At 38.2% G+C, this 57,671-nt stretch carries 55 protein-coding genes, 1 tRNA gene and 1 pseudogene (2 of these 57 cut by a window edge); 24 read left to right on the forward strand and 33 right to left on the reverse strand.

Features of this window, described 5'->3' with window-relative positions; translation table 11 throughout:
• Window positions 1-2,579, forward strand: partial view of a valine--tRNA ligase gene (locus MKL51_RS14305; protein WP_032006531.1) — the 3' portion only. It extends 319 nt beyond the left edge of the window; the window shows 2,579 of its 2,898 coding nt (coding positions 320-2,898); the start codon falls outside the window, past its left edge; its stop codon occupies window positions 2,577-2,579.
• 46 nt (window positions 2,580-2,625) lie between these two features.
• On the opposite strand, the gene MKL51_RS14310 is transcribed toward MKL51_RS14305, so the two are convergent.
• The 4 genes from MKL51_RS14310 to MKL51_RS14325 all read right to left on the reverse strand — a co-directional run bounded on the left by MKL51_RS14310 (window position 2,626) and on the right by MKL51_RS14325 (window position 5,505).
• Window positions 2,626-2,802, reverse strand: a complete 177-nt coding sequence (locus MKL51_RS14310; protein ID WP_153884502.1) for a hypothetical protein — start codon at window positions 2,800-2,802, stop codon at window positions 2,626-2,628.
• Window positions 2,803-2,904: 102 nt separating this feature from the next.
• Complete coding sequence (locus MKL51_RS14315) at window positions 2,905-3,288, reverse strand: hypothetical protein (protein WP_032006530.1); 384 nt, start codon at window positions 3,286-3,288, stop codon at window positions 2,905-2,907.
• Between the two features lie 201 nt (window positions 3,289-3,489).
• The gene (locus MKL51_RS14320) at window positions 3,490-4,503 is read right to left on the reverse strand and encodes a molecular chaperone DnaJ (protein WP_032006528.1); all 1,014 of its coding nucleotides are present in this window, start codon (window positions 4,501-4,503) and stop codon (window positions 3,490-3,492) included.
• A gap of 96 nt (window positions 4,504-4,599) precedes the next feature.
• The gene (locus tag MKL51_RS14325) at window positions 4,600-5,505 is read right to left on the reverse strand and encodes an AEC family transporter (protein WP_032006527.1); all 906 of its coding nucleotides are present in this window, start codon (window positions 5,503-5,505) and stop codon (window positions 4,600-4,602) included.
• A 117-nt stretch (window positions 5,506-5,622) separates the two neighbouring features.
• Between MKL51_RS14325 and MKL51_RS14330 the strand changes: the two genes are divergently transcribed.
• The 3 genes from MKL51_RS14330 to MKL51_RS14340 all read left to right on the forward strand — a co-directional run bounded on the left by MKL51_RS14330 (window position 5,623) and on the right by MKL51_RS14340 (window position 8,845).
• A complete protein-coding gene (locus MKL51_RS14330) occupies window positions 5,623-6,507 on the forward strand; it encodes a LysR family transcriptional regulator (RefSeq protein WP_032006526.1) in 885 nt (294 codons plus the stop codon).
• Between the two features lie 303 nt (window positions 6,508-6,810).
• Window positions 6,811-7,998 (forward strand): ammonium transporter, encoded by a 1,188-nt coding sequence (locus tag MKL51_RS14335; RefSeq protein ID WP_032006525.1) that lies wholly within the window; start codon window positions 6,811-6,813, stop codon window positions 7,996-7,998.
• Between the two features lie 139 nt (window positions 7,999-8,137).
• Complete coding sequence (locus MKL51_RS14340) at window positions 8,138-8,845, forward strand: phosphatase PAP2 family protein (RefSeq protein ID WP_080973519.1); 708 nt, start codon at window positions 8,138-8,140, stop codon at window positions 8,843-8,845.
• A 1-nt stretch (window position 8,846) separates the two neighbouring features.
• Here the strand turns inward: MKL51_RS14340 and MKL51_RS14345 are convergent, their stop codons facing one another.
• The 6 genes from MKL51_RS14345 to MKL51_RS14370 all read right to left on the reverse strand — a co-directional run bounded on the left by MKL51_RS14345 (window position 8,847) and on the right by MKL51_RS14370 (window position 15,811).
• Entirely contained in the window at window positions 8,847-10,181 is a 1,335-nt protein-coding gene (locus MKL51_RS14345; protein WP_032006522.1) for a two-component system sensor histidine kinase PmrB, read from the reverse strand.
• 23 nt (window positions 10,182-10,204) lie between these two features.
• The gene (locus MKL51_RS14350; protein WP_032006521.1) at window positions 10,205-10,879 is read right to left on the reverse strand and encodes a DNA-binding response regulator PmrA; all 675 of its coding nucleotides are present in this window, start codon (window positions 10,877-10,879) and stop codon (window positions 10,205-10,207) included.
• A 14-nt stretch (window positions 10,880-10,893) separates the two neighbouring features.
• Window positions 10,894-12,543, reverse strand: coding sequence for a phosphoethanolamine transferase (locus MKL51_RS14355; protein WP_032006520.1), 1,650 nt, complete (start codon window positions 12,541-12,543; stop codon window positions 10,894-10,896).
• Window positions 12,544-12,721: 178 nt separating this feature from the next.
• Entirely contained in the window at window positions 12,722-14,014 is a 1,293-nt protein-coding gene (locus MKL51_RS14360; RefSeq protein ID WP_002116353.1) for a DcaP family trimeric outer membrane transporter, read from the reverse strand.
• 272 nt (window positions 14,015-14,286) lie between these two features.
• Window positions 14,287-14,478, reverse strand: a complete 192-nt coding sequence (locus MKL51_RS14365) for a hypothetical protein (protein ID WP_014207513.1) — start codon at window positions 14,476-14,478, stop codon at window positions 14,287-14,289.
• 73 nt (window positions 14,479-14,551) lie between these two features.
• Window positions 14,552-15,811 carry an MFS transporter gene (locus MKL51_RS14370; RefSeq protein ID WP_017482109.1) on the reverse strand — a complete coding sequence of 420 codons (1,260 nt, stop codon included), beginning with the start codon at window positions 15,809-15,811 and terminating at the stop codon, window positions 14,552-14,554.
• 127 nt (window positions 15,812-15,938) lie between these two features.
• Between MKL51_RS14370 and MKL51_RS14375 the strand changes: the two genes are divergently transcribed.
• From MKL51_RS14375 to MKL51_RS14390, 4 genes are all read left to right on the forward strand, one after another.
• Window positions 15,939-16,565: a lysophospholipid acyltransferase family protein gene (locus MKL51_RS14375; RefSeq protein ID WP_032006518.1), complete on the forward strand. Its 627-nt coding sequence runs from the start codon at window positions 15,939-15,941 to the stop codon at window positions 16,563-16,565.
• Window positions 16,566-16,631: 66 nt separating this feature from the next.
• The gene (locus tag MKL51_RS14380; protein ID WP_032006517.1) at window positions 16,632-17,549 is read left to right on the forward strand and encodes a patatin-like phospholipase family protein; all 918 of its coding nucleotides are present in this window, start codon (window positions 16,632-16,634) and stop codon (window positions 17,547-17,549) included.
• A gap of 105 nt (window positions 17,550-17,654) precedes the next feature.
• The gene (locus MKL51_RS14385; protein ID WP_016143172.1) at window positions 17,655-18,116 is read left to right on the forward strand and encodes an NfeD family protein; all 462 of its coding nucleotides are present in this window, start codon (window positions 17,655-17,657) and stop codon (window positions 18,114-18,116) included.
• A gap of 28 nt (window positions 18,117-18,144) precedes the next feature.
• A complete protein-coding gene (locus tag MKL51_RS14390) occupies window positions 18,145-18,999 on the forward strand; it encodes an SPFH domain-containing protein (RefSeq protein WP_032006515.1) in 855 nt (284 codons plus the stop codon).
• Window positions 19,000-19,064: 65 nt separating this feature from the next.
• On the opposite strand, the gene MKL51_RS14395 is transcribed toward MKL51_RS14390, so the two are convergent.
• The 3 genes from MKL51_RS14395 to prpF form a co-directional block, all read right to left on the reverse strand.
• On the reverse strand, window positions 19,065-19,439 hold the full coding sequence (locus MKL51_RS14395; protein ID WP_032006514.1) for an MmcQ/YjbR family DNA-binding protein: 375 nt from the start codon (window positions 19,437-19,439) through the stop codon (window positions 19,065-19,067).
• Window positions 19,440-19,497: 58 nt separating this feature from the next.
• Complete coding sequence (locus tag MKL51_RS14400) at window positions 19,498-20,409, reverse strand: polyprenyl synthetase family protein (RefSeq protein ID WP_032006512.1); 912 nt, start codon at window positions 20,407-20,409, stop codon at window positions 19,498-19,500.
• A gap of 163 nt (window positions 20,410-20,572) precedes the next feature.
• Entirely contained in the window at window positions 20,573-21,760 is a 1,188-nt protein-coding gene (prpF, locus tag MKL51_RS14405) for a 2-methylaconitate cis-trans isomerase PrpF (RefSeq protein WP_032006511.1), read from the reverse strand.
• 378 nt (window positions 21,761-22,138) lie between these two features.
• Between prpF and MKL51_RS14410 the strand changes: the two genes are divergently transcribed.
• The gene (locus tag MKL51_RS14410) at window positions 22,139-23,518 is read left to right on the forward strand and encodes an amino acid permease (RefSeq protein ID WP_031946772.1); all 1,380 of its coding nucleotides are present in this window, start codon (window positions 22,139-22,141) and stop codon (window positions 23,516-23,518) included.
• A gap of 79 nt (window positions 23,519-23,597) precedes the next feature.
• Here the strand turns inward: MKL51_RS14410 and nudC are convergent, their stop codons facing one another.
• Window positions 23,598-24,377: an NAD(+) diphosphatase gene (gene nudC / locus MKL51_RS14415; RefSeq protein WP_032006510.1), complete on the reverse strand. Its 780-nt coding sequence runs from the start codon at window positions 24,375-24,377 to the stop codon at window positions 23,598-23,600.
• A 286-nt stretch (window positions 24,378-24,663) separates the two neighbouring features.
• Between nudC and MKL51_RS14420 the strand changes: the two genes are divergently transcribed.
• Window positions 24,664-26,187: a cryptochrome/photolyase family protein gene (locus MKL51_RS14420; protein ID WP_270904341.1), complete on the forward strand. Its 1,524-nt coding sequence runs from the start codon at window positions 24,664-24,666 to the stop codon at window positions 26,185-26,187.
• Between the two features lie 4 nt (window positions 26,188-26,191).
• On the forward strand, window positions 26,192-26,332 hold the full coding sequence (locus tag MKL51_RS14425) for a DUF2256 domain-containing protein (RefSeq protein ID WP_077162469.1): 141 nt from the start codon (window positions 26,192-26,194) through the stop codon (window positions 26,330-26,332).
• Between the two features lie 85 nt (window positions 26,333-26,417).
• Here MKL51_RS14425 and MKL51_RS14430 read toward each other — a convergent pair whose 3' ends face one another.
• The gene (locus MKL51_RS14430) at window positions 26,418-26,672 is read right to left on the reverse strand and encodes a TIGR03643 family protein (RefSeq protein WP_017386291.1); all 255 of its coding nucleotides are present in this window, start codon (window positions 26,670-26,672) and stop codon (window positions 26,418-26,420) included.
• A gap of 308 nt (window positions 26,673-26,980) precedes the next feature.
• Between MKL51_RS14430 and MKL51_RS14435 the strand changes: the two genes are divergently transcribed.
• Window positions 26,981-27,053: transfer RNA gene (locus tag MKL51_RS14435), tRNA-Arg, on the forward strand.
• Window positions 27,054-27,066: 13 nt separating this feature from the next.
• On the opposite strand, the gene hchA is transcribed toward MKL51_RS14435, so the two are convergent.
• From hchA to MKL51_RS14455, 4 genes are all read right to left on the reverse strand, one after another.
• Entirely contained in the window at window positions 27,067-27,942 is an 876-nt protein-coding gene (gene hchA, locus MKL51_RS14440; RefSeq protein ID WP_017482116.1) for a glyoxalase III HchA, read from the reverse strand.
• Between the two features lie 208 nt (window positions 27,943-28,150).
• Window positions 28,151-29,161: an NAD(P)H-quinone oxidoreductase gene (locus tag MKL51_RS14445; protein WP_080973489.1), complete on the reverse strand. Its 1,011-nt coding sequence runs from the start codon at window positions 29,159-29,161 to the stop codon at window positions 28,151-28,153.
• 32 nt (window positions 29,162-29,193) lie between these two features.
• The gene (locus MKL51_RS14450; protein WP_032006507.1) at window positions 29,194-30,090 is read right to left on the reverse strand and encodes an AraC family transcriptional regulator; all 897 of its coding nucleotides are present in this window, start codon (window positions 30,088-30,090) and stop codon (window positions 29,194-29,196) included.
• 159 nt (window positions 30,091-30,249) lie between these two features.
• The gene (locus MKL51_RS14455) at window positions 30,250-31,068 is read right to left on the reverse strand and encodes an undecaprenyl-diphosphate phosphatase (RefSeq protein WP_016143164.1); all 819 of its coding nucleotides are present in this window, start codon (window positions 31,066-31,068) and stop codon (window positions 30,250-30,252) included.
• Between the two features lie 353 nt (window positions 31,069-31,421).
• Between MKL51_RS14455 and MKL51_RS14460 the strand changes: the two genes are divergently transcribed.
• Together MKL51_RS14460 and MKL51_RS14465 are read left to right on the forward strand one after the other, a co-directional pair.
• Window positions 31,422-32,222 carry a PaaX family transcriptional regulator C-terminal domain-containing protein gene (locus MKL51_RS14460; RefSeq protein ID WP_017482119.1) on the forward strand — a complete coding sequence of 267 codons (801 nt, stop codon included), beginning with the start codon at window positions 31,422-31,424 and terminating at the stop codon, window positions 32,220-32,222.
• Window positions 32,223-32,327: 105 nt separating this feature from the next.
• Window positions 32,328-33,320 carry a fatty acid desaturase family protein gene (locus tag MKL51_RS14465; RefSeq protein ID WP_032006505.1) on the forward strand — a complete coding sequence of 331 codons (993 nt, stop codon included), beginning with the start codon at window positions 32,328-32,330 and terminating at the stop codon, window positions 33,318-33,320.
• A 48-nt stretch (window positions 33,321-33,368) separates the two neighbouring features.
• Here MKL51_RS14465 and MKL51_RS14470 read toward each other — a convergent pair whose 3' ends face one another.
• Entirely contained in the window at window positions 33,369-34,394 is a 1,026-nt protein-coding gene (locus MKL51_RS14470; protein WP_032006504.1) for an AraC family transcriptional regulator, read from the reverse strand.
• 157 nt (window positions 34,395-34,551) lie between these two features.
• Between MKL51_RS14470 and MKL51_RS14475 the strand changes: the two genes are divergently transcribed.
• Both MKL51_RS14475 and MKL51_RS14480 read left to right on the forward strand, forming a co-directional pair.
• On the forward strand, window positions 34,552-35,250 hold the full coding sequence (locus MKL51_RS14475; RefSeq protein WP_017482122.1) for an NAD(P)H-dependent oxidoreductase: 699 nt from the start codon (window positions 34,552-34,554) through the stop codon (window positions 35,248-35,250).
• 598 nt (window positions 35,251-35,848) lie between these two features.
• Window positions 35,849-37,204: an outer membrane protein transport protein gene (locus tag MKL51_RS14480; protein ID WP_017482123.1), complete on the forward strand. Its 1,356-nt coding sequence runs from the start codon at window positions 35,849-35,851 to the stop codon at window positions 37,202-37,204.
• A 58-nt stretch (window positions 37,205-37,262) separates the two neighbouring features.
• Here MKL51_RS14480 and thrH read toward each other — a convergent pair whose 3' ends face one another.
• Window positions 37,263-37,880, reverse strand: a complete 618-nt coding sequence (gene thrH / locus MKL51_RS14485) for a bifunctional phosphoserine phosphatase/homoserine phosphotransferase ThrH (RefSeq protein ID WP_009389629.1) — start codon at window positions 37,878-37,880, stop codon at window positions 37,263-37,265.
• Window positions 37,881-38,064: 184 nt separating this feature from the next.
• On the opposite strand from thrH, the gene MKL51_RS14490 reads away from it, so the two are divergent.
• Both MKL51_RS14490 and MKL51_RS14495 read left to right on the forward strand, forming a co-directional pair.
• Window positions 38,065-38,799 (forward strand): phosphoadenylyl-sulfate reductase, encoded by a 735-nt coding sequence (locus tag MKL51_RS14490; protein ID WP_005064416.1) that lies wholly within the window; start codon window positions 38,065-38,067, stop codon window positions 38,797-38,799.
• A gap of 171 nt (window positions 38,800-38,970) precedes the next feature.
• Entirely contained in the window at window positions 38,971-40,356 is a 1,386-nt protein-coding gene (locus tag MKL51_RS14495; protein ID WP_005064414.1) for a WS/DGAT/MGAT family O-acyltransferase, read from the forward strand.
• A gap of 27 nt (window positions 40,357-40,383) precedes the next feature.
• Here the strand turns inward: MKL51_RS14495 and MKL51_RS14500 are convergent, their stop codons facing one another.
• From MKL51_RS14500 to MKL51_RS14525, 6 genes are all read right to left on the reverse strand, one after another.
• Complete coding sequence (locus MKL51_RS14500) at window positions 40,384-40,557, reverse strand: PA1571 family protein (protein WP_002116397.1); 174 nt, start codon at window positions 40,555-40,557, stop codon at window positions 40,384-40,386.
• 139 nt (window positions 40,558-40,696) lie between these two features.
• A complete protein-coding gene (rng, locus tag MKL51_RS14505) occupies window positions 40,697-42,151 on the reverse strand; it encodes a ribonuclease G (RefSeq protein ID WP_005064412.1) in 1,455 nt (484 codons plus the stop codon).
• A 113-nt stretch (window positions 42,152-42,264) separates the two neighbouring features.
• The gene (locus MKL51_RS14510; protein WP_005064410.1) at window positions 42,265-42,825 is read right to left on the reverse strand and encodes a Maf-like protein; all 561 of its coding nucleotides are present in this window, start codon (window positions 42,823-42,825) and stop codon (window positions 42,265-42,267) included.
• The gene (gene mreD / locus MKL51_RS14515) at window positions 42,813-43,304 is read right to left on the reverse strand and encodes a rod shape-determining protein MreD (RefSeq protein WP_002116279.1); all 492 of its coding nucleotides are present in this window, start codon (window positions 43,302-43,304) and stop codon (window positions 42,813-42,815) included. Before mreD ends, MKL51_RS14510 begins: the two co-directional genes overlap by 13 nt.
• The gene (gene mreC, locus MKL51_RS14520; protein ID WP_270904342.1) at window positions 43,291-44,148 is read right to left on the reverse strand and encodes a rod shape-determining protein MreC; all 858 of its coding nucleotides are present in this window, start codon (window positions 44,146-44,148) and stop codon (window positions 43,291-43,293) included. Before mreC ends, mreD begins: the two co-directional genes overlap by 14 nt.
• A gap of 16 nt (window positions 44,149-44,164) precedes the next feature.
• The gene (locus MKL51_RS14525) at window positions 44,165-45,205 is read right to left on the reverse strand and encodes a rod shape-determining protein (protein WP_000601379.1); all 1,041 of its coding nucleotides are present in this window, start codon (window positions 45,203-45,205) and stop codon (window positions 44,165-44,167) included.
• 133 nt (window positions 45,206-45,338) lie between these two features.
• Between MKL51_RS14525 and gatC the strand changes: the two genes are divergently transcribed.
• From gatC to MKL51_RS14545, 4 genes are all read left to right on the forward strand, one after another.
• The gene (gene gatC / locus MKL51_RS14530) at window positions 45,339-45,653 is read left to right on the forward strand and encodes an Asp-tRNA(Asn)/Glu-tRNA(Gln) amidotransferase subunit GatC (protein ID WP_000107699.1); all 315 of its coding nucleotides are present in this window, start codon (window positions 45,339-45,341) and stop codon (window positions 45,651-45,653) included.
• 53 nt (window positions 45,654-45,706) lie between these two features.
• Entirely contained in the window at window positions 45,707-47,185 is a 1,479-nt protein-coding gene (gene gatA / locus MKL51_RS14535; RefSeq protein WP_005072830.1) for an Asp-tRNA(Asn)/Glu-tRNA(Gln) amidotransferase subunit GatA, read from the forward strand.
• Window positions 47,185-48,654, forward strand: a complete 1,470-nt coding sequence (gene gatB, locus MKL51_RS14540) for an Asp-tRNA(Asn)/Glu-tRNA(Gln) amidotransferase subunit GatB (protein WP_000796643.1) — start codon at window positions 47,185-47,187, stop codon at window positions 48,652-48,654. The genes gatA and gatB overlap by 1 nt, the downstream gene beginning before the upstream one ends.
• Window positions 48,655-48,732: 78 nt before the next feature.
• Window positions 48,733-49,884 (forward strand): S1 family peptidase, encoded by a 1,152-nt coding sequence (locus MKL51_RS14545; protein ID WP_049069102.1) that lies wholly within the window; start codon window positions 48,733-48,735, stop codon window positions 49,882-49,884.
• Between the two features lie 222 nt (window positions 49,885-50,106).
• Here the strand turns inward: MKL51_RS14545 and MKL51_RS14550 are convergent.
• Window positions 50,107-50,324 (reverse strand): annotated as a pseudogene (locus MKL51_RS14550) (hypothetical protein); the annotation flags it as partial.
• A 178-nt stretch (window positions 50,325-50,502) separates the two neighbouring features.
• On the opposite strand from MKL51_RS14550, the gene MKL51_RS14555 reads away from it, so the two are divergent.
• Window positions 50,503-51,081, forward strand: coding sequence for a DJ-1/PfpI family protein (locus MKL51_RS14555; protein ID WP_032005965.1), 579 nt, complete (start codon window positions 50,503-50,505; stop codon window positions 51,079-51,081).
• A gap of 79 nt (window positions 51,082-51,160) precedes the next feature.
• Here the strand turns inward: MKL51_RS14555 and MKL51_RS14560 are convergent, their stop codons facing one another.
• Window positions 51,161-51,679, reverse strand: coding sequence for a hypothetical protein (locus MKL51_RS14560; RefSeq protein ID WP_032042512.1), 519 nt, complete (start codon window positions 51,677-51,679; stop codon window positions 51,161-51,163).
• Between the two features lie 83 nt (window positions 51,680-51,762).
• Window positions 51,763-52,827, reverse strand: a complete 1,065-nt coding sequence (locus tag MKL51_RS14565; protein WP_017482129.1) for a DUF1176 domain-containing protein — start codon at window positions 52,825-52,827, stop codon at window positions 51,763-51,765.
• A 125-nt stretch (window positions 52,828-52,952) separates the two neighbouring features.
• Here MKL51_RS14565 and MKL51_RS14570 point away from each other — a divergent pair, with 125 nt between their 5' ends.
• Complete coding sequence (locus tag MKL51_RS14570; protein ID WP_017482130.1) at window positions 52,953-53,702, forward strand: DUF4850 domain-containing protein; 750 nt, start codon at window positions 52,953-52,955, stop codon at window positions 53,700-53,702.
• Between the two features lie 42 nt (window positions 53,703-53,744).
• Here MKL51_RS14570 and MKL51_RS14575 read toward each other — a convergent pair whose 3' ends face one another.
• From MKL51_RS14575 to MKL51_RS14585, 3 genes are all read right to left on the reverse strand, one after another.
• On the reverse strand, window positions 53,745-55,793 hold the full coding sequence (locus tag MKL51_RS14575) for a M13 family metallopeptidase (RefSeq protein ID WP_017482131.1): 2,049 nt from the start codon (window positions 55,791-55,793) through the stop codon (window positions 53,745-53,747).
• A 268-nt stretch (window positions 55,794-56,061) separates the two neighbouring features.
• Complete coding sequence (gene sbmA, locus MKL51_RS14580) at window positions 56,062-57,255, reverse strand: peptide antibiotic transporter SbmA (protein WP_017482132.1); 1,194 nt, start codon at window positions 57,253-57,255, stop codon at window positions 56,062-56,064.
• A 238-nt stretch (window positions 57,256-57,493) separates the two neighbouring features.
• Window positions 57,494-57,671, reverse strand: partial view of a threonine ammonia-lyase gene (locus tag MKL51_RS14585; RefSeq protein WP_005064397.1) — the end only. It continues 1,058 nt past the right edge of the window; the window shows 178 of its 1,236 coding nt (coding positions 1,059-1,236); its start codon lies beyond the right edge, outside the window; it ends in the stop codon at window positions 57,494-57,496.

The following is a 57,671-nucleotide window of genomic DNA, read 5'->3' on the forward strand; positions in this document are numbered from 1 at the left end:
CTCGTCATGACTTAGGCCGTGAAAAGTTCATTGAAAAAGTTTGGGAATGGAAAGAACAATCTGGCGGCACGATCACTAAACAAATTCGTCGCTTAGGTTCTTCGGTAGACTGGTCACGTGAACGCTTCACGATGGACGAAGGTTTATCAAACGCAGTTAAAGAAGTATTCGTTCGTTTGCACGAAGACGGTTTAATTTACCGCGGTAAGCGCCTAGTAAACTGGGACCCTAAACTGCAAACAGCACTTTCTGACCTTGAGGTAGAAAGCAAAGAAGAAAAAGGCTCACTTTGGCACTTTAAATATTTCTTTGAAGACAAATCAGTTAAAACTCAAGACGGCAAAGACTATTTAGTCGTTGCAACAACTCGTCCTGAAACTTTACTTGGTGATACGGCGGTTGCTGTTCACCCTGAAGATGAGCGTTATGCACACCTTGTTGGTAAAAACATCGTATTGCCAATTACGGGTCGTTTAATTCCAATCGTTGCCGACGACTACGTTGAGAAAGACTTCGGTACTGGCTGTGTAAAAATCACCCCTGCTCATGACTTCAATGACTATGACTTAGGTAAACGCAATAGCTTACCAATCATTAATATCTTCAACAAAAATGCCGAAGTTTTAGGCGAGTTTGAATATATTGCAAAAGCTGGCGAACAGATTTCTAAAACCATTACTGCACCTGCGGAATATGCTGGTTTAGAGCGTTTTGAAGCACGTAAAAAATTAGTTGCTCAAGCTGAAGCTGAAGGCTGGTTAGATCAAATCCAACCGTATGACTTAAAAGCGCCACGTGGCGACCGTTCAGGCGTGATCATTGAGCCATTACTGACTGACCAATGGTACGTAAAAATTGCTCCGCTTGCTGAACCTGCAATTGAAGCAGTTCAAGATGGCCGTATTAAGTTTGTTCCAGAGCAGTACAGCAACATGTACATGGCGTGGATGCGTGATATTCAAGACTGGTGTATTTCACGTCAGCTTTGGTGGGGTCACCGTATTCCAGCTTGGTACGATGCGAATGGCAACATCTATGTTGGCCGTAACGAAGAAGAAGTACGTGCGAAAAACAACATCGCGGCTGACGTTGAACTTAAACAAGACGAAGACGTTCTTGATACATGGTTCTCATCTGCACTTTGGACATTCTCAACTTTAGGTTGGACTGGCGACGCACAAAAAGACGCAGCAAATGATTTCTTAAAAACTTTCCACCCAACAGATGTGTTGGTGACTGGTTTTGACATCATTTTCTTCTGGGTTGCCCGCATGATCATGATGACCCTGCACTTCATGAAAAATGAAGATGGTTCATCTCAAGTTCCATTTAAGACTGTTTACGTTCACGGCTTGGTACGTGATGGTGAAGGTCAAAAAATGTCGAAGTCTAAAGGTAACGTACTTGACCCATTAGACTTGATTGACGGTATTGATTTAGAAAGCTTAGTTGCGAAACGTACAACTGGCCTCATGAATCCGAAAGATGCTGCGAAGATTGAAAAATCAACGCGCAAAGAGTTCCCAGAAGGTATTAATGCTTACGGTACTGACGCAGTTCGTTTCACATTCTGTGCACTTGCAAACACTGGTCGTGACATCAAGTTCGATTTAAAACGTGTTGAAGGCTACCGTAACTTCTGTAACAAAATCTGGAACGCGACTCGTTTCGTTCTCATGAATGTTGAAGGTCAAACTGTTGGTCAACAAGCTCGCCCTGATCTATGGGAACTTCCAGAACAATGGATCATTAGCCGTCTACAAAAAGCGGAAGCTGCTGTACATCAAGCGTTCGCAACGTACCGTTTAGACCTTGCTGCACAAGCGATTTACGACTTTATTTGGAATGAATACTGTGACTGGTACGTTGAGTTAACTAAACCAGTTCTAAACGATGCAGAAGTTTCAGAAGAACGTAAAGCTGAAGTACGCCGTGTATTGCTTGCAGTCATGGAAGCTTCATTGCGTTTGGCTCATCCGCTTATGCCATATTTGACAGAAGAAATCTGGCAGACTCTTGCACCAATGCTTGGTCAAGGCGGCCCAACGATTATGACTGCTCAATACCCTATTCCTGAGCAAGCAAAAATCAATGAACAAGCTGAAGCAGATATGCAATGGCTTCAAGGTTTGATTGGTGCCGTACGTAACATCCGTGGTGAGTTAGGCTTAGGTAATGCACGCTTATTGCCAGTATTGCTTCAAAACACGTCTGACGCTGAACGTGAACAAATCATTCGTATTGAAGCATTGTTCAAAGCATTGGCTAAAGTTGAAAGCATTGAGTTCTTAAATAAAGACCAAGAGCCACCTTTGTCTTGCTCTAGCGTTGTTAGTCATGCATCGGTATTTGTACCAATGAAAGGCTTAATTGATCCTAAAGCTGAGCTTGCTCGTTTGCAAAAAGACTTGGATAAAATCCAAAAGCAACACGACCAAATCGCGGGCAAACTTGCAAACGAAGGCTTTGTATCTAAAGCACCAGCAGCGGTTGTTGAGGGTGAAAAAGCGAAGCTTGCTGAGTTTGCTGCTCAGTTAGAGAAAGTTAAAGCAAATATGGAGCAAATTGCTGCGCTTTAATACAGTAATTTGATTCAAAAAATCCCCTCTTAGCGAGGGGATTTTTTTAATTCCAATATGTTTGGATAATTTCTTTCATCCAATTAAATAAGGGAACTATCAATACCATTAACACCTGCTGCCAATATCGCGAACTTTTTGGTTGCTCTTTAATAATGATGATTGGCTGAGGTTTAGCAATATTAGTTCGCTTTTTAGCTTTTGACTTTTTACGTCTAGCCATGAATTCTTTACCTTATAAATAGAATTTTGGACTACACGTTTGAGTTTTTTAATGATATGTCCCAAACGTGTAAATAAATACAGTTTGGTCATAACTCAGGTCTCAAGCAGAAATAGAGAGATTTTTTTGAATGGAAAAATTACGAGTAGTTATAAAAATAATGGGTAAAAATATTAATAGAAATAATTTAAGAATTAATAAAAGTATGCCTGCATTTAATGCACGTTTTTCTAAATTTTTAAGGCATACCACCAAAGCTGACTTTGCAATCTCTTGTTTAACTTCAGACTCGAAATCAAAATAGGATAAAAGTTCAGTTCGTCTAGAATATTTCGAATAAATTTGGTCACTTAGGTACTCTCGATCTTCAAAAGCCCTAAAACTCTGATCTAAAATATGTGATAAAGCGTCTAAGTAATGTTTTAAAGATAGAACTGGTACACCATCCTTAGCCTGTTTAGGCTGATGGCTTTCTTTCTCTTTCAATCTAGTACTTCTATAAGAAATCCAAGATTGTCTGAAACTTATAGCTCTTTCCAAATTTAATATTCTCCAAGTTTAAAAAATTAAAGTTAAAGTATAAACTCCATATATTGTTATCAGGTTAAATAATAAATACTATATATAGGAAAATCAATCTTCAAAATTATACATTGAATCTCTTCCACTCTACCTGAGTGAGCTAGACTAAAGCACCCCATGCCCCAATAACACCTCAAACCCACTCACTTTTTTCATATGTTTTAAACGTTCCTTTTCCCACTTCAACTGCTGCTTTAACTCAGCACAGTCAGCATCTACAGCTTTATAGACATCACTAATATGTACATGCTCTGCTTTTACGTTTTTTGCTAACTGAAAAGAATCTAAAATATCTGCAATTTGGCTTTCAAGCTGCTGACTTTGTGCATCCAAAGCCAGTTTATAAAATCGCAACTGCTCGGCAGATAATTCTTTAGCGCCTAGCCCTTTATTCTGTTCAAGCTGTAACTGGAGCTTGAGTAAATAAAACAAATCCTGCTTTTCATAGGCCTGACTTGCTTGTTGGAACAGCTCGGTTTTTTCTAATTTTTTAGTTTCATCTTGCTCACGGTCTGGGTGAATCATCGCAGCAATTTTTAAATAAACTGTTTTTAACGACTGCGCTGCCATTTGCTCGGCTTGTTCACGTTTCTGTTGTTGTCTTTGCTGTTTGGCTTGTTCACGTGCTTGTTGTTGCTCGGCAGCGTACTTTTCAAAGTTTTCATCTTCTACGCTTTGCTCAGCACTTTCTTCGTATTCAGATTTGATCGGCTGAATTTTTTTATTCTTTTTTACCGACTCCCCCGCATGTTGCTGATAAAAGGTATCGATCTGCTTTACAAGCTCCAACTGTTGAGAAGACAGCATTTTAGAGCGCTTCAACATTTGCGCAAGCTGGGCATTTTTTTCATCGAGTTGTTGCATGTCTGCTTTAGAAAAAGCATGGCTATGCAACATATTCCAGAGTTGATCTAACTGCTGAAATAAGACTTCATGCAAATCGCTATACACAGGCATCAATTTTTGCCGAATGTGCTGTTGAATCTCAGCTTGTGCATTTTGCCATGTGCTCAGCCTAACTTTTTGCTGTTCTATTTTATCAATCAGGCGATTCAGTTTTTTCTGCTGTGCAGACGGTTCAGACCTTTGCTGAAAGCTCACTTTGAGATCAAAGGACATACTCATCCACCTGAAAAAGAAAAAAAGTGTAGCAATAATCAGATGAGGAAGGTAGCCAAGCATTCTTTAAGTGTTAAGAGGCCTAAAATTTATATCTTAAGAAATCCACCAAATCACCAGTGGCAAAGTCACGGCAGCACATAAAGTCTGAAAGCTAATCACGGCTGCCATGAGCTGACTATCGCCACCCAAAACTTTGGTTAAAATGTATGAAGCAGAAGCTGTCGGCAACGCAAAGAAAATCACTAAAATTTGTGTTTGCAAACTTGGCAAACCAAACCACATGCAGACCGCATAAGCCAAAGCAGGTACTGCTAAAAGTCGAGCAAACGTGTCTGCTGCCAATACCACAATGTCTTTTTTAATTTGCATAAACTGTAAAGCTGCGCCAACACATAATAAACCTAACGGCAAACTCGACACTGAAAAAAGCTTAATAAACTGAGTAAATCCTTCCCAAATTGGGATATGCAGTGCATTGACTGCCGCCCCAACTACACACGATGCAATTAAAGGGTTTTTAAGCAGTGCAATCAAAACAGGTTTAATTGCCATGTGTTCTTTAGAAGTTAATGCAAGTACTGAAATAACGTTCACAAGTGGAATGCAAAGCGCCAATAAAATTGCCAGTATTGCCATTCCTTCGCCTTTAAAAAGAGAAGTGACTAAAGCCAAACCAATATAGGTATTAAAGCGAACCATACTTTGTACGTGCACACCAAAACGTGCAGGTGGTATGTGGCAAAACATTCGGAGTATGTATAAAAAGGCGGTCACAGCTAAGACCACAATCAACATCACAATAATGGCTGTACTCAAGCTTTGTAAATCAATTTTTGCGGTCGATAGCGTACTAAAAAGCAAAGCTGGAAATAAAATATAGTAATTAAGCTTCTCTGCCCCAGCCCAAAACTCATCGCTAAAAAATCGATATTTTTTAAATAAGTATCCCGATGCAATTAATGCAACTAAAGGAAAAAGAGATAAAACAATACTATTCATTTCTTTACTCGAGTTTTGTTTGGGCTTGCTGTTTTTAGCAATGACCTTGGCTTACTCATATATTAAAGATAATGAAAACTCATGATAAAATGAGTTTTTACTCATAATAAATACAACATGACATTTACCCAACTTGAAATTTTCGCACTCATTGCAGAATTAAAAAGCTTTACGGCTACAGCAGAAAAGCTGGGAATTTCACAGTCAGCAGTTTCTCATGCGCTTAAATCATTAGAACAACAATGGGGTATTAACCTGATTTCAAGATCCCAGAGTGATATTGAGCTCACCACGACAGGACAGCAGCTTCTTACGCATGTAAAAGAGTTATTGAGTATTTCCGATACCTTAGAAAAAGAAGTGGCTGCCATCCATGGTTTAAACGAAGGAACATTACGTATTGGCTCTTTTGGTGCTTCATCCTCTATTTATCTATTGCCTGAAATTTTAGAAACCTTTCGGCGACGCTATCCTAAAATTGAAATTTATATCGATGAAGGTGAAGATAAAGAAGTTGCTCAGTGGTTATTGGAACGGCGCATAGAAGTCGGTTTTTTGATTATGCCAGATGAGCGTTTTGATACATTCCCTTTAATTGAAGATCGTTTTGTTGCCCTAATTCCGAATAGTTACTCGCTTGCGCAGCAGCTCTATATTGATCCAGCCCAGCTAGAAAATTGCCCTTTTATTATGACAATGGCTGGCAGTCGACATCAGGTCGAATTAATTTTAAAAAACTTTAATGTGAAACCAGACATCAAATTTTATGTTTCACAAATTCTAAGTATCGTCAGCATGGTTCACAATCAATTAGGGATTTCGATTGTCTCTGATATGGTGCTCACCAAAGAGTTACTCTCACTCTATCCAAATGTAGTTAAACGTCCTTTTAAACCGAACCTTAAACGTTCTATTGGCCTCGCAGTCAAAAATAAAAAGCACATGAGCCCCGCTGCGAAAGCTTTTATTGAAGTCGCGCAATCGGTTTGGTCTGATCATTAATTGAATATAGATAATTTTTAAAAAATTTAATAACGAACTTTTTAAGGTCATTTTTTAATCACATTAGATGACTTGTAACGTAAAAAGCGCCATAACTGCCCTATTTTAACTAAATCGGCGCACCATTTATCGCCAAAAACCCCTTATTTAATCCAAATTGGTGCGCTTATTGCATATTCACTTTTATGCAATTGAGTTTGTTTCGACAAACTTAGGTTTTTAGATTCCTTAAATCTATTTTGGTGCAATTTACAGACCCAGATTTGTTCCAAAATGGAATTTAGCACTTTTTTCGAGCATGCTATGCAAAATGTAGATCTATTTTTCTTATTACTTGGTGCAGTTTTGGTTCTTGCCATGCACGCAGGTTTTGCATTCTTGGAACTTGGTACGGTTCGCCATAAAAATCAGGTGAACGCACTTAGTAAAATTCTGACTGACTTTGCCCTTTCTGCAATCGCATATTTCTTTGTTGGCTACTACATCTCTTATGGCCAGCACTTCTTCCATGATGGTACGGTTTTATCAAGTGATCATGGCTATAACCTTATGCGTTGCTTCTTTTTACTCACTTTTGCTGCGGCAATTCCTGCCATTATTTCGGGTGGTATTGCTGAACGTGCAAAAATGCGTTCACAAGCAATTGCCACACTCGCTTTAGTTGCGCTGGTATATCCATTTTTCGAAGGTATGGTCTGGAATGGCAACTACGGTCTGCAAAAATGGTTAGAAGCAACCTTTGGCGCAGCTTTTCACGACTTTGCGGGTTCAGTCGTAGTTCATGCCATGGGTGGTTGGATTGCACTTGCTGCTGTGATTCTATTGGGTGCGCGTTCTGGTCGTTATAAGAAAGATGGTCGTGTAAGTGCTCATCCCCCTTCTTCTATTCCATTTTTAGCGCTTGGCTCATGGATTTTAATTGTTGGCTGGTTTGGCTTTAATGTGATGAGTGCGCAGCGTGTTGATGCTATTTCTGGGTTAGTTGCGATTAACTCGCTCATGGCAATGGTTGGCGGTACAATTACAGCCAATGCGATTGGGAAAAATGACCCAGGCTTCTTACACAACGGTCCTCTTGCTGGTTTAGTGGCAATCTGTGCAGGCTCTGATATTGTTCATCCAATCAGTGCACTTGTGATTGGTGGTGCAGCTGGGGCTATGTTTGTGTATCTATTCACCTATACTCAAAACAAACTTAAAGTTGATGATGTACTTGGTGTGTGGCCACTACACGGCGTATGCGGAGCATTTGGTGGTATTGCAGTAGGTTTATTTGGTCAACAATGGCTGGGTGGTTTAGGAGGTGTCTCATTCATCTCACAGCTCATCGGAACAGCGCTCGCGATCGCTATTGCGCTTGCTGGCGGCTTTATTGTTTATGGAATTCTTAAAGCAACCATTGGCATTCGCTTATCTCAAGAAGACGAGTTTCGTGGTGCAGATTTGTCTATTCATAAAATTTCGGCAAACTCTGAAGAGGGTATGTTTTAATACTTTCTAAAGTGCTCAAGGCGACGATACTTCTCGTCGCTTTTTTATTTTTTAAAGAAGATTGAACCTCTTTCTTCAGTATAGTTTAAGAGCAATTTAAGTTTTATTTTATGTAATGCCTTTACTCACAATCTAATTGATGTTGCATGGCATGAATCAACAAAAACAATTTTTCCAAATTAATATCATCTTTCTTTTTCTCAGTTTTTTGCTGCTTTTAATCGTTTTTCCAGTGGGTGGGAAAATTGATATGTACCTCATCCAGCCTTGGATTGATTCAACAGGTCATTTTTTCAATCGAGATAATTGGTATCTGGAAAGACTTAATCATGAAATTGTAAAACAGATCATTACTGGTATTTATGTCATCTTTTTTGGCCTATGGCTTGCGTCATTTAAAATTGAGAAATTAAAGCTTTATCGCTGGCAATATGGTTATATGTTTTTTGTGAGCATGATTGGTAGCAGTATAGTTGGCTTATTAAAATCACAATCAGCTCATGCCTGCCCTTGGAATATGGTTCATCCGACTGCTTTAAGTTATGTATGGGATTTTACTGCTAAGCATGGGCATTGTTTTCCGGGCGGCCATGCAAGCGCTGGCTTTATTTTAATGACAGGTTATTTTGTTTATCGTCTTGAGCAACCGAAACGTGCCTATTTTTATCTCATTTCAGGCATATTATTAGGCTTTATGATGGGATGGGCACAAATGATGCGTGGAGCACATTTCCTAAGTCATAATTTATGGACAGGTTGGGTCGTTTGGGCTGTAAATATCTTATTTTACGCCGTTTGTATTCACCGCTTTGAATTTGAGAAACAAATCAAACAAGAACTTGCATAAATCAAGTTCTTGTTTCGTGAACATGTAAAATCTTTGGAAGTTTAACCAAGACCGAAAGTCCACCAAGCTCTAAACTTCGGTCTAGTGTCAGAGTCCCACCTAAACGTTGAGTTGCTCGGTCAACAATGGATAGACCTAAACCACTGCCCACTTCAAGGTGGTGGTGTACACGATAAAAACGTTTTAAAACTTTATCATAATGTTCTGGGTCAATCCCCGCGCCGCTATCTTCAATTTGTATACAGGCATCTCCATCTGTAGCTGTGAAAACTGAAATATTAATCATCCCTTCATGAGGCGTATATTTGATTGCGTTATCAATTAAGTTAAAAATAATTGAATGAACAGTTGGCTCAACACTGTGCATTTCAATTGGTTCATTCCGAACAAAGCCCAAGTCGATCTCTTTTTGCATAGCTAAATTAACAAGCTGTTCAACACAATTCAAAGCGACATCATTAAGCTGAAAAGCCCTCGTTGGCTCAATCACACTTAAAGAAACATCCTGCTTAGCTAGCGCTAAAAGCTGTGTCACCAAATGCTGAATACGTGCTAATCCTTTACTCAAATTTTGCAGCGATTCATGCTCAGGAAGCTGACTAATTAAAATTTTAGTTTGTAAATTTAGAGCAGTCACAGGAGTTCTGAGTTCATGGGCTGCATCTGCAATAAACTGTTTCTGCTCATTTTGCGCTTTAGAAATGCGCTCAAAAAGACGATTCATTTCATCAATTGTAGGTAGCAGTTCTTGAGGATAATCTGAGACTTCAATAGGCGTCAGCTCTTCTGAGTCACGATGAGTCAGTTCATTTTTAAAGTCATCTATCGGCTTTAAACCTCGGCGAATAATTGCAGCTAAAGCAAAAATAGCAAATGGTAAGATAATCAAATATGGAATGAACATGCTACCTGCAAGTTCCCAAGCAAAAGCCTCACGAACTTTTTCTTGCTGGCTAATCTGAATCTGGTAATCCTTTAATGGCAAAACATAGGTACGGATTAAGCCATTACTGGTTTTATGTGAGTAAAAGCCAGCTTGTGTAACAGGTGGAACCAATAAATGGAGATGGTGTAATAAATGGGCTTGGTCTTTATAAGCCCAAATATCTACAAATAGATCTTCTTCATGATAAGTTTTATGAAAATCAAACTCACTGCTTACCGTTTTCAATGGATATTCAGCTGTTCGTTCAGCCAAGTAACGCATTTGCGTATCTAAAATTTCATCAACTTCTTGAAGTGCAACTTTATAAGCAGTAAAAATTAATATACAACCTAAAATGACACTGAAAATTGAGGTGCCCCAAATCAGCCGTTTTTTTAATGAATAATGCACTGTTAAGAAGTTCCAAAATTAAGTTACGATTGCCCTAAACGGTAACCCAATCCTCGAATAGTTCGGATAAAGTCTTTCCCAAGTTTAGCTCTCAGGTGATGCACATATACTTCAATCGTATTACTGGTCACATCACTATCGAAATCATATAACTTATCTTCAAGATTTGCTTTAGAAAAGATTTTATTTGGATGGCTCATTAAAGGAATAAGAATTGCCCATTCACGATTAGACAAATCAATACGCTGTCCTTTAAAGGTAGCAATGTGCTGTTCAACATTTAAAACCAGATCACCACTTTGTAAAAGCTGCTCATGATTCGCAAGCTGAGCCTCTACCCCACTACGGCGTAATAGCGCATGAATACGAGCGAGTAACTCATCAAACTCGTATGGTTTGATCAAGTAATCATCTGCACCGTGGTTTAAGCCATCAACACGGTTCTGTAACTGATCTCGTGCTGAAATAATTAAAACAGGAGTCGCTGCTCTTTGGCGGATTTGCTTTAAGACCTGCATGCCGTCCATCATCGGTAGCCCTAAGTCCAAAAGAATTAAATCGAATTTATTTTTAGCCAACTGGGCTAGGCCATCTAAGCCATTATTGACCCACTCCACTTCAAATTGATGATATTGCAGCAACGTTATTGTTGACTGTGCAATCATAAAATCATCTTCAATCATCAAGATTTTTGTCATGTTTTAGGCTCGCTTTAATTCACATGGGCACAAGAGTGCAACATATCCAGTTGAGGGTTGATGACCTGAGTTCTTACATCTAACAAACTTAATAAGCTTGGGAATAAATTATCCTGACTTAACTTTTCTTTAGTTTGTTGGCCTAAACAACTTACTTGTGCAAGATTATGTTGTTTCCATTTATCAGAAAACCACATTATCATTGGTACATGTGTTTGTTGACTCGGTGCAATTGCATACGGTGAGCCATGTAAATATAAACCATGTTCACCAGTTGATTCACCATGATCAGATAAATACCATAAACCTGTTTGATATTTCGATAGGTCTTTTAAATTATTAATGATCTGACTTAATACATGGTCTGTATATACAATCGTGTCATCATAACTATTTAATAACTCCGTTTGAGAGCAACCCTGTATCGCATTAGTGTCACAAGTCGGTTTAAACGGTTGATATTGGGCAGGCGCACGCTTGTAATAGGCTGGACCATGACTTCCGACTTGGTGTAAAACAATGAGTCGCGGACGAGTGTCTTCTTTAGGAATAGTCGCTAAATACTCATTTAAGCTATCAATTAAAATATCATCGTAGCATTCGCCATCTTTACACCATTTTTGCTTTAACTTTTCTGGTATTTGGTATTCCTCCACACGATCACAAGCCCCTTTACACCCAGAGTTATTATCAATCCAAGTCACTTGGTAGCCCGCACGCTTGGCAATGTCTAATAAACCTTCACGATGACTTGCAAGTTGTTCATCATAGTCAACACGTGGCATGCCAGAGAACATACATGGAACCGACACAGCTGTTGCTGTACCACATGAGCTAACTTGCGAGAAATTCAAAACCTCCTGTTTAGAAAGCTCCGGATTCGTATTTTTCGAATAACCATTTAATGCAAAACTTTCTGCACGTGCAGTCTCGCCTACAACTAAAACCATTAATTTAGGCAAGTTGCTTTGTACTTGCTGAATTTGATGAGCATCTTCACCATAGTGTATTAATGGCAAGTTCTTCTTAGGTGCCTTTTTATGATAATAAGACATTAAAGATGAAATACTATTTTGAGGTGAAATCATACCTTTTAGATCACGATGCTCACGAAAGATCGCTGCGAAATCAACATAATAAACAAATAGCAAAAGACCAACGATTGCGAAAGAAGCAATAATTGAACTAATTTTTTTCAACAATAAATGAGATGTTTTTTCTTTTTTAAGTTTTACCTGAGTAATTAAAATAATAGGCAAAACAACAAAGAAAACTGTCCAAAGCCCGAAACGTAATGAAATTAAATCAGAAACTTCAGAGACATCAGTTTGTATCATATTTTGAATCTGATCAGGTGAGATAATTACACCTAAGGTATTGACGAAATAAGAGCTAAAACCACCAATCACGATGAGTAAAATTGCAAAAATTTTAGCGGTCCATTTCCAGTTTAAAATCTGTAAAAGCGCATAATAAGCAGCAACCACAATAACTACTGTAGCAGCTAAAAATAGAATAGCCTTTATTCCAAAATATGGAGTTAAAAGATGCACTTGGTGATAAAAACCTATATTGAGAATTGCCCCTAACCAAATGGCTATAATCAAATTAAACATAAACAGCGAAATCTGCTTATGTTTTAAAGTAGAAAAAAAATTCAGCATCTTGGGTGACTACAATCTTTTTATGATGCTCTAATGTAGAAATTGAAACTTAAAAATGACTTAAATAAAAAATGATCTAATTCAGAAGCTTTAAAGCATGCTAATTCTTTTAATTTATATAAAAAAAGACGAGGTTAGATTTAACCTCGTCTTTTGAGCTTTTAACTAAATATTGTTTTTAGAAACTGTATTTAGCCATTAAACCAACACGGTTGTCTTTGTAATCATCACCAGCAAAGGTTTCGCGTTTACCATTAACATATTCAATACCTAAGTCAATTGGTTTAACTGGTGTATAAATGACGTTGAGCCATGCTTGCTGAACTTTTTCATTACCCGCAGTATATGCTTTAGCATAGTCTGTGCCATCATCAGCGAATTGAGCACCGTATGCTAAAGTAGCACGTAGGTTAGGTAAAATCTTATAAGTTCCACCCACTTGTACAGCTACAAATTCATTTTGCTCAATATTATCATTAACTAAAGTATAAGCAGAATTACTACCATATAAGTAGTTACTGTTACCTACAACATAAGAAGCATCAGCAAAGAGTTTTAAAGGATCTGCTACTTTAAAGTCAGTACCTGCAGCAACGCCCCACCCAGTCTGGTCATCGCCCTTTCCTGATTTGTAGTTTTCAACAAAAGCTCGAGCAGAAGCATTACCATTACCACCAGCATAACCTTGAGTAATTTTAGCTGTTAATACAGGTAATCTATATTTAACTGAGTCACCTGTTGCTGAACTATTACCTTCCTCAGCTGAAACAAATAATTGAGTCGCAGGAGCTAATTTATAGTTATAACGTACTTGTGGAATACGTGTTGTACCACCACCAATGTTCGTCGAAAAGTCGATCATTTCTGGTGCGTGGCTCGCCAAGAAGTTAGATGTAGTTTGACCAAACAACCAGTTGTTATAAGTTAAGTAAGCATGACGAATACGTACGTTTTCAGATTTGTTATTGTCACCACTTGCAAAGTCCAACTCAATTTTACCACCAACTTTGGCATTGCTTACAGGAGCAGTAAAATCTAAACCTAGACGAGTCGTTTTAGCAGTAGCACGCAATTTATCTTTTGCTTCACCATTAGACTTACTTACATCAGCGAAGTCACCATCCGCACCTTCGATAATATAGTTAGCATCGCCACGAACAAAACCATATAGATTCACATCAGCACCAGTTTTAGATTTTAATGATGCTAATGGAGAAGCTGGTGCAGCAGCTTGAGGTTGTGCCTTAACTTCAGCTAACTGTACTTGCTGTTGTTGCTGTACTTGCTGTTGTTGTTGCTGAACTTGACGTTGTTCTTGAATTAAAGCTTTTAACGCTTCAACTTCTTTACGAAGCTGTTGAATTTCCGCTTTGTCGGAAGTCGCAGCATGTGCCCCACTCATCATTAAAGCTGTAACTGTAAGAGCTAAACTTTTAATAACGAAAGATTTACGATTAAGGAATAGATCCATCAAAAACTCCTAAAAATATATTTTATGTTGCCTATCCATGCCAAGTTGATTTACGCCATTAAATTAGGGGCTAAAAAATCAACTCTCCTCCACATTGGTTACATTAATTTTATTACCGCAACCAAAACCAATTTCAACGTTGTGCAAGACTAAAACCGATAAACAAAGACATAAAAAACATACTTTGATTTACAGATTTTTACCTTAACTTCATGTTGTAACGAATCCTACACAACTCTCTTATCTTATAGAATGATTAAATCGTTATTTCATTATTCTTTTTTAGACTTTAGGCTAATAACCAATCTAATTGAACATTTTTCTGCCCATTTTGATTGATTCACATGATTTTTCTTGTTATCCAAATCCATTTTTTCTCCATTTAGCTTCCATTTGCTACCCACACAAGATGGCACAATTAATTGAGCATTTAAATAGCTAAAAATATACATTTTTAAAAACATAGACAAAGGTAGTAGATAAAGCTTAGATCACTGCTTGAGCAATATTAAAGTTCTTTATTTCATTTAGTTAACATTATTTTTCCTGTAGTTTCTCATGTTTCCAGAGGAAAATAGGCAGTAAACTGATCACTGCAATAATGACAATAGCTATCAAATAATGGAAATAACCGAGTAAATCTCCAATCACACCGCTAAAACTATAGAGAAGACCGCTAACAGTCGCCATAACTGAAACCTGAAAGGTAAAATCTGTCCCCGCATATTCTTTTCGACTGTAATGCATGACTAGAGTCAACATAGCTACCAATAGCATTGCCGAGAATGCATCTTCTAAAGCATTGACTGTATATATAACCCAGACATTCAACTGAATTTTTTGTTCATAGGCATAGGCTAAATAAGCATAGGCTCCTAGACTCATAATTTTAAAAATTGAAAAGCCAATTAATGCTGCTGGTCTTGAAAAGTATTTAAGCACGCCTCCTGCTATTGCCGCCCCAGCGAGTGCTGCTACTGCACCGAGCATCGTGATGTAAACACCAATTTGAGTAAAACTTAACCCCATATCAACCATTAAAGGTTTAAGTAATGGTCCAGCTAAGCCGTCTGCTACTTTAAAAGTGATCAGTACCACCAACCAAGAACGGAGTTCTTTATTTTGAGAGAAATATCTTAGGTAAGCTTTAATTTTTAGGACTAAATTTTGCTGATTAAGTTTGAGTTCGCGACTCGCATGAGAAGTATGTTGAGGCTCTTTAAATAACCAAATAGGTAAAGTATTTAAAAATACTATGGTTGCTAATAGCAAGAAAGTGGGTTGCCATGTTAACCAGTCTAAGCACCAAAGTACGGCACCTCCCCCAACAATAAAACCTAAGCGTGAACCAATGACCTGAAATGTATTGCCCCAATGCTGCTGATCATGTTTTAACAAGTTGACTGCTAATGCATCGGTAGCAATGTCTTGTGTTGCTCCAGTTAAGTTCATAAAAAGAAGGGAAATAAAAAATGCGAATAAATAAATAGGTTGATCTAAAGCTTGAACGGGGAAAAAAGACAAAATACACAGTACACCCACAGTCAAAAACTGAGTAGGTAGAATCCAACTACGATAATGTCCTAAATGGGAAAGTGCGTGTCGGTCGACCCACGGCGCCCAAAAAATCTTGATTGACCACGGTAACATTAATAAGCCAAAGCCACCAATATGGGCGAGTGAAACTCCTTCTGCTCTTAAGATCACGGGTAAAGCGTGGGTCATAAACCCAACAGGCAGTCCTTGGGCCCAATATAAAGAAAATAGCAGAAGATAAAGATTTTGCTGCCGCAACATAGAAACCTACTTTTTATTTGTTTAATGAGGAATAACATCAAATGTCATGTTGTTCTTACATTTTGCCAATGAAGCATATATTTCAAAAGATTAAGATAAAACTAGGACAAGTTAAAATTTAAAAAATATGGATCAACATTTCCCTAATTTACCTGATTTAGTACCTCAACGCGGTACTGCTTTAAGCCGAGCGCTATTTAAAAAAATTTTTTTAGCGCAAGGTTGGACAATTGAAGGTGAAGTTCCTAATTTGCCAAAAGCAGTGGCGATTATTTCCCCCCATACTTCTAATATTGATGGATGGTATGGCTTTCTTGCGATTTTCGGATTAGGTATTCAAATTACGGTGTTAGGTAAAGATGCCCTTTTTAAACCACCGTTTAAACGAGCTTTAGATTGGGCTGGAGTCATTCCAGTTAAACGTGACACAGCCAATGGACTTACTGAGCAAGTCGTTGCAACCATTCAAAAATATGACAAGATCTGGATTGGAATGGCGCCCGAAGGCACACGTAAAAAAGCAAAAAAAATGAAAAGTGGCTTTTATCATATCGCTGCAAAAGCCAATATTCCCATTGTCATGTTTTCTTTTGATTATGATCATAAGACTATTCACTGTTTAGGGCACTTAAACCCAAGCGGCAACTATGAAGAAGATTTAAAAAAGATTTTTGAGCGTTATGAAGGAAAAATTTCACCTAAAAATCGTAATTGGCTTGCTGAACCTTTACAAAATCTAGTGAAAAAAACCTAGCAAAAATTGAGCAAATCTGGTCTCATGAGCCCTCTTAATTTATCTCGACGTAGATTATTTTTAAAGATGAAAATTGCTCAATTTGCCAGTATTGGATTTATCTCTCTAGCACTATTTGGCTGTGATAAATTTAGCAAAACACTAACACCGACAACCTCAATGAAAGCCCGTGAACCTGTGATTGCACTTGCTTTAGGTGGCGGTGGAGCAAAAGGATTTTCACATATTGGTGTAATTAAGGTTTTAGAGTCTCACGGAATTAAACCTAAAATTGTCACGGGTACCAGTGCCGGTAGCTTTGTTGGAAGTATCTACGCAAGTGGACAAACACCTTATCAATTGCAAAGTCTGGCTCTAAAGTTACAAGAGTCAGATATCCGCGATTTAACACTTAATCGTCAGGGTATTATTCTTGGACAAAAGTTACAGGACTACGTTAACCGTAATGTAGGCAATAAACCAATTGAGAAGTTCCCAATCCGTTTTGCTGCCGTGGCAACACGCCTTGATAATGGTCAAAAAGCTGACTTCATTAAAGGTAATGCAGGCCAAGCCGTACGTGCATCTTGTAGTATTCCGAATGTATTTGTACCAGCAACAATTGGCAAGCAGAAATATGTAGATGGTGGATTGGTTAGCCCAATTCCTGTTAAAACTGCTCGTGATATGGGTGCGGATATTGTGATTGCAGTCGATATTTCTGCGCGTCCAGCAGGAAATCGCCCAGCCAATATGTGGGGATTACTTGATCAAACCATTAATATCATGGGTCAACAAAGTATTAATGAAGAGCTCAAGCAGGCCAATGTTGTCATTCAACCTAAAGTTGGTCATCTAGGTACTCTTGATCTCAAATCAAGTAACCAAGCAATTTTGGAAGGCGAAAAAGCAGCTCAAGCGCAAATACGCCAAGTTGAAACTGCAATTGCAAACTTCAAAAAATCTCCAGCTGCGTTTAAGCCTGCACCACGCCCTAAATTCTAATTGAGGTGGTTTTTTTCTATCCACACTCCCTATCATCTGCTACAGTGGTAAAAGTGATATTGAGTCACTTTTACCCATCATAAAGATATATAAAAGAGCAGATCTATGGAGTTTGTTATACAACCTTGGCACTGGTTTGTATTGGGTATCTTACTTATTCTTTCTGAACTGATTCTACCCGCCTTTGCCGCGCTTTGGTTTGGTATTGCCGCCATTATGGTGTGCTTTCTCTACTGGTTATTTCCAGATATTAGCCTCACAACGCAAATTGTATTGTGGATAGTTCTGTCAGTGCTATGCACCATTCTTTGGTTCAAATTTATTAAACCATTATCAATTGATAAAACTAAAGCGGGATTACCCCGTGAAGCGACTATTGGTCAAATTGGTATGGTGATCCAAACCGGTCTCGACCATGATCAAATTATCGTTCGCTTTCCAATGCCCATTTTAGGGGCTGATGAGTGGAACTGCCGAAGCACCACACCAGTCAAAGTCGGTGATCGTGTTAGAGTTATTGATATTTCGGGTAATGACTTAATTGTCCAGTCCCATGGTACTTCATAAACATTAAAGATAAAGAGAGGGTATTTTCATGCCAGTCGGTACTATTATTGTTTTAGCCTTTTTGGCTTTTGTGGCTGTCACCATTTTTAAAGGGGTACGTATTGTTCCTCAGGGTTATAAGTGGATTGTTCAACGTTTAGGTAAATACCATTCGACCCTTAATCCTGGGCTTAATTTTGTGATTCCCTATGTAGATGAAGTGGCATATAAAATTACCACAAAAGATATTGTGCTTGATATTCCATCTCAAGAAGTAATTACACGTGATAACGCCGTATTACTAATGAATGCAGTGGCCTACATTAATTTAACCACACCAGAAAAAGCGGTCTATGGTATTGAAAACTATACATGGGCGATTCAAAACCTTGTACAAACTTCGTTACGTTCTATTGTAGGTGAAATGGATCTAGATGATGCATTGTCTTCACGAGATCATATTAAAGCCAAGCTCAAAGCTGCGATTTCTGATGATATTTCAGATTGGGGTATTACTTTAAAAACTGTTGAAATTCAAGATATTCAACCCTCTCACACCATGCAAGCGGCTATGGAAGAGCAAGCTGCGGCAGAGCGTCAACGTCGTGCTGCCGTTACAAAAGCCGATGGTGAAAAACAAGCTGCTATTTTAAGTGCAGAAGGTCGTTTAGAAGCATCTCGACGTGATGCTGAAGCTCAAGTGGTCTTAGCAGAAGCATCTCAAAAAGCAATTGAAATGGTAACTAGTGCGGTTGGTGATAAAGAAATTCCTGTTGCTTACCTTTTAGGTGAACAATATGTGAAAGCGATGCAAGATATGGCGAAATCAAGCAATGCTAAAACTGTGGTTTTACCTGCCGATGTTTTAAATACAATTCGCGGTATTATGGGAAAACATAATTAATGTGTTTACTTTAAATAAGTATTTAAAAACAAAACGGCGACTAATATGTCGCCGTTTTTTATCTTTTATATTATTGGTTTTTTTAATCTTTTCTGATCTTTCAAAGGGAGTTTTTTTACAACCAAATCATAAGAGTCGCGAATTAAATCTTGAAGTAAATCTCTTGTTAAGTTCTTATGCGGTGTAATCGAAATCCAGTGTTTTTTATTCATGTGATATCCCGGAATAATAAATGAATAGAGCTCCTGATATTCCTGACTTTTATAGGGATCACATTTAACATTAACCATTTTGACGCCAGCTACTTCTGCGGTCAACATGAACATTTTCTCTAAAATTTTAAAAACTTCATAGTCTGGCCCAAATGGATGGGTCTGTTGACTAAAGGGAAGATTACGCGCGATTTCAATTGCTTTTTGATGGAGTTGTTCACCATTCATTCTTTTCTCCCTTATTCATTGAATATGAATAGAAGTTATGAATATTGATTTAATATTATTAATTGGTACGTGCTAAAAGGAATTGTGAAATATCTACTAATTCTTTCGCATCGTCACCAAAATGCGCTAAGGCTTCAAAGGCTTGATCATGCAATTCTTTAGCATAGACCTTTGCTTGTTCGAGCCCCATTAAGGCTGGATATGTCGATTTTTGTACTTGTTCATCCTTACCTGCAGTTTTACCCAAGGTTTCGGTACTCGAAGTAATATCGAGAATATCATCTAACACTTGAAAAGCTAGTCCAATTGTTTGTCCATATTGACGTAACTTTGGAATTGCTTGATCTGTTCCAGAGAAAATTGTCACTGCACCCATCATAATGGCTGCCTGAATGAGCGCACCCGTTTTATTACGATGGATATTTTCAAGTTCGTCTTGAGTAATTTGCTTGCCTTCAGCTTGCAAATCTAAAACCTGTCCAGAAACCATTTTGGAGCTAGCAGTTGCTAAAATCTGCATTTGTTTTAATACAATCGCAGCATCAGTACCCTGCCCTTGTTCATCAAACAAACGGCTACCTAAAACCTCAAAAGCCATTGATTGTAAAATGTCACCAGCAAGCAAAGCAGTATCTTCACCAAACGCAACATGACAAGTCGGCTGACCACGACGCAGTAAATCATTGTCCATACAGGGCAAGTCATCGTGCGCTAGTGAGTAGCAATGAATTAACTCTACAGCAACCGCCGCACGACGAGCCGCAGCAAAATTTGGATTTGGCTGTAAAGAGGCAGTGGCATAACATAAAGCCGGACGCACACGCTTTCCACCAAGCATAACTGCATGGTGAACTGCACTTTTTAAAGGCTCTGGAATTGAGAATGCGGCCAGTGTCGTCAATAAATCTTGTTGAATACGTTGTTGAGCTTGTTTTAAAACATCCGCATTAACTTGAGAGAGTGATGACACAGTCGCCTCGATAAAATCAGTAGAGAAATTTTATTGAATGTTATGAAGCATTCATGCGCTACATCATACACGATTCACTGTGAAAAGTGCGTGATGAGTTTTCGAAGGCCTAGGTAAAAAAGCCTCTACAAAATGGAGAGGCTTTTTCATTCTTAAGTAACTTTTAGAAACTGTCACCCGGAACGCGTACCCAACCTTCCATTAACACACGCGCACTACGACTCATAATGGCCTTTTTAACAACCCACTGGCCATTTGTAAGTTCAGCTTGAGCACCCACACGTAGTGTCCCAGATGGATGCCCGAAACGTACTGCTTCACGCTCACCGCCACCAGCTGCTAAATTTACTAAAGTGCCTGGAATAGCAGCCGCTGTACCAATTGCTACCGCCGCTGTTCCCATCATGGCATGGTGTAATTTACCCATCGACAAAGCACGAACGAGTAAATCAACATCATTCTCTGAAACTGACTTACCGCTTGATGCCGTATAGTTTTTTGGTTTAGAGACAAAAGCAATTTTTGGGGTGTGCTGACGCGCTGCTGCTTCTGAAATATCTTTAATTAAGCCCATCTGAACTGCGCCATAGGCACGAATTTTTTCAAAACGTGCCAATGCAGTTGCGTCACTATTAATATGATCTTGTAACTCAGTACCTTCGTATCCTAAATCTTCTGCATTTAAGAAAATGGTTGGAATACCAGCATTAATAAATGTGGCTTGAAAACTACCAATCTCTGGAACATCTAATTGGTCAACAACATTCCCTGTCGGGAACATATCACCGCCCTCTTCACCATCATCGGCAGGATCTAAAAACTCAATTTGGACCTCAGCGGCAGGGAAAGTCACCCCATCTAGTTCAAAATCTCCGGTTTCTTGAACCTGTCCATTGGTAATAGGCACATGCGCAATAATGGTCTTTTGAATATTTTTTTGCCAAATTCGAACCGTGCATAGGCCATTTTCTGGAATACGATCGGCATCAACTAAGCCATTTGAAATCGCAAAAGAGCCAACCGCAGCGGTTAAATTACCGCAGTTACCACTCCAATCTACAAAAGCCTGATCAATTGAAACCTGACCAAACAAATAATCAACGTCATGATCTGGCTGAGTGCTTTTAGCGAGAATAACAGTTTTGCTGGTACTCGAAGTGGCACCACCCATGCCATCAATTTGTTTTCCATAAGGATCTGGACTACCAATTACACGTAGTAAGAGCTGATCTCTTGCTTGACCTGCAACTTGGGCTTTTTCGGGCAAATCATCAAGCTTAAAAAAGACACCTTTACTCGTTCCACCACGCATATAAGTTGCTGGAATTTTAATTTGCGGTACTGAGCTCATATCAACTGTTATCCTTACTATTATGTTCTTCTATATCAAAACAAGCATTCTTGTTTACCCTTCTCTGCATCTTAAATTGTTTTAAGGCCAAGAGATAGCGATCTGCTTTATACATCAATCGTATTGACGCGAGTATATTTTGTGAATTTAACAATATGCTTGCAATGACTTAATCTAAGCAAAATCTAAGAAAAAAAGTCTATCTGAAATTATATTTTTTAGAGTACTTTTCACTCGAAATAGAAATATTAAAAGCAACATCATGATTTTAAATATTTTTTACAATTACTTTTCAGTCACGCCTTATTAATTTGTAGTCTAGGCTAAAATAACTCCATCTATTAGAATAATTTACTTATTCATAGTGAGTGAAGACCTTTGACCAACGAATCTTCTACACTTCAACGAGGACTAAAAAATCGACATATCCAATTAATTGCTATGGGTGGAGCAATTGGTACCGGATTATTTTTAGGCTCGGCGCAAGTGATTCAATCTGCGGGACCATCCATTATTTTAGGATATGCCATTGGTGGCTTAATTGCTTTTTTAATTATGCGCCACCTGGGAGAAATGATTGTTGAAGAACCTGTTGCAGGATCGTTCAGCCATTTTGCGTATAAATACTGGGGGAAATTTCCCGGATTTTTAACCGGATGGAATTATTGGATACTCTACGTTCTGGTTGCGATGAGTGAACTCACCGCAGTGGCCAAATATATTAATTATTGGTGGCCTCATATTCCAGCGTGGACGTCTGTCTTATTTTTCTTTGTCGTGATTACGGCAATTAACCTAACAAACGTCAAATTTTATGGTGAGTCCGAATTCTGGCTCGCTATTATTAAAGTTGCTGCGGTCATCTCTATGATTGTTTTTGGACTCTATTTGCTATTTACAGCAGATGTAGGCTCAAATATTTCATTTAGTAACCTTTGGTCTCATGGTGGATTTTTTCCAAATGGCTTTAGCGGCCTCTTCTATATGTTGGCTTTCTTGATGTTCGCCTTTGGTGGTATCGAACTGATTGGTATGGCCGCAGCAGAAGCAAAAGATCCGAAAAAAACGATTCCAAAAGCAATTAACCAAGTCGTTTTCCGTATCTTGATTTTCTATATCGGTTCATTGGCAATTTTACTTTCATTAGTGCCGTGGAACCAATTAGATCTTGGCGGTCTCGACAAAAGTCCATTTGTTATGATTTTTAGTCAAATGGGCATTGGTTGGGCTGCACACTTACTGAACTTTATTATTTTAACTGCTGCACTATCTGTTTATAACAGTGGGATGTTTGCAAATAGCCGTATGCTATACAGTCTCGCTCAACAAGGGAATGCACCAAAAGTTTTTGCAAAAACCAATAAACAAGGGGTTCCTATTCCCGCTGTTCTGCTTTCTGCTTTATTAATCTTTGGTTGCGTTCTTTTAAATTACTTTGTACCTGAAGATGCTCTTGGACATCTTATGTATGTTGTGGTTGGTGCACTTGTTCTAAACTGGGCAATGATATCAATTACACATTTAAAGTATAGACGCTTTGTTAAGCACGCGAATATTAAGACTTCTTTTCCAGCGTTATGGTCACCTTTTAGTAATTATCTAGTTTTAGCCTTTATTGCTGTGGTTCTCTATATTATGTGGACTCAAGGCTTCAAAGAGTCAGTAATGATGATCCCTATTTGGATTACAGCAATGCTTGTACTTTTTGACTATTTAAATCCTAAAAAATTAGATTCCATTGAGAATCCGGAAGAATAAATAAATCTAAAAAGCCATTGTCTAGACAATGGCTTTTTTATTTAACACTATAAGATTAAAGTAATATCTGAATCTCAGTTTAAAGCCACTGTTTCGTATCATCAGCGACAGGTGTGCCATGAATAACGTGCATAATCATTGCATGAGCAATACTGCCCTTAAATGGAATTTCAGGTAATTGATTAAATTTGAAAAACTGAGCATCGCTAAGTTCTTTCTCCTGAATTTCAATTTCGCCCGCTTCATATTCAGCTTTAAAGGCCAACATTAAGTTACTGGGAAATGGCCATGGTTGACTCGCCAAATACTGAATATTCTTAATGTGTAATCCCACTTCTTCTAATGTTTCACGTCGAACAGCATCTTCTAGTGTTTCCCCTACCTCGACAAAGCCAGCAATTAAACTGTACATCTGGCTCTTATTTCTAGCATTTTTAGCCAGCAAAATCTCGCCCTCACCACGCGTAATAATGGTAATTACACAAGGATTGACCCTAGGATATTGACTAAAATTACATGCTGGACAAGTCATCGAATATTCAGTCTTATGCTGCTGGGTTTTATGTCCGCAACGACTACAAAACTGATGATTACGGCGCCACTCTAGCAACTGAAAAGCGCGACTTGCCTGCTCAAACTGAGATTTAGTCCAATACTGTAAGAGTTGGCGAATGGGTATGAACTGATATCCATTTGGTATAAGTTCGCTTTCTTGGAAATCTCTTGCTATTACTAGAGGGTCTGCTTGTATAGGTAAATCATATTCCTGCTGTTCAAGGCAAGGTAGATTAAAATTCGCATCAACCAAAAGTTGTTGTTGCTGAAAAATATAAGCAATAGGATGGTTGTTGGTATCCATTTATATACTCGAGTGAAGAACCTTTCGATGGACTCTATAGCTCCTTCAAAAGGATCAAGCTTAAACATATTTTTTAAAATCTTACGCATATTGGCAAACACCTTCAATTTATTTAATTTGTATCTTTTTGATTAAAATCACATTTTATTCACATGCGTTATGTTTTCAAGTTGTCTTTATCTTTTTATAGCTAAGTGACTAGTGATGAAGTTAGAAGCTCTGCTTCACATAAAATTGATCTCTGAAAATATAGACTAGTTTTAGTTCCATCTCATGAAGCAAAAATATGCGATTTGGTTTAATTCTGGGTGATCAATTAAATCACCAACTCGCAACGCTCAAGTATTTAAACCGGAATGAAGACGTTATCTTGATGGCTGAAGTATTTGAGGAAACATCTTATGTTGCTCATCATCCACAAAAAATAGCACTGATTTTTAGTGGAATGCGGCACTTTGCAAAAGAATTAAAAGCACAGGGTTGGAAAATCCGTTATCACACATTTAAGCGCGAAAGTCATATAAAAAAGTTAGTCGACTTTATTGCTTTGCAGCAGCAACACTTCTCGGCGAATGCTCTCGTCATTACCCAATGTGGTGAGTATCGCTTACAACATGAAATCGAAAATTCATGGGCTAACAAGCTAAAACTACCTGTTATTTGTTTAGAAGATGATCGATTCTTTTGTACCGTAGAACAATTCAAGCAATGGGCAAACAAATATAAGACACTAAGAATGGAATATTTTTACCGAGAAATGCGCAAGCAAACTCACTATTTAATGCATGACCAACAACCCGTTGGCGGGCAATGGAACTTTGATCAAGCCAATCGAAAAGCGTGGTCAGGCAATCCATCTTTGCCATCAAAATTAGCCTTTGAGCATGATCAAATTGATGTAGATGTTATTCAACTGGTCAAGAAAGAATTTTCACAACATATCGGCAATATCAACTCCTTTCAATGGGCAACTACCCGTCAAAATGCCCTACTTGCTCTAGATCATTTTATTTCTAACATCTTACCTCACTTTGGCGATTATCAAGATGCCATGGTTTATGGTTCAGATTTTATGTTTCATAGTCTGCTCTCACCTTATTTAAATTGTGGATTGTTGTTGCCAAAAGAAGTGTGTGACGCTGCTCAAACAACCTATTACAGCGGACAGGCTCCCTTAAATGCAGTAGAAGGATTTATTCGGCAGATATTAGGGTGGCGGGAATATGTGCGTGGAATCTATTGGTTGTGTATGCCTGACTATAGCGATCAAAATACCCTTCAAGCCAGCACGCCGCTGCCACAATATTACTGGACGGGTAATACAAAAATGGCATGTATGGCCGAGTGTTTCAGAAATACCTTTGCACATGGATATGCTCACCATATTCAGCGTTTAATGATTACAGGCAACTTTGCGCTTTTAGCAGGTGTAAACCCATCAGAAATTTGCGAATGGTATTTAGCTGTCTATGTAGATGCTTATGAATGGGTTGAGTTACCGAATACATTAGGTATGGCAATGTATGCAGATGGCGGCACCATGGCAAGTAAACCCTATGCTGCATCAGGTAATTACATACATAAAATGTTAAATTATTGTCAGCAGTGTACATATAACGTCAAAACCAAAACTGAACCAGACAGTTGTCCATTTAACAGTTTGTATTGGTATTTTATGAGCCAGCATGAGGCCATATTTCGTCAGAATCCCAGAATGTCGATGATTTATAAAAACCTTGATCGTATGAAAGATAAAGCTTCTGTCATGAAGCATGCAAAGTTACTTATTCATCAACTTGATGAGCTTTAATATCATGAAAAAACAGCATCTACCCCAGAAAATATGTGTCTATTGCCAACGCCCTTTTGACTGGCGAAAAAAATGGGAACGTTGCTGGGAAGAAGTAAAATATTGCTCTGAAAGATGTAAAAGACAAGCCCGTTCAAATAAGTAAATATTTCACCAGATTATTTTAACTGATTCAACACGACTCTTCATTGTTGAATCAGATGTATTTCAATTGGTTATATATGATGATGTTAAGCATATTTATACTGACGAGAGCAGTAAGCTCGTTCAACGGCTGGTGAACGTAATTGTTGATGTTTAGTTTTACGCCCTGCCATACGTTTACGCCAAAGTTTAAAACTATTGGTTTTCAGGTTATATCTCATTAAACGAATCACTTCGCTTTCACTTAAGCCATATTCTCGCTCAATTGCTTCAAATGGGGTTCGATCTTCCCATGCCATTTCAATAATTCTAGATAAGTCCTGTTCATCAATTTTTTTCATGCTATGCCCTTTTGAATTATAGGTAGCTAAATCTGATTTTTAACAAACAACCTTTCGGGAACAGTTTCATCTACTCAATTGCTTGTCTTAAACCTTTTCGTGTTTTGCTTCAGATCATAGAAAGATCAACATGAAGTTTTTGTGATTTTTTAGCTTTATAAACTGTTTTTCTACAGATATAAGTGTTTGAAACCGTTGAATGGTTCAACTTTATCTTTATTGGCCACTCTGGCAAAATTTTTAATAACTAAAACGTAAAAAAGCCATTGCCTTCGCAATAGCTTTTTTGTTTATAATCATAAAATTATGCGCCCTTAGCTTAACTGGATAGAGCAGTTGCCTCCTAAGCGACCGACGTGGGTTCGAGTCCCGCAGGGCGTACATATTTCATCACTTAATCCTTCACTTCAGCCAACAATGTTTCAGCTGCAAGTTTCCCTAAATTATTAGAAGCAAGCGGACTATCACCAGTTAGCAATTTACGGTCTCTATGACATTGACCTGTAATGCCCTTATTTAAAATTTCTACACCGAGTTTTTCAAGATTTTCACCCACTAACCAAGGTAAAGCTCCAGGCATATAACCAATATCAATATTTGCTCCTTTATCTAATGAATCAGGGAATACACAAATTTGATAGCCTTTAAAAATATAGTTTTCTGGCTGTTCATTAACTGCCGCAGCCAGTAATGAGGCTGGACCATGGCATAACGTAATAATAAATTTATCTTGTTCAACCGCCCATTTAAGAACTTTCTTTACCTCAAGACTATGTGGAATTTTAGCTAATACGCCATGCCCACCCGGAATAAATACAGCCGCATAGGGTGAGTTTTCACCAACTGCATTTTCTAAAATGTCAGCTAGTTTTAGCGGATTTTTTAATTTATCTGCATATTTCTGAAAGGTGTCTAACACCACTTGTTCTTGCTTTGGCATTGCCCACATTTCAAGTTTGGCTGGATTTCCTGAAAGTGTCGCAATATCAATTTCGAAGCCTGCATTATCTAAATGAAACATCGGTAAAAGCATTTCTACAGGATGGTTGCCTGTTGAAAAGAACTTACCGTTTTGCATCTGAATGTAACGCTCATCAGTTGCAATCATTAAAACTTTTTTATTGCCCGCATACGGCGTTGAATAAGTGGTGCCATCGTAATCGGTTTTAGGAGCAGTATATTGACTTAGTGAATAAGGTGATGGGAAAAAGGCATTATCTTCAGCCAAATCTGGAGTAGGATTTTTATCATCAATATTTGCGGTATTCATTGTTACTATCCTTTTTCATCAGTATGGAAAGAAATAATAAGGTAAGAACCCATTTTTATTTCTTACTCAATTTATAAGTGAAGTTATGGAACTAGTGCAATCTGCCAATAGAATTTGGCAATTTTTATAGAGAAATAGGCAGAATCTAGAATTATAAAATTCAGTTTAGGCGAACCTGTCGTTCGCCCAAACTTCAATGATTACAGTGTTACGCATTCATTTCTAAAACGATCTTTCCAATATGATCACCTTGTTCCATACATGCGTGAGCACTTTGTACATCTGAAAAAGCATACGTCTTATAGATTTGCGGTAAACATTTACCTTGAGCCAATAATGGCCACACATGCTCATGCAAAGATTGGGCAATCTGGGCTTTTTCTTGGCTATTACGTGCTCGCATCGTTGAGCCCGTAATTGTGGCACGCTTTAAAATCAGTTTTTGTAAATCAAATTCTTTTGCGATTCGTCCACCCATAAAACCAATAATGACCAGTCGGCCATCACGTTTTAATAGATTTAAATTTTTCGTGAAATAAGAACCACCTACAATATCTAAAATGACATCAACACCTTGATCTTGAGTGTGCTTCAAAACTTCCTGCTCAAAATCTTGGGTTTTATAGTTAATTGCTGTGGTGAAACTAGAGAGTACTTCAACTTTATCTTCACTACCAACCGTAGCAAAAGTTTTAATCCCTAAAGCTTGGCAAATCGCTAAAGCTGTGGTTCCAATACCACTTGCCCCACCGTGGATCAATGCAGTTTCATCTTTCTTTAAACGGCCAATATCAAATAGATTTGCCCAAACTGTAAAAAATGTTTCTGGAATCGCAGCAGCTTGAGTAAATGATAAATTTTCAGGTATTGGTAATACTTGAGTTGCAGTTACCGCACAATATTCTGCATAACCGCCGCCATTTGTTAGGGCGCAAACTTTATCGCCAATCTTGAATTGATCCACTTGGTCACCTACAGCGACCACAACACCAGCGACTTCAAGTCCGGGTATTTGAGTAACACCTTTAGGCATTGGATATAAACCCATACGCTGCAATACATCAGGGCGGTTAATTCCAGCAGCCTTTACCTCAATTAAGACTTCATCTGCTTGAGGTGCCGGAATATTAGCATCTTGAACTTTTAGAACCTCAGGTCCACCCGGAGCCGTAATTTCAATAATTTTCATGGTTGTTGGAAGGGTCATAAAATGCTCCATGTTTGATTTATATCTAAAAATACTAATCTACGTTAAATAATTGAGGACTTGGGTGGAACTCCAAACAGTCGCTTAAATTCTCGGCTAAATTGAGAAGCACTGACATAACCAACTTCATAGGCTGCTTCTGCTACACCCATTTTATTGTTCATGATTAACTCACGTGCCTTATGTAACCGAGTAATTTTGATGTACTGTAAGGGCGAATAATTCGTCACCTTTTTAAAAGTTTGATAAAAAAGCGATATGCTCATGCCCGCTTGTTTCGCCAACTCTTGAACCGTTAAGTTATGATAATAATCACGTTGAATAATTTCACAAATGGTGTAAATCACGCCATTTCGACTTGCCATAGCCGATAAGCTCTCGACTAGATTGCCACCTGAAGCCTGCACCACACGATAAACCAATTCTCTTTTAACTTGCTCACCCAATATAAAAGTATCTTGTTTAGAACGAAGTAAATTGAGTAACCTGAGAGCAACCTCTGAAATGGTCGCATTCATGTCAATCACTCTAAGCCCACAACTCAATTTTAAATCTTCTGAATGAGTATCTTCAGTAACCACTTGTTGCTGTTTATCCATTTTAGTAATGAGATCAGCCATCATTTGTGGTTCAAACTTTATTGCGATTGCCAACATGGGTTCATTATTTTCAACAACAGTATCGCAATCAAACGGTATTGCAATTGAGATAAATAAACACTGACCTTGTTGAAACTGAAAGATTTCTTTACCAATATATCCGCGCTTTAACCCCTGTATCACTAAAACAATTGAGGGTTCTTGCAGCACGGCAATAGGTGGTGTGGAATGATCTACACGCATTAAAGTGATATTAGAAATAAAAGTAGGATAGAGGCCTTCTGCTGGAGCCAAGTGCAAAAATGCATCGACCAAATGTTCTGTAAGATGATTTTGCGGCATAGTTTTATTGTGAGAGATAATCTAATAATCAATATAACAATGAACTTAAAATGAAAACATCTGTCTTGCGTTTACTTTGTATAAATAGGCAACTCAAATCAATTTTTAGGCATAAAAAAACCTAGAGCATTCTAGGTTTTTTTCAATTTATAAGATTATTTAAGCCGATAAATTAAAGAACATTGCTGCAATCAAAATAATTACACCAAGTACAATTCGGTACCAAGCAAATACACGTAACGTGTGACGCTCAACAAACAGTACCAATGCTTTTACAACAAACAGCGCGGCAATAAAAGCAGCAACGAAACCTACCCCAATATTAATCATATTGTCTGAGGTAAGTACGTCAGCATTTTTAATCAAGTCAAAAGTCGCAGCACCCAACATGGTCGGCATTGCAAGGAAGAAAGAGAACTCTGTAGCCGCTTTGCGTGATAAACCTGCAAACATTCCGCCTACAATTGTTGCGCCTGAACGTGAAGTTCCCGGAATCATCGCCACACACTGAGCAAGACCTACTAAAAGCGCTTGTTTAAAAGTAATTTTAGTTGCATCTAGGGTCTTATGTTCAAACTGTCTAGATTCCACCCAGAAAATGATAAGGGCACCGACAATTAAGGCAATCGCAACGACGATTGGGCTGAATAGAACACTCTTAATGAAGTCGACAGCTAGAACACCAATAATGACTGCTGGAAAGAATGCAATAAGCACACTAATCGCAAAATGACGTGACTCCACATCACCGCTAAAGAATCCCTTAATCAAGTTAATAATTTTTTGTCGGTATAACCAGCACACTGCCAAAATAGCACCTAACTGGATTACGACCTCAAATACACGACCGCCGTCTGAGTGGAAATCGATAATATGACCAAATAAAATTAAATGGCCTGTACTCGAGATAGGTAAAAATTCAGTTAAGCCTTCGACAAAGCCTAAAAACAGTGCTTTTATAACTTCAAAATTTTCCATAACTTGCTCAAAGAAAGTTAATCATTAGAACGACCTAAAATTTGTTTTATCGAAATTGGTAAGTCCCAAATTAGACTTAACACAAGTTCAATATCAGATCATTTCTAACGTTTGTGGTTATTGCCCCTAGTTAAAGGCAGTTTATTTAAAGTGCGATAATGTATCACATCATGATGACAAACTTGGGTTAACTATCGTAAAAAGATAAAACTTGGTTAAGAACTGCCAAAGTTTTTCTTGTTATAGACAAAGCTTTTTACCTTAACTTACTCTACAAAATGATCTTAAAAAGTCCTTAAAAAAACATGATATTATTCTGATCAAATGCAACTCATATCAAAAATTCAGTCTGAATGAAAAATACCAAAATTAATGCACGCCATCTCATTATCGATTTATTTCTTTCCTCTGCTTATCCTCAGCTCACCATTAAACAAATATTGATTGCCGCTAAACTTTTTAATATGAGTGACAACGGTATTCGTGTGGCTACAACGCGGCTATTAAATGAAGGCATGATAGAAAGTGTCGAACGCGGTATTTATCAACTTTCGCCATCAACCAAAGAATGGGCAAAAGTCATTTTGAATCGTAAAAATGGCATTAAGCAGACTAAAGAATGGCAACAACACTATCTGGCAGTATTTACGGGGACATTAGGTCGTATTGATCGAACCGCTTTAAAAAAGAGAGAACACGCTTTACGTCAATTTGGTTTTAGAGAACTCGAAACTGGAATTTATATACGCCCAGATAATTTAGCGTATAGCTTTGAAAAAACATGTGAAGAGCTCATTTTAGCGGGTCTTGAAAATGAAGCTAAAATTTCTATTATTCAAAAATTTGACGCAAAAACAGTTTCGTTAATTCATTCTTTGTGGGATACCAAACAGCTTGAAAAGAACTATGAAATGTATAGTCAAGATATTCAAGAATGGTTTTTAAAATATAAAAATCTATCCTTAAATGAGGCTGCTACCCAAGCTTTGTTATTAGGACGTGAAACAATTACCTTACTCATGAATGATCCTCTACTACCCTCTCCATTTGTTGATGAACATGCCCGCAATCAGTTTGCTCAAAATGTACAGCAGCTCGATTCGATTGGACAAAAGCTATGGCAGAAACTTTATGAAAATGAATTAGCCCACTAAAGGGCGATTTATTTTTTTACAAACAAATATTTCACTTTTTAAAATTTTATGATTATATTTGTAATATAAAATATGAATGCCAAAATCTGATTTGGGAGAATAAAAATGAATGCACAAGTGAGTGTGACCGATCTATTTAGCAGAGAAGAAATACAAGAACTCACACAACCCTCAGACATATACGGTGCTTGGGCTGTTGCAAGTACGTGGGCTGTTATTGGCGGAACATTTGCAAGCTTAATCATGATGTGGGATTACTTACCTAGCTGGGGCAAATTACTTGCTTGTATGCTAGCTTTGGCCATATTGGCGGGTCGCCAGTTATGTCTAGCAATTTTGATGCATGATGCATCTCATAAAAGCTTATTCAAAAATAAGAAAATAAATGACTTTGTAGGTGAATGGCTATGCGCCCGTCCAATCTGGAATGATTTACAAAAATACCGCGTACATCATGTCCGTCATCATGCAAAAACCTCTACTCCAGATGACCCCGATCTTTCGTTAGTTTCTGGTTTTCCTGTAAGCAAAAAATCGCTTACTCGTAAATTTTTACGCGACTTAACAGGTATGACAGGATTAAAGTTTAGCTTTGGTCGAGTGTTAATGGATCTAGATCTAATGAAATGGACTGTTGCCAATGATCAAGTCTGGTTAGATCGAAGCAATAAAGATTTCGTTGACTATGCCAAAAGTCTTATAAAAAACAGTAGTGGTGCCATTGCTACCAATGTTGCTCTTTATGGTGTTTTAAAAGCTTTTGGTCAGCAACGGTTTTATTGGTTATGGCCTTTAGCGTATTTGACACCGTTTCCATTATTTTTAAGAATTCGCTCAATGGCCGAACATGCAGGGATGCAAACGAGTAATACCGCTTTAACTAATACCCGTACTACACGTGCAGGTTGGATTGCTAGAAGTTTTGTAGCGCCTATTCATGTCAATTACCACATGGAACACCATTTAATGGCTTCGGTCCCCTACTTTAAACTGCCACGTATGCATCGTCTATTGAGAGAGCGCGGCCATGTTCCAGCACCACCTAGCTATTTTGAAGTGATTGAATCACTCTCATCTAAGCCAGAACAATCTACTTAATTGACTTAAATAATAAATGAAAAGCCACGAATTTAAATTTGTGGCCCTTTAATTTGAATCCGTCATTTTATGCTGGGTTTGGAAATATTTAGGCGTTACTCCCATCCAGCGCTTAAATGCACGGGTGAAGTGAGAAGTCTCGGCATAACCTAGCATTAAAGCGACTTTTTCGATCGACATGTTATTTTGAGTTAAAAGTTTCTGGGCATGCTCCTTTTTCAGTGAGTCAACCAAAAGTGTAAAACTAGTATCATCAAGAGCTAAATAGCGTTGCAAAGTTCGCTCTGACATATTTAAGATATGAGCCACTTGCCCAACTTTTAACGCCTCAATATTCCCATTCATAAGCAATTTTTCGGCAACTTGTTTGACTTGTCCTTTCCAACTACTTTTTAAGTTTAATTTCTCTATATCCCGCTTACATTGCGCATTTAACAACGGCGCTAGCATTGGGTCTGCCGTTAATACTGGTTGTGCTAAATACTCTTTTGGAAATATCCAACGATTACGCTTTTGGTTAAATAAACAAGTTACAGCCAGTTGATGACTGATTTGGCCAAAACCTATCGGCTCTGGCATTTGTAATTCAACTTTTCCCAAATGAGAAAGCCCTGTTAATTTTTTCGCAATTTGAACAAAACCGACTAACAAAAAAATGTTGGCATTTGGGCTCAGCTGAAATGTATTGACTGGCTGATGAATTGACCAACATGCATCATTATTTTCTTGTTTTAATTCTGGTTTAAAAACCTTACAACGTGAACCAATGAATTGTTCAAGTATTTTCAGTGCTTCTCCTAAATTTGGAGAAACTATGGCAGCCATTCCGACTGAACCATAACATGAAGCCGTCATGCTTAAAGCTAAATATCCTGCTAGTGCTGGCTCTTTGCATAACTCGATCGCCCGCTCAATAAGCTGATTTAAGATGTTGAACTCAACATACCAGTAAGGCTTTTCTAATTGGTCTAAGGTTATTCCACTTCCATTTAAAAGCTGCTCACCAGAGACACCCCACCGCTTAACAGTCTCAACGATTAAATTAATATAAGTTCCGGGTAATTCTGGATTCATGAGCAACCCATATGAGCAAAATAAAATGGCGCGAAATGGTAAAAACTGTCAGTTCATGAACTATGCCATGCTTTTAAATTGATGCATAGTTATTCAAAACAAAATCCGCTGAATTGCACTAGACAGCACAATTTCTGAAAAGAACACAGGTCGCCTTATGAACATTCTGATTGTCCATGCCCATCCAGAACCACAGTCTTTTACTGCTGCTCTAAAAAGTAAAGCCAAACAAACCTTAGAAAAATTGGGGCACAGCGTAGAAGTTTCAGATTTATATCAGATGCAATTTAACCCTATTGCATCCCAAGAGGATTTCTTAGAGCTTAATCAGCCTGAATATTTTAACTATGCACTAGAACAAAGAAATGCCAGCAAAAATCAGCTTCTAGCTCCAGATATTCAAGCAGAAATTGAAAAGGTAAAAAAAGCTGATCTCGTCATTTTAAATTTCCCACTTTATTGGACATCTGTGCCAGCAATTTTAAAAGGCTGGATTGATCGTGTGTTTGTATCTGGGCTTTTTTATGGGGGTAAGCGGTTTTACAACCATGGTGGCATGACAGGTAAAAAAGCGATGTTGTGTTTAACACTCGGTGGTAGAACACACATGTTTGGAGAAAACTCAATTCACGGACCAATCGAAAATTATTTATCGCCGATTCAACGTGGTACTTTGGCATATGCTGGTTTTGAAGTCTTACCTCCATTCATTGCTTACCATGTACCGTATATTAGCCAAGAAGCACGACAGACCCTTCTTGAAGACTATGTAATCTACCTTACTCATCTTGACCAGCTAGAGTCATTAAAATTTCCCAAACTTGAGCAATTTGATGAAAAACTATATCCACTCTAATGCTATGTTTTAGCTATGAAAGTTAAATAACCGAATTTAGATCATTATTTTCGGTTTTTTATTACACATAACTTTCAAATATAGAATCCAAATTCGCTCAAAAAATAGATCAAATGGTAAAAAAATTAAGGTAAACTTTTTCATAAAATGAATAATATAAAACTTAATCAATAATATACAGATGTAGAAAAACTAGACTTATCAACTAAAAATGACAACCAATACTCATTTCATAATCACTTAATTCATATTTTTACAAAAAAATCTTTGACCATTTTTCTTGGATTTGTGATAAAAATGTCATAAAAATAAAGGCCACCACTAATAGATAAAAAATATAAATATCAATTAATTAAATTAATTTAACAATACAAATACTCCTTCATATTTCATCCATTATTGACACTATTTGTATAAAAAATGAGTACTGCCCAGTTCATATAACAGATTTACTCTTATTGTAATTATGCTATTTTTGTTACATGGAGTTATCAAAGCTTCTATTACTTGTAATTAGGAGCTTTGAAGGCAACACAGTTTAAACGGTTTAACTCTGTTACTTTTAAAAAAATGTCTTGAAGTTCAAGGAAAGATTAAAATGAAATTAAAACATCTGAGCACTGCAATGATTTTAGCAACGCTGCCTGCAACTGGGGTTTTTGCAGCAGCATTGGATCGCTCTGGACAATCTATCTCTGCATTTTTGCAGCCTGGTAACTACTTTGAAGCAGGTATTTCTGTTTTAGATCCAGATGTAGCGGGTAAAGAAGCAGGCACAACTGCAACGCGTCGGAACATTGGCGATATGGGAGATGATTACTACTTCCCAAGTGCTGCATTAAAACTACAACTTACTGATAAATTTTCTTTTGGTTTACTTTACGATCAACCATTTGGAGCTGATGCACAATATTCTGGAAATAATGCTTTCGTAGCAAGCCCTTCAGATCCAATCCTTGGTAGTTTACCAATTACAACAGGTGCTTTAGGCGGAACTCAAGGTGGAACTTCTGTTGAAGTTGATAGCCAAAATATTTCAATGATTTTTGGTTTCCAGCCTACTGAAAACTTTAACTTTTATGGTGGTGGTGTATACCAAACGATTAAAGGAAATGTTCATTTAAGAGGTTCTGCATATAGTTTATATAATGGCTATGACGCTTCTATTCCTGAAGATGGAGCAGCTGGTTGGTTAGCAGGGGCCGCTTTCCAGATTCCAGAAATTGCACTTAAAGCGTCTATTACATATCGTTCAGAAATTGATCATAAAATTAATGCAGATGAAACTATCGCACTTGCAGACTCAATCACGGCAAATGCTGGGATGCTTGGATCAACTATTGGGCAATTAGTTGCTGCTGGTCAGTTAACTCCCGCTCAAGCAGGAGCGATCCAACAGACAATTGGTAAAGCTATTGCTGCGAACCAAGTAGAAGGTCAAACTAAAATTACTACACCTCAGTCTGTAAACCTTGATTTCCAGACAGGGATTATGGCAAATACAGTCGCATTTGCGAATGTACGCTGGGTGAATTGGAAAGATTTCGCGATTCGTCCGTATAAATTTGGCAAAGTATCAGAAGCTGTAGGTGGACTTATTGGGCGTCCGAACGGCTTTAACTTAGTTGAATATTCTGATGACCAATGGTCTGTGAACGCTGGTGTGGGCCGTAAACTTAATGATAAATGGGCTGGTAACGTTTCTGTAGGTTGGGACTCTGGTGCAGGTAACCCTGTAACTACTTTAGGTCCAACTGAAGGTTACTGGAACGTAGGTTTAGGTGTTCAATACAGCCCTACCCCACAAACGTTTATTGCTGGCGGCGTAAAATATTTCTGGTTGGGTGATGCTAAAGCTCAAACTGGCGCACAAGCTGGTAGTGATCAATATGTTGCAGACTTCTCTGACAACAATGCCATCGCTTATGGTTTAAAACTTGGTTATAAATTCTAAGTTTTAAAACTGATTTATATAAAAAAGGCGCTTAAAGCGCCTTTTTTATTATTTATTCTTAAGCTGGGATTGTACGCTGTGAAACTGAACGGATTGCTTCTTTTAATGCATCATATCCGTGAATAGCTGGAAACTGAGGAAACTCAGCAATCACATTTTCTGGTGCATCAAACAAGAAACCATGGTCCGCTTCACCAAGCATGGTTGTATCGTTATACGAATCACCTGCAGCGATTACACGGAAATTCAAGCCATGCAGTGCTTTAACAGACTCACGTTTTTGATCTGGTTGACGTAGTTTATAAGCGGTAATCATGCCTTCTTCATCTGTCTCTAACTTATGACAGAAAATCGTTGGCCACCCTAATTGCTTCATTAAAGGATGCGCAAATTCATAGAAGGTATCTGATAAGATCACGAGTTGGAAATGCGTACTCACCCATTCAACAAACTCTTTTGCACCTGGTAATGGCCCCATCTCAGCAATAACTTCTTGAATGTCATTTAAGCCTAAACCGTGTTGTTTTAAGATATTAAGGCGCTGAGTCATTAAAACATCATAATCCGGAATATCACGAGTTGTTGCTTCGAGTTCTTTAATCCCTGTTTTTTTAGCGAAATTGATCCAGATTTCAGGAACTAAAACCCCTTCAAGATCTAGGCATACGATTTCCATGAATGCTTCCAACGTTGGTTAAAAATTGCTGTATCATACCATTAAGATTTTCAGTTTTGCGTTGTTATTGATCAAATCAATTTTATTCATAAGGATCGAAATTAAAGTGCTAAGCACTTTATCAACTATCCTTTAGAATATTTTTCATAACTCAATGCGCCCAAGCCTTTTGCCAGGAACACACATGACCGTTATTCCGACTATTGATATCGTAGATGCTCTTGCTGCTGAATATGCAACCAAAAGCCCTCGAGAAATTTTAGAACTTGCCTTAAGCCAACAAGGTGAAATTGCAATTTCATTTTCGGGAGCAGAAGATGTTGTGTTAATTGATATTGCTTCACGCTTAGGCAAACCTTTCCGTGTATTTAGTCTCGATACGGGCCGCCTGCATGCCGAAACTTATCAATTTATTGAAACTGTCCGTAAACACTACAATATCAATATCGAAATTTGTTTCCCTGAATCTGAAGCTGTTCAAAACATGGTAAACGAAAAAGGTTTATTCAGCTTTTTTACAGATGGGCATCAAGAATGTTGCGGTATTCGAAAAGTTCAGCCTTTGCGTAAAAAACTTGCGACTTTAGATGGCTGGATTACGGGTCAACGCAAAGATCAAAGTCCTGGTACACGTACAGAAATTCCGGTAGTACAAGCTGATGCAGGTTTCTCGGGTCCAGGTAAGCAACTTATTAAATATAATCCTCTAGCGAACTGGACAAGTGCTGAGGTATGGAGCTACATCCGTATGATGGAAATTCCATATAACCCTCTTCATGAGCGCGGTTTTGTTTCTATTGGCTGTGAACCATGTACGCGACCTGTATTACCAAATCAACATGAGCGTGAAGGACGCTGGTGGTGGGAAGAAGCCACTCAAAAAGAGTGTGGCTTACACGCTGGTAATATGAAAAAGTAATTGGATATCAAAAAACCACTGGCAAATCAGTGGTTTTTTTTATGTCATGTTCCGTACACAAAGTCATATTTTCTCTACTCTAAACGCTATATACTTAATTTTACGGTTCTATAATTCTAATAAGAGCTCATATAAGGGCTTCTTAGAAAAATGCATGAGGCACAATGATTTATGCGTCCATTACACCCAATTGATTTCATTTTTCTGTCACTTGAAAAAAGACAGCAACCCATGCATGTCGGTGGATTATTTTTATTTGAAATTCCTGAAAATGCACCAGAAACCTTTGTACATGATTTAGTAGAAGATATTAAACGCTCAAAGAGCATTCCTATTCCGCCCTTCAATAACCGTTTAAGTGGTCTATTTTGGGATGAAGATGAAGAGTTCGATATCGATCATCACTTTCGCCACATTGCTTTGCCTCACCCGGGCCGTATTCGTGAACTACTGGTTTATATTTCACAGCAGCATAGTTCACTAATTGATCGTGCAAAGCCACTTTGGACTTGTGACATTATTGAAGGAATCGAAGGCAATCGTTTTGCCATGTATTTTAAAATCCATCATGCCATGGTAGATGGTGTTGCGGGTATGCGTTTGATCGAGAAATCTCTATCAAAAACACCAGAAGAGAAACATGTTGTTCCTTTATGGTGTGTTGAGAGCAAAAGAGCTAAGCGTCTAAAAGTACCAACTCCAAGTACTAGTAAAATTAAGAGTATTTTAGGCGGTATTAAATCTCAACTCGACATAGCTCCAAAAGTCATGCACGAGCTATCTCAGACTATATTTAAAGAAATGGGTAAAAATCCTGATTATGTTTCTACTTTTCAGGCACCAGTTTCTATTTTGAACCAAAGAGTCAGTGCTTCACGTCGTTTTGCGGCCCAATCATTTGAATTAAGCCGCCTTAGAAAAATATCAAAAGCATTAGGCGTGACGATTAATGATGTTGTCCTAGCTGTATGTTCAGGCGCTTTACGTGAATATTTGATTAGCCAAAACAGCTTACCTAAAAAGCCACTTATTGCCATGGTTCCAGCTTCATTACGTACAGATGATTCTGACATGAGTAATCGAATTACCATGATTTTGGCAAATCTAGGGACGCACAAAGATCAACCGTTAGAACGTCTAGAAATCATTCGCCGTAGCATGCAGAATTCAAAGCAACGCTTTAGCCGTATGACTGCGAATGAAATTTTAAACTATAGTGCAGTTGTTTATGGTCCGGCAGGATTAAACATCATGTCAGGAATGCTTCCTAAGCGTCAGGCGTTCAATTTAGTGATTTCCAATGTACCAGGACCACGTGAGCCGCTTTATTGGAATGGCGCGAAATTAGATGCGCTCTACCCTGCTTCAATTGTCATGGATGGACAAGCTCTAAACATTACCATGACCAGTTATTTAGATAAGCTTGAAGTTGGATTAACAGCTTGTCGAAATGCTTTGCCGAAAATGCAAAACCTTTTGACTCATTTAGAAGATGAGATTCAACGTTTTGAAGAAATTATTGCAGAGAAACAGCTGAAACACCATTCAGCAAGTTAGAAAATTAAGGGGCTTTGAATTGGCCCCTTATTTTTTGATTGTGCGGCACTGGTTAAGCAACTGATGACATACTGAACGAATCATTGCAGTTGTAATCGGTACTTCTTTACCTTGGTCATTCAACATATAGCAGCTATTTACTGGCGTGCTTTCTAAAACATGTTTAAGACCGTTGCTAATTAAGTTTTCACTTACATTCATGGGTTATACCTCTTATTGTTTGCTAAGACGTTTAATAGGGAGAACGTCTAGGGCTACTGTATGTAAGTAGTATTTAAAATTCATGAATGAAAGTAAAATTTCAGTTGTAACAAGGATTAAGCGATATCTTGTTACAACTTTAACTTAAAATGATATCGTATTGCTCTTGCGTATATAAATTTTCGACCTGAAATTTAATAACACGGTTAATAAAATGCTCTAAATCGGCTACTGCTGGTGCTTCTGCTGTTAATAATCGGTCAATCACAGAAGGATGGGCAACAACAGTAAAGCCACTCGTTGACTCAAACGCGCGGGTATATCGTAATATCTCACGAAATATTTCGTAACACACTGTCTCCGCTGTTTTGACAAAACCCCGCCCTTGGCATGTTGGACATGATTCACATAACAAGTGTTCTAATGATTCACGAGTTCGTTTACGCGTCATTTCAACCAGACCAAGTTCTGACACTTGAGTAATTTTGGTCTTCGCGTGATCTCGCTCAAGCATTTTCTCAAACTGACGCATCACCTCTTCACGGTGAGTTGCTTCTTGCATGTCAATAAAATCAATAATGAGAATCCCCCCCAAATTACGCAGTCTAAGTTGACGCGCGATAACCTGAGTAGCCTCCATATTGGTTTTAAAAACCGTGTCTTCAAGACTACGACCGCCTACATATGAACCTGTATTAACGTCAATCGTTGTCATGGCTTCAGTCTGGTCGATCATTAGATAACCGCCTGACTTCAAAGCTACGCGAGTTTGTAAGGCTTTTTGAATATCTTCTTCAACATTATAAAGATCAAATAGTGGTCGCTCTCCCGGATAATGGATGAGACGACTCTTCATATTCGGGACAAACTCATCTACAAACTCAAGCAGTTTTGCGTGAATCTCTCGCGAATCTACATAAATCTTTGCAGTTTCTTCGCTTGCTAAGTCACGAATAATACGTTGAGGTAATGGAAGTTCTTCAAAAATTAAAGAAGGAACAGCAACGTCAGTCTGCTTACGCTGAATGTACTCCCACAATTTGCTCAGATAGCACATGTCCTGAGCAATTTCTGCCTCATCCACACCTTCTGCAGCTGTACGGACAATCACGCTACCGGGTAAATTATGCTCAGATTGAATACCTTCAATAATATTACGCAGACGATCTCGCTCTTCTTCAGACTCAATACGCTGCGAAACACCAATATGATTGCCATATGGCATTAAAACCAAATAGCGAGAAGGGATTGAAAGATCTGTACTTAGACGTGCGCCTTTTGTGCCCAACATATCTTTCATTACTTGGACAGTAAGGGTTTGCCCAGGATGTAATAGCTCAAAGACATTCGGGGTAGGCTGTGAACGAGGCCAAACCATATCATTGATATGTAAAAAGGCTGTTCGAGATAAACCAATATCAACAAAGGCAGCTTGCATGCCCGGAAGCACTCGTACAACTTTACCCTTGTAGATATTGCCGACTAGACCGCGTTTAACTGTACGCTCGACATACAGTTCATTAACAGTTCCATTTTCGATTAATGCCACCCGACACTCCATAGGCGTGACATTAATAAGTAGTTCTTCTGACATACATAAACTCAAAGCATTATAAAATTTTTATTAAAGAGTCAGAGAAGCTGTTAACTTTAACGTTGTCTAGTGTTCATCGACAATGCTATTCAATGAAGAATGATAACAACCCCTTATGTCTTTACTCTTTTGAATAACTGTGCAAATTCGTATAAAGGAAGTCCTACCACATTACTATAACTTCCTTGAATTTGGGGAATATATTGCGAGGCAATTCCTTGAATTGCATATCCACCCGCTTTTCCAACAGGCTCACCCGTGGTCCAATAATCTTCCATATCCTGTGTAGTCAGGTGCTGAAACTCAACTTGTGTTTGCACTACCTGACTTAACATCTGTTGTTGAGTCGCAACGCACAGTCCAGAAAACACATCATGCCAACGTCCAGATAATTGTTTCCAGATTTCAAAGGCATGATTTTTCGATTCAGGCTTACCAATAATTTGACCATCAAGTCCCAGACTTGTATCGGCAGCAATAACAATTGCTTCTGGAAAAAGCTTCAATACAGTCTGAGCTTTTTCTCTAGCCAACCGTTCAACATAATGATGAACCAGCTCATTTTCATGAACAGACTCATCAATGTCAGGACTATAGATTTCAAAATCTAAGCCTAGCTGTTGTAACAACTCCTTCCGACGAGGAGAGCTAGATGCTAAAACTATATGCGCCATTTTGCCAAACAATAATAGACGACCGGCCACGTGATGATACTTGTCATCAAAGGTTGCCAATGTCTAGCAATCGAAAAATGAATTCCACCCATCGTCTGTGTTACCCACATAAATGCTAAATGGGCAATAATGACCAGCGTTGCTATCGTCCATAAATTAACAAAAGTTAAAATACGGCGTTCCCGAATTAAAAAACGGGTAAGAAAAGTCACAATTACAAAACTTAAGGCATTGAGCCCTAAAGGCGCATCAAGCAGTAAGTCTGTAAAAATCCCCATCCCAAATGCAAACCAGACCCCACACCATGTTGGCTGACATACTACCCAAAATAGCATGATCATTAACATGAACAGTGGCCGCCATCCTGAAATATCATAAGATAGCGGATAAACCATGAGTACAGAACCCACAATAACGGAGAGAATAATTCCCCATAATGGGTCTTTACGCTTTTCTCGTTTAAGTTTAGCGATCGGCATACGGCTGCTCCTTCGCTAATGATTCAGAGAAAAGTACAACTACATGATGGCCTGTTGCTAATTGTGCTGATGGAGTTACATCAATTTCAGCAAACTCACCTGAATTATGGCGTTTTATTTTGGCCACTGTACCCACTGCGTAACCTGCTGGGAAATGTTCACCCAAGCCTGAGCTAAACACTTTATCACCCACCTGAATATTCGCACTGGTCGGGACATATTCCATTTTTAAACGGCCCAAATCACCTGTACCAGAAACAATCGCCCGCATTCCAGTACGCTCAAGACGTACCGACAGTGAATGTTCTTTATCTGATAACAACATCACACGTGAACTATGAGGGTATACATTAATAATCTGCCCCATAATCCCCTTATCATCCAGAACCGTTTGACCGACCTTTAGATGGTCCGTAGAGCCTCGGTTAATAATGATGATATGGCGTAATGGGTCTGCATCTGTCCCAATCACTTCGGCAATTTCCATACGACCATCAATAATTAACGGTGTATCAAGAAGGCCTCGTAAACGGGTATTTTCAGCTGACAGTTCAGAAAGCTTCTGTAAGCGGACTTGAGCTTGTAAAAGCTCAGCCTGCATCGCTGTATTTTCACGACGCAGTTGTGCTTCAGATTTTGTTTGTTGATTCAGCCATTCTTTCGACAGTACTGGATAACTGGCCAATGCATAAATTGGGTTATATGCAGCGTACAAGACATCCCTTGCTGGCTGAATTACATAAGGCATGCGCCAATCAAAGAACAGCACAACCAAGCATGTAATGACCGCAATAATGAACGAGCGGAAAGATGGCGGCTGTCTTGAAAAAATATTCGGTTGCACCGCCTAATCCTTAAACTTAACCGACGAAAAGCATGTCATGGTTCGGGTTGTCGAAGAATTCTAATACTTTACCACCACCACGGGTTACGCAAGTAAGAGGATCTTCAGCAACAACAACTGGTAAACCAGTTTCTTGAGCCAATAACTTGTCAAGGTTACGAAGTAGCGCACCACCACCTGTCAACACAATACCGCGCTCAGCAATATCAGAAGAAAGTTCAGGAGGAGTTTGCTCAAGAGCAGATTTCACAGCGCTTACAATGCTTTGTAATGGATCAGAAATGGCTTGAGTAATTTCGTCAGAAGTTACGGTAATTGCACGAGGCACACCTTCTGCAAGGTTACGGCCACGTACTTCGATTTCTAATGTTGTACCATCAGAAACAGCCATACCTACTTCTTTTTTAATAATTTCAGCAGTGGTTTCACCAATCACACAACCGTGAGCTTTACGAACATAATTGATGATTTGCTCATCAAAAACATCGCCGCCGATGCGTAAAGAGTCAGCATAGACACAACCTTGCAATGAAATAATTGCAATTTCTGTTGTACCGCCACCAACATCCACAACCATAGAACCACATGCTTGTTCAACTGGCATACCTGCGCCAATTGCTGCTGCCATAGGCTCTTCAATCAAACGAACATCACGGGCACCAGCATTAAATACTGCTTCGCGAATCGCACGACGCTCGACCAAAGTTGATTTACATGGTACACATACAACTACACGAGGTGCAGGTGGGAACAAACGTTTTTCGTGAACTTTACCAATAAACTGATTCAACATGGTTTCAGTCACTTCAAAATCCGCAATTACACCGTCTTTCATTGGACGAATTGCAGAAATATTCGCAGGCGTACGGCCCAGCATTTGCTTAGCATCTAGACCTACAGCAGCAACAATTTTTTGTGAACCACTGTGACGAATTGCCACAACTGTTGGTTCATTTAATATAATGCCGCGGCCTGGTGCATAAATAAGTGTATTTGCTGTACCTAAATCAATGGCTAGATCCGGCGAAAACAAGCCAATTAGTCGTTTTAGAATCACGGTTCGTTCTCAGTTAAACTTTCATGTGGATGCAAGGTGGCAACTTTAAACTAAATGTGATGATTTGAACAAGTCAATCGCTTATTATAACGCACGATATTTTGAAAATTTTTAATACTGATTAGGTGATGTTATGTCTACATCGGATGCACAGCATTCAGCAGATTTAAATGCACAAACAGTTTCAGCAATCGCCAATCTTGCTCGATTGTCGCTCAATGATACGCAATCTGCTGAATATGCTCAAAGTCTAAATAAAATTTTAGGCATGATGGAAACCTTAAAAGGCATTGATACGGAAGGCGTAGAACCTTTGAAAAGTCCTTTTGACAATCCTCAACCTTTACGTGCTGATGTGGTAACTGAAAGCAATCATCGAGATGAATACCAAGCAGTTGCACCAGCAACTCAAGATGGTTTGTATCTTGTTCCTCGCGTGATTGAATAACTTTTACTCAATTAACCCATCTTCCCTATTTTGAATGTAAAGAAATTTTACTCATGACTGATTTACATCGCTTATCAATTCGTGAACTTGCTGAGGGCTTAAGCCAAGCGAAGTTTTCATCTCGCGAACTGACTGAACACTATTTAAAACGTATTGCTAAAATTGACCCACTGGTAAAAAGTTACGTGACGGTTACGCCTGAACAAGCTCTTGCCGAAGCCGACGCTGCCGATGCTGCATTAAAAGCGGGTAATGCAACCGCTTTAACGGGTATTCCTCTTGCGCATAAAGACATTTTCTGTACCAAAGGTATTAAAACTACTGCTGGTTCAAAAATACTAGACAACTTCATCTCTCCTTACGATGCAACTGTTGTTGAAAAAACAAAAGCAGCTGGTCTTGTCACTTTAGGTAAAGTGAACATGGACGAGTTTGCAATGGGTTCAACTTCTGAAAGCTCATATGTTGGGGCAACGAGCAACCCATGGGCACTCGACCACGTTCCTGGTGGTTCATCAGGTGGTTCTGCTGCGGCTGTAGCGGCTGATCTAGCTCCTTTTGCTACAGGTACTGATACAGGCGGCTCAATTCGCCAACCTGCGTCATTCTGTGGCTTAACGGGCTTAAAACCAACCTATGGTCGTGTATCTCGTTTCGGGATCATTGCTTATGCATCATCTTTAGACCAAGCGGGGCCAATGGCACGCTCTGCTGAAGACTGTGCTTACTTAATGAATGTAATTGCAGGTCACGATGCAAAAGACTCGACTTCGGTTAAAAAAGAAGTTGATGACTACGTTGCAAACTTAAACAACACATCTGTAAAAGGTCTACGCATTGGTATTCCTAAACAGTACTTTAACGTTGCAGGTTTAGATGCAGACGTAAAAGCTCGTGTTGAAGAATCATTGAAAAAACTTGAAGAAATGGGTGCAACACTTGTTGAGATCGATCTCAACATGACTGAAGCTTACGTACCAACGTATTACCTCATCGCGCCAGCAGAAGCGTCTTCTAACCTGTCTCGTTATGACGGTGTTCGCTATGGCTATCGCTGTGAAAACCCTGCTGATTTGATGGATCTTTACAAACGCTCTCGTTCAGAAGGTTTTGGTCCAGAAGTTCAACGTCGTATTCTCATTGGTACTTATGCGCTTTCTGCGGGTTATTACGATGCTTACTATGTGAAAGCACAAAAAGTACGTCGTTTAATTCAACAAGACTTCTTAAAAGCATTTGAAAATGTAGATGTGATTGCGGCTCCTGCTGCTCCAACAACTGCATATAAAATTGGTGCGAACTTAAGCCCAACAGAAATGTATTTAGGCGATATTTATACACTTGCAGTGAACTTGGCAGGCTTACCAGCGATTAATGCTCCTGTTGGTTTTGATAAAGACAGCTTACCTGTAGGCTTACAGTTGATTGGTAACTATTGGTCAGAATCACAATTATTGTCGATCGTTCATCAATACCAACAAAACACCGATTTCCATACTCAACGTGCGGCAATTGCTGAGGAGAACGCATAATGGCTGAAGCTCAAAAGTTGAAATTGATTGACGGTTGGGAAGTCGTTATTGGTATCGAGATTCACACTCAGCTTGCAACCAATTCTAAAATTTTCTCTGGTTCATCGACTGAATTTGGTCAAGACCCAAACACGCAAGCGAGCCTTGTGGACTTGGCAATGCCGGGTGTACTTCCAGTTTTGAATGAAAAAGTGGTTGATCTTGCAATTCGCTTCGGTCTTGGAATTGATGCTTACATCGACCAAGCATCAGTATTTGCACGTAAAAACTACTTCTACCCTGACTCGCCAAAAGGCTACCAAATTAGCCAAATGGATAACCCAATTGTGGGCTTGGGGCACATCGACATTCAGCTTGAAGATGGTACGACTAAACGCATTGGCGTAACTCGTGCTCACCTTGAAGAAGATGCTGGTAAATCCGTACACGACCAATTTGAAGGTATGTCTGGCATTGACTTAAACCGTGCTGGTACACCTTTACTTGAAATCGTTTCTGAACCAGACATGCGTTCAGTTGAAGAAGCTGTTGCTTACATTAAAGCGATTCACACATTAGTACGTTGGTTAGGTATTTCTGACGGTAACATGGCAGAAGGTTCATTCCGTGCGGACTGTAACGTATCTTTACGTCGTCCGGGCCAACCTTTTGGTACGCGCTGTGAACTTAAAAACCTCAATTCATTCCGTTTCATTGAGCAAGCGATCAATGTTGAAATTGAACGCCAAATGGAAATTTTGGAATACGGCGGAAGTATCGACCAAGAAACTCGTTTGTTCGATCCAAACAAAATGGAAACGCGTTCAATGCGTTCTAAAGAAGAAGCGAACGATTACCGCTACTTCCCAGATCCAGATTTGTTACCAGTGATTATTGCAGATGAGCAAATCGAAGCTGCTCGCGCTGCACTTCCAGAGCTTCCTGCCGCACGTCGTGCACGCTTTATCGCAGACTTTGGTGTAACTGAGTACGATGCACATGTACTTACGCTCTCACGCGAAATGGCAGACTTTTATGAAGCTGTTGTGGCTGCTGCTGGCGGTGCGAAGCAAGGTAAAGTGTCTGCAAACTGGGTAATGGGCGAATTCTCAGGTGCTTTAAACAAAGCAGGCCTAGATTTGGCTGACTCACCTGTTTCTGCTGAACAGCTTGGCGGTATGATTGCTCGTATTGTTGACAACACCATTAGCGGTAAGATTGCTAAACAAGTCTTTGGCTTTATGTGGGAATCGGAAGGTAAATCTGCCGACGACATTATTGCGGAAAAAGGCTTAAAGCAAGAAACCGACACTGGTGCAATTGAAGCAATCATTAAAGAGGTACTTGCAGCCAATGAAAAAATGGTTGAAGAGTACAAGTCTGGTAAAGAGAAAGCCTTTAACGGTCTTGTTGGTCAAGTCATGAAAGCTTCTAAGGGTAAAGCAAACCCTGCTCAAGTAAATGAATTAATGAAAAAGTTAATTGGTTGACGATTGACTAATTAAATTCCTTTATGCGATAAAACCCTACCTAGTGTGGGGTTTTTTATATAGCCACAGGATTTAAAATTGAGCAAAGAAGAAATAAATTTCAAAAAATTATATATAGAGTCTTCAAGTGCAATTGCATTTATAGCAGTTATAGATGACAAAACAGAAAAAGAAGGGATCGGGACTGCTTTTCATGTTGGAGAGGGTATCTTCGTCACTGCAAGACATGTTGTAGAAGGAAAAGAGATAAAAGAAATAGCCACAACAAAGCGCATTATCGAAAATTATCAGGAAGGTAAATTTGAGGAGTTATCCGAAACTACTCGCAATCCATATTATTTTAAAATAATTGATGGACCACATTTCCCCAATGATAAAGAACTAGATATAGCCTTATTAAAAGTCGATTTATTAGGAGTTGACTTACCAGCACTTAATTTAGATGAAATGACTAGTTATCGCATTAATGATAACACCTACATCTTAGATGAAGTGTTGATAATAGGATATCCACCAATTCCGTTCACTATAGCTCCAATACAAATTACTTCAAAAGCTAGAGTAAATGCTGTTATTGACGTTCATCATTCACAACATCCACATCTTATTGTATCTGCTATAGCTAGAGGTGGATTCAGTGGAGGCCCTGTCTTAGCAAAAAGTGGGCAAGTTATAGGAATCGTTACGGAAAGTTTAATTATGAATGGAGAATCTACAGAATCTGGTTTTATGAGCATACTTTGTATTGAACCAGTTATTAAAGAACTAATTAATGTTTATAATTTTGACTTAGATGCACACAACATAAATTGGAATGCTTGGTGGGAGCCTTTGTATGCTGCAAAATTGAGTAATACGACCTCCCCGAATAATCAACTCAACCCTCGAATTTCAGATGCTGAAATATATTTATATGATGATGATAGAGATGTATTTGCAGAAATAAAATGCGATAACCCCCAAATTTTAGAAGAAGCACTTATAGCTTTTAAAAAAATTTGTGAAATTGATATTGATGATGAAGATTCAGCTTCAACATTTAGACGTTTTTTTCCCGATGGCTCTGAATATACTTTACAAAAAGCTGCGTTAAGTGCTGTTCAAGTGTTTCTAGATGGTAATTATAAGTTAATTGGTCAAGTCCAACGCAAATTAAAAAAAATTGAATATGAAACAAGACCAACTGATACAAGTGAAGAGTTATTTTCTGATATTGATCTACCTTTTTAATGAGCTATAAACAAAGATTGAATTCCATGGTAAATTAAATAGGTAGTTGAAATTATACCCCGCAGTAAAATAATTAAAAAACAATCAAAAAGAAAGACAGTTTAGCTATCACATTTTATAGTCGAAATACATTATTCAACAGTTCTAATCATAGGTAAAATCTATCTAAAAAATACTTAGACTGTTAAATCTTACAGATCAATAGTCTCTGCTTTTTTACTATCACTGTCCTCTTAATATACCCAACTTATTCCAAATCTCAGGCGTCAAAAACGTCGTCAACAATTTATTTAACTCGATATAGCGCAATGTGCCCTGCAACTGCTGTTTAACTGCGGGGTCTGTAACAATATCTCCATCAGTACTTCAGCCTAACTACTGAAAATCATTCTAACACCCTTAACCCCTTCAGCCTGAATCACATCTTTGGACAAAATTGATTGGCTAATTTCATTAGCTAACTCAATAAAAAAGCCTCGATTTATCGAGGCTTTTTTATATCACCTATGAATCACCCTTCGACTAAAGAATGCGCTTTTTTCTAAAGAATTACTCAGTGACTGTGCTAATTTAAATTAAGAATTGAAATCACTTATATTTTAAAAAGAGGGATAAATCATGTCTAAAAAGATTTTAATGTTGGTCGGTGACTATGCCGAAGACTATGAAACTATGGTTCCTTTTCAGTTCTTAACTGGTTTAGGTTATACAGTACATGCTGTTTGCCCGAATAAAAAGAACGGCGACCATATTGCGACTGCAATTCATGACTTTGAAGGTGAGCAAACTTATAGTGAAAAACGTGGCCACAACTTCGCGATTAACTATGATTTTAATGCCGTTAATACCGAAGATTATGTAGGTCTAGTTATTCCGGGTGGTCGTGCACCAGAGTATTTACGCATGAATGAACGTGTTGTCGAAATTGTACGTGAATTTGATAGAGTGAAAAAACCAATTGCAGCTGTATGTCACGGTGCTCAGTTACTCGCTGCAGCAGACATTTTAAAAGGCCACCTCTGTTCTGCTTATCCAGCATGTGCTGCCGAAGTAAAACTCGCAGGTGGGCAATACGCAGACCTTGCTGTAACTGATGCTGTTACAGATGGACATTTAGTAACTGCACCAGCTTGGCCTGCACATCCAGCTTGGTTAGCTCAATTTGTAAAAGTATTAGGCGCTAAAATTACGATCTAAATAGCTCTATTCATTCCAATTAAAATAAAGCCTGCTATTTAATAGCAGGCTTTATTACTAAGGTAGAAAACTAGATTTTTTATCTTGTAATTCCCAGCTTATTCCAAATCTCTGGCGTTAAAAACGTTGTCACCAATTTATTTAAATCGATATAGCGCAATGTGCCCTGCAACTGTTGTTTAACGGCTGGGTCTTTAACAATATCTTCACCCGCACTTTGACCTAACTGTTGGAAAGCTTCTCCAACTGCCTTGACACCTTCTGCCTTAATCACAGCTTTAGTTTGAGCAGAACATTGCTCCACAATCACACGTTGTAAAACCTGAGCCAGTTTTTGGTCTAACTGGTCTTTTTGCTCAGGTGTTACATTACTAAATGCTTTTAAATCGGGATGAGCCGCTAAAGCTGTAAACGTCCATTGAAGCACCGTGGTTTTATCTGAAGCTGTTGTTGCTTTAACAAGACAATCACTAAGCTGATCGACCGTTGGACCCGCCATTGCAATTTGTGTTGTGCCCAGTACAGCCGCCGCCACACATATTGAACGGCTCAGATGTGAAAACTTACGGCGAGCAATAGCATAAAGATGACGTGACATAGGTCTAACTCCAATAAACAATCTGTTCTTTTTATCACAGGGTCACTAAAGTTACCTGTTATGACTCTGTAACCGCAAAATATTTACTTTACGACTGATTCAATGCGATCAAGCTCCCACACTCCACCTGCTGCCAAGCCTTTACACATACCCGTCCACATATCCTTAGTATGTACAAAACTCTTACCATCCCACACCCATTCTTCACTTGCCCAGCAGTCTCCAATGCCTCTTCCCTTTTGAGCACTGCTGATCATACCGCTATCAAAATCTGAAGCAGATTCAGTCACAAACACGGCCTTACCATTTAATGACTCATCTAGCACCCAAGCGCCATATCCTTCGTTATAAGCCCCTCTCCAGCACAACGTAGTCGCCAAAACTTTCTTATTGGTTAGTTTATATATCTCAATTTTTTGTGGTTCAGCTCCATCACTATTACCACCATAAATTCCTTCACAAAAGTCTTCTTTAGGATTCGGATTAGCTACCATCAAGCTACGGTGTATTGCTTGATACTGCTTGCTTTTCAGTTGTAGCGTTAAATAAGGTTTGACTGTAGTTTTAATGCGTTTAACAAGTAGTTTTGGCTCAGGCATAAGTACTTTAGTTTCATTGGCACTGCCCTTTTTAACCAAAGCACCAACAGTCCCGATACGCTTCTGAAAATCATCCATTTTTAATAACACAGCGGTCATTCCAGCATCGGAAATTTTCCATTCATGCTGTGCATTTTTAAATACAATTTCAGTCTTCTGTTTGGATTGCTGTAGTACAGCATTGACTTGCGAGCTGTTGAGTTTACCCATAAGTGGTAACTCAGTACCATCTACAGTCACAGCGCCTAAATCTTTGCCATTTATATAAAAATGAATATTTTTAAGCTGGTTGGCTGGCAAACTTTGCTCATAGTCTGATAAAGCAAATTCAGCTTGCACAGGTTGTTTTGGCCCTGCTTTACGCACCAATAAAAGTGATGCTGGATTATCACCATTTTCTTCACTTTGATAGCCTGCGGCTTTACATGTACCTGTATTGCTACACGAGATTTCCCACTCTTGGTGTGAAAATGAAATACCTTTGAGGTCTTGAGCAAAGCTATAAGAACTCATTACCGCTAAACAGCAGATTGAAAGCATATTTTTCATTATTTCATGTCTCGATAGGTCTGTTTTTCTTATTAAGCTAAAAACAGTTTAAAATTTTGAATTACCGTCTAGTTTAAAAGAATATGCTAGATTTATATAAAATTTAAATTGATTACTTTCTAAAAATGAAAAAACTGAATTTTTTATTATTTACTGCATTTACCAGTCTAACTTCACCTGCTTATGCAGAAGTAAAAAGCTTTACACCCCATTTCCCCAAATTTTATAGCTCTGCTGCGACCCGCAAAGCAGATAATCAGTTCTATTCTCTAGGAGAGGCAAAATTTTTAAAAGGTATTACAGTCCCTTTTTATGGTGTTACAGCACAAAGTCCTACAGAGAATGGTTTACTTAAAGACTTTGAAACCTGTACACCTAAAAGCTGCCATTTTAATTTTAAACTCGAGACTCAACACGCCAAACAATTAAAACTTCTTGCATTACCTGAAACAGGTTTAGTGCTTGTTCCCAAAAGTTGGCACGACGTGCAGGCAAATGCAGGTGCAAATGGAACTGGTTTTACTCTAATAATGAGTCCAGATCAGAAGCAAGCAATAGAACTTTACGACTCCTCATTTTGCGTTGGATGTGGCTTACCCAATGCAACGCTTTACTTTCCTGAACTATTAAAACAAAGTCTGGAAAATGAATTTGGCGGATTTAAAGATCCTAAAAAACTCATCCATATTGTTCACCCTTCTAAAAAAGTGGCTTTTTTTAGTTATCAAATTCCACAAGTGAACAATAAAACCCATGGTATTGCTAAATATTATGATGAAGACACTTTTAACTATAAAGAGATTCAAGTCACCTTAGATAAATCGCAGCAGTCTTTAGTTGGCCCTATCCTTAATTTTTATAATGCAACGCACTAATCCAATACTTATAAAAAAACCCGCTTTCGCGGGTTTTCTTAATCACCAAATAGTTACCCGCTTCTCTGGTGGTAAATACATCTGATCATCTTCGTTTATTTTAAAAGCCTCATAAAATGGTTTTTGATTCATTAAAGCTCCATTGCCACGTACTTTATCAGGAGAGTGAGGATCTGTTTTTAAATAGATAATCGCTTGAGCTTCGCGGGTTTTCGCACGCCAAACTTGAGCCCATCCCATATAAAAACGTTGCTCCCCAGTCTGTCCATCAATTACAGGAGCTGGCTTACCGCCTAGTGCAATTTGGTAAGCCTTATAGGCAATTGCTAACCCAGAGTTATCTGCAATGTTTTCACCTAATGTTAATTCACCATTAACATGATAACCAGCAATCGGTTCATAACGGTTATATTGTTCAATCAACGCTTGTGTTTTAGCTTTAAAATGCTGATGATCTTCAGCATTCCACCAGTTTCTCATATTGCCCAATTCATCAAACTGACTACCCTGATCATCAAAGCCATGACTAATTTCATGGCCAATCACAGCACCTATACCACCATAGTTCACTGCATCATCTGCGTTTATATTAAAAAAAGGCGGTTGTAATATCGCTGCTGGAAATACAATTTCATTCAATGATGGATTGTAATAAGCATTCACCGTTTGTGGTTTCATATACCATTCATCACGATCAACCGGCTTACCCAATTTATTAAGTTCATATTGGTATCTAAACTCACTTGCACGAATTATATTTCCAACTAAATCATTTTTAGCGATGTGCAGACCAGAATAATCACGCCACTTTTTTGGATACCCGATCTTTATTGACATGTGAGAAAGCTTTTTACGAGCTTGTATTTTCGTCGCAGGACTCATCCAGTCCAATTCTGTAATGCTTTGGTCATAAGCACGAATCAGATTTTGTACCAATAATTCTATCTGTTGTTTTTTCTCAGCAGGAAAGTATTTTTCAACATAAAGTTTGCCAATACCATCTCCCAGAACCTTATCAACAAGCTGTACACCACGCTTCCAACGCGCTTCTTGTTCAGTAATATCTCGAAGTGTCTTGTTATAAAAATCAAATTTATTATTTACAAAAGCGCTATTTAGTAATGGAGAAAAATTATTTATCAAATGCAATTTAAAATAAGCTTTCCATATATCTAAGGGTGTATCTTGAATAATTGTATTTAAGCCCTGAAAGTAGTCTGGCTGATTTACCTGAATAGTATCAATTTTTCCTTTTAATTCAGTTGCTGTTAGATAACCTTGCCAATCAAATACAGGTGTTAGTTTATATAAATCTTTGATTTTGTATTTATTGTAGCGTTTTGCAAGATTACGATTTTGTACATTACTCCATTGTATTTTTGCCAACTGAGTTTCAAGTTTTAAAATTTCCTGAGCATGTTGTGCTGCTTGCGAGTCTCCAGCAAGTGTTAAAGTTTTTTCAATATACTTTAAATACTGTGCACGAGTTTCAATAAATTTTTTATCATCTTTCAAATAATAATCACGGTCAGGTAGACCCAAACCACTTTGCTCCAAACCAACCACCATTTCAGTAGATTGTTTCATATCCTGTTCAATGCTTAGACGGATTGGGCTATTGACATCAATACGAGCAAAATGTGCCATTAAAATTGCAATTTGATTCTTATTTTTCAATTTATCAATTTGATTTATCTCATTTTTTAGAGGACTAATACCTTGCTTCTCAATACTTTTTTCATCCATAAAGCTAGCATATAGAGTAGCTACTTTTTGCTCTAAACTACCATCCACCCACTTTTGACCAGAGAGCTCTTCTACAATTCCATGTACTTGGCTGATTGATAACTCACGGAGCTGATTAAAAGCTCCCCAACTTGCTTTATCAGCTGGGATTTCAGTATTTTTTAACCAAATACCATTTACATGTGAATAAAAATCGTTCTTTTCATTAATAGAGGAATCAATATATTGTTGATCTATACCTGATATTTTTTTGATTTGAGAATTTGTTACTAATTCCGCACGTACCAAATTAGCAGAAGTCATAAGTGCAATCGTAAGAGCACTTTTAAGTAAAATAGATTTCAAAGACTCAACCTCACATTTAAATATTTAATAATTAAAAACAATAACTTAATAGCGATTGACTTTTATTAATTAAGCGAATGGCAAAATTAAAACCAATATAGAAGCAAGTTTTATACCGCGAAAATATAATATTTTCAAAAATATATTTTTATATAAATCAAAATAATAAACGAAGAAACTTACTAAATCTTTTATTCTACTAAATACTTAATAATTCTAAAGATGCCATGGCTTGAACCAAGGCATCTTTCAGAGATATGATTACTTTTTAATCTAAAATTTTCTCAAATATTCTTAAACGCTTATAAATTGAAAGCAGTTCAATAATCGTTTTCCATGAACTAATTAAATATTGGAATGATTCACGGACTTTATCAAAAACATTACCTATTTGCGTAATTAAACCCAATGTCATTTTACCTGCGGCAATAGAAGGGAATAAAACAACTAGACTATATAAAATATCTAATTGGATATACCAAATACTAACTAAATTAAAATAAGAGTAATGCAGATATAAACGGAAATAATTCAGCCTAACACTTGAGAACAATTCTCTTAATGTTTTTGGCTGTGCACGCTCCTCATGATCCTCACCATAGACAAGTTCTTTACGATAGGCTGCTTCTACTTTTTGATTATTAAACTGTAAACCAGGTAATTTAATACCAACAACCATTAATAGAACAGTACCAAAAACAGCCCATACAATTGCAGCCCAGACCAATGAATGATCAATTTCACCTACAATAGGTAGTACTTTAACTTGTTTAGAAAGTTCAAAAAGAATAGGTAAAAAGGCAATTAAAACCATTATAGCCTTAACAAAATTTACTCCCAGGTCTTCTAAAACAGAGGCGAAACGCATGGTATCTTCTTGAACACGCTGTGAAGCCCCCTCGATATGACGAAGCTTTTCCCAATGCTCTGTGTAATATTCATTCATTGCTGTACGCCAGCGGAATACATAATGACTAGCAAAAAAAGCATTAATAACAGCTAAAGTCACACCGACCATCGCAATTAAAAGAAATGTAACTGTTCCCATATAAAGTTTATTAATATCACCACCACCGTGATCTAACATACTTTGAATGAGATTATAAAAAGGCCCATACCATGCATTAACAGCTACACTAACCTGAACGCTAAACCAGATATTAAATAAAATAAACGCCGAACCCCACACAGACCAACGTTGCCAAGGATTATTCGATATAGCCCTCCAGAAACCAGCAAAAAGCGCAGTAGAGACTAAAAACCAAACATAAAACCATAAGAAAGTGGGAGACCAAAAACGGCTCACATCTAATGGTAGTTGAGTATCATGGTAGCCCTTAGCAAAGCCGATAAAAGTTCCCCATGTGTTTCCACCTGAGTACCAGAGCACCATATTGAGCGCGATCCAAATGACCGCAGATATAAAGAAATACCTTGGTGATGGAAAAAATGATTTGAACATTGAGCGTGGATATCCCTATATTTCTTCAAATTTACAATGAAAGGAATACTAAAACCTAAACCTTAAAATTGTGAAGGGTAAAGTTTAGAGAATTGTCAGTTTTTCCTGTTCCATTAAAGGATTTGATCGTTTTTTTGTAAATAAATCCCTTTTTTGGCAATTTAATCCATTTAAATTACCTTGTATATGACTCTCGATAGAGCCATATACAGCTTTTATAACACAGTGATATCAGAGATTAAATCTCTTCTTTACGAACAATATAGCCTTCTAATTGCATTGCTTGAATGAGCAAATCTAGATCCGAGGCACTTTTTAACTCTACATCAACGCTCACAGCGCTTTCTTTGGCACGGCTTGTTGCCGCAAAGCGTTCATGACGCAGCTCATAAATATTACCACCCTGCTCAGCAATA

This window comes from Acinetobacter sp. AOR18_HL (assembly GCF_027855145.1).
Classification (GTDB): domain Bacteria; phylum Pseudomonadota; class Gammaproteobacteria; order Pseudomonadales; family Moraxellaceae; genus Acinetobacter; species Acinetobacter pittii.

Coding starts and splice junctions, on each gene's coding strand:
- MKL51_RS14355 (WP_032006520.1), bottom strand. CDS start 12,543: ATGCTGAATTTTTTTTCTACTTTAAAACATAAGCAGATTTCGCTGTTT.
- gatA (WP_005072830.1), top strand. CDS start 45,707: ATGACTGATTTACATCGCTTATCAATTCGTGAACTTGCTGAGGGCTTA.
- MKL51_RS14395 (WP_032006514.1), bottom strand. CDS start 19,439: ATGAATGGTGAACAACTCCATCAAAAAGCAATTGAAATCGCGCGTAAT.
- MKL51_RS14350 (WP_032006521.1), bottom strand. CDS start 10,879: ATGACAAAAATCTTGATGATTGAAGATGATTTTATGATTGCACAGTCA.
- MKL51_RS14560 (WP_032042512.1), bottom strand. CDS start 51,679: ATGTCACGTCATCTTTATGCTATTGCTCGCCGTAAGTTTTCACATCTG.
- thrH (WP_009389629.1), bottom strand. CDS start 37,880: ATGGAAATCGTATGCCTAGATCTTGAAGGGGTTTTAGTTCCTGAAATC.
- MKL51_RS14510 (WP_005064410.1), bottom strand. CDS start 42,825: ATGGCGCATATAGTTTTAGCATCTAGCTCTCCTCGTCGGAAGGAGTTG.
- rng (WP_005064412.1), bottom strand. CDS start 42,151: ATGTCAGAAGAACTACTTATTAATGTCACGCCTATGGAGTGTCGGGTG.
- MKL51_RS14335 (WP_032006525.1), top strand. CDS start 6,811: ATGCAAAATGTAGATCTATTTTTCTTATTACTTGGTGCAGTTTTGGTT.
- MKL51_RS14570 (WP_017482130.1), top strand. CDS start 52,953: ATGAAAAAACTGAATTTTTTATTATTTACTGCATTTACCAGTCTAACT.
- prpF (WP_032006511.1), bottom strand. CDS start 21,760: ATGAGCTCAGTACCGCAAATTAAAATTCCAGCAACTTATATGCGTGGT.
- MKL51_RS14460 (WP_017482119.1), top strand. CDS start 31,422: ATGAAAAATACCAAAATTAATGCACGCCATCTCATTATCGATTTATTT.
- MKL51_RS14385 (WP_016143172.1), top strand. CDS start 17,655: ATGGAGTTTGTTATACAACCTTGGCACTGGTTTGTATTGGGTATCTTA.
- MKL51_RS14450 (WP_032006507.1), bottom strand. CDS start 30,090: ATGCCGCAAAATCATCTTACAGAACATTTGGTCGATGCATTTTTGCAC.
- MKL51_RS14465 (WP_032006505.1), top strand. CDS start 32,328: ATGAATGCACAAGTGAGTGTGACCGATCTATTTAGCAGAGAAGAAATA.
- mreD (WP_002116279.1), bottom strand. CDS start 43,304: ATGCCGATCGCTAAACTTAAACGAGAAAAGCGTAAAGACCCATTATGG.
- MKL51_RS14375 (WP_032006518.1), top strand. CDS start 15,939: ATGGATCAACATTTCCCTAATTTACCTGATTTAGTACCTCAACGCGGT.
- MKL51_RS14330 (WP_032006526.1), top strand. CDS start 5,623: ATGACATTTACCCAACTTGAAATTTTCGCACTCATTGCAGAATTAAAA.
- MKL51_RS14340 (WP_080973519.1), top strand. CDS start 8,138: ATGTTGCATGGCATGAATCAACAAAAACAATTTTTCCAAATTAATATC.
- MKL51_RS14565 (WP_017482129.1), bottom strand. CDS start 52,827: ATGAAAAATATGCTTTCAATCTGCTGTTTAGCGGTAATGAGTTCTTAT.
- MKL51_RS14425 (WP_077162469.1), top strand. CDS start 26,192: ATGAAAAAACAGCATCTACCCCAGAAAATATGTGTCTATTGCCAACGC.
- MKL51_RS14500 (WP_002116397.1), bottom strand. CDS start 40,557: ATGAATGTAAGTGAAAACTTAATTAGCAACGGTCTTAAACATGTTTTA.
- MKL51_RS14390 (WP_032006515.1), top strand. CDS start 18,145: ATGCCAGTCGGTACTATTATTGTTTTAGCCTTTTTGGCTTTTGTGGCT.
- MKL51_RS14490 (WP_005064416.1), top strand. CDS start 38,065: ATGACCGTTATTCCGACTATTGATATCGTAGATGCTCTTGCTGCTGAA.
- sbmA (WP_017482132.1), bottom strand. CDS start 57,255: ATGTTCAAATCATTTTTTCCATCACCAAGGTATTTCTTTATATCTGCG.
- MKL51_RS14365 (WP_014207513.1), bottom strand. CDS start 14,478: ATGTTTTTAAAAATGTATATTTTTAGCTATTTAAATGCTCAATTAATT.
- hchA (WP_017482116.1), bottom strand. CDS start 27,942: ATGAATACCGCAAATATTGATGATAAAAATCCTACTCCAGATTTGGCT.
- MKL51_RS14495 (WP_005064414.1), top strand. CDS start 38,971: ATGCGTCCATTACACCCAATTGATTTCATTTTTCTGTCACTTGAAAAA.
- nudC (WP_032006510.1), bottom strand. CDS start 24,377: ATGGATACCAACAACCATCCTATTGCTTATATTTTTCAGCAACAACAA.
- MKL51_RS14420 (WP_270904341.1), top strand. CDS start 24,664: ATGCGATTTGGTTTAATTCTGGGTGATCAATTAAATCACCAACTCGCA.
- MKL51_RS14555 (WP_032005965.1), top strand. CDS start 50,503: ATGTCTAAAAAGATTTTAATGTTGGTCGGTGACTATGCCGAAGACTAT.
- MKL51_RS14360 (WP_002116353.1), bottom strand. CDS start 14,014: ATGGATCTATTCCTTAATCGTAAATCTTTCGTTATTAAAAGTTTAGCT.
- MKL51_RS14475 (WP_017482122.1), top strand. CDS start 34,552: ATGAACATTCTGATTGTCCATGCCCATCCAGAACCACAGTCTTTTACT.
- MKL51_RS14325 (WP_032006527.1), bottom strand. CDS start 5,505: ATGAATAGTATTGTTTTATCTCTTTTTCCTTTAGTTGCATTAATTGCA.
- MKL51_RS14380 (WP_032006517.1), top strand. CDS start 16,632: ATGAAAATTGCTCAATTTGCCAGTATTGGATTTATCTCTCTAGCACTA.
- MKL51_RS14370 (WP_017482109.1), bottom strand. CDS start 15,811: ATGTTGCGGCAGCAAAATCTTTATCTTCTGCTATTTTCTTTATATTGG.
- MKL51_RS14320 (WP_032006528.1), bottom strand. CDS start 4,503: ATGTCCTTTGATCTCAAAGTGAGCTTTCAGCAAAGGTCTGAACCGTCT.
- MKL51_RS14310 (WP_153884502.1), bottom strand. CDS start 2,802: ATGGCTAGACGTAAAAAGTCAAAAGCTAAAAAGCGAACTAATATTGCT.
- MKL51_RS14430 (WP_017386291.1), bottom strand. CDS start 26,672: ATGAAAAAAATTGATGAACAGGACTTATCTAGAATTATTGAAATGGCA.
- MKL51_RS14455 (WP_016143164.1), bottom strand. CDS start 31,068: ATGGAAAATTTTGAAGTTATAAAAGCACTGTTTTTAGGCTTTGTCGAA.
- MKL51_RS14480 (WP_017482123.1), top strand. CDS start 35,849: ATGAAATTAAAACATCTGAGCACTGCAATGATTTTAGCAACGCTGCCT.
- gatB (WP_000796643.1), top strand. CDS start 47,185: ATGGCTGAAGCTCAAAAGTTGAAATTGATTGACGGTTGGGAAGTCGTT.
- MKL51_RS14445 (WP_080973489.1), bottom strand. CDS start 29,161: ATGGAGCATTTTATGACCCTTCCAACAACCATGAAAATTATTGAAATT.
- MKL51_RS14470 (WP_032006504.1), bottom strand. CDS start 34,394: ATGAATCCAGAATTACCCGGAACTTATATTAATTTAATCGTTGAGACT.
- gatC (WP_000107699.1), top strand. CDS start 45,339: ATGTCTACATCGGATGCACAGCATTCAGCAGATTTAAATGCACAAACA.